Here is a 46,903-nt window from a genome sequence, read left to right as displayed (position 1 = left end):
AACCCCCCGGGTTGTTGGTGTTTTGCGTCTCACGATGGGTGTTTCGGCGGCTCTCACCTCGTCCAGAGCCCCGCGGTGATGGCGCCTCGTAGAATAGGCGGATCATGTCGACCCTCTCCAGCGCGCCCACCCTCATCGCGCCGTCCGTCGCCGCACGCACAGCAGACGGACACGTTCGTACGTACGAGGTGCGGACCTTCGGCTGCCAGATGAACGTCCACGACTCCGAGCGCCTCTCCGGATCGCTCGAGAGCGCCGGATACGTGCGCGCGGATGCCGGTGCCGAGGCGGATGTCGTCATCATCAACACGTGCGCGGTACGCGAGAACGCATCGGGCAAGCTCTACGGCACGCTCGGGCACCTGGCATCCGTCAAGCGACGCAAAGACGGCATGCAGATCGCGGTCGGCGGGTGCCTCGCCCAGATGGACAAGCAAGCCGTGATCGAGAAGGCCCCCTGGGTCGACGTCGTCTTCGGCACCCACAACATGGGCTCGCTGCCGCGCTTGCTCGAACGTGCGCGGCACAACGGTGATGCCGAGCTCGAGATCCTCGAATCGCTCGAGGTCTTCCCCTCGACCCTTCCGACCAAGCGCGACTCGGTCTACAGCGGCTGGGTGTCGATCTCGGTCGGCTGCAACAACACCTGCACCTTCTGCATCGTCCCGACCCTGCGCGGCAAAGAGCGCGATCGCCGCCCCGGCGACATCCTCGAAGAGGTCAGCCTGCTCGTCGACGACGGTGCGATCGAGGTCACGCTGCTCGGTCAGAACGTCAACTCGTACGGCGTTGAATTCGGCGATCGCCACGCGTTCGGCAAGCTGCTGCGCGCAGCCGGCGAGATTCGCGGACTCGAGCGCATCCGATTCACGAGCCCCCACCCGGCGGCCTTCACCGACGACGTGATCGACGCGATGGCCGACACCCCGTCCGTCATGCCGCAGCTGCATATGCCGTTGCAGTCGGGCAGCGACCGCATTCTGAAGGCGATGCGCCGCTCGTATCGCAGCGAGAAGTTCTTGGGCATTCTCGACCGCGTTCGTGAGCGCATCCCGAACGCCGCAATCACGACGGACATCATCGTCGGGTTCCCCGGTGAGACCGAGGAAGACTTCGCCGAGACACTGCGGGTCGTCGAGCAAGCCCGGTTCGCCAGCGCCTTCACGTTCCAGTACTCGATTCGTGAGGGCACGCCGGCCGCGACGATGCCCGACCAGGTCCCGAAGGCTGTGGTGCAGGAGCGGTACGAGCGCCTGATGGCTCTGCAGGATCGCATCTCGCTCGAAGAGAACCAGGCGCAGGTCGGCCGAGAGGTCAACGTCCTGATCTCGAGCGGCGAGGGCAAGAAGGATGCCGCGACCCATCGCTTGACGGGACGCGCCGAAGACAACCGGCTGGTCCACGTCGAGCTGCCTGCCGGCTCCGAGACGCCCCGCCCGGGCGACATCGTGACCGCCGTCGTGACGCACGCCGCGCCGTTCTACCTGCTCGCCGACTCGCCGGAGGGCGCGCCACTGCGCATCCGGCGCACGCGGGCGGGGGATGCCTGGGACCGCACGCAGTCCGAGTCCTGTGCCGTTCCGGCGCCGGCCGCTGGAGCAGCGGGTGCGCCGCGCGCCGTGTCGCTCGGCCTGCCCGTGATGCCGCCGCGGGCGTGAGCGAAGCGTCCGGGTTCGATCCGGGTGCACTCGCCGGGTCCGACCCCGCCGCGCCGCGCTTGTTCGCTGTCGTTGGCGCCACGGGCACGGGCAAGAGCGCGTTGTCCCTCGACCTCGCTGAAGCGCTCGGGGCACGCGGTGAGCGGGCCGAGATCGTCAACGCCGACGCGATGCAGCTGTATCGCGGAATGGACATCGGGACCGCAAAACTCCCGCTCGCCGAGCGTCGAGGCGTCCCGCACCATCTGCTCGACGTGTTGAACGTCGATGAGGACGCGGCCGTCGCTGCCTATCAGACCGAGGCCAGGCGGGCCATCGAGCAGATTCACGCCCGGGGGGCGCACGCCATCCTTGTAGGCGGCTCGGGCCTGTACGTCTCGAGCGTCCTCTTCGACTTCTCGTTCCCACCCCGCGACGAAGCGCTCCGCGAGGAGTTGGAGGCCGAACTCGAGGCGCACGGTCCCGGCATTCTCTTCGCCCGGCTCCGTGTGCAGGACCCGGTCACTGCCGCTCGCATCGACGCGCGGAACGGCCGGCGGGTGGTGCGAGCCCTCGAGGTGCTGGCGCAGGGGAGTGCGACGCACGGCGCGGCGCTTCCGGACGAGCCGGTGCCCTGGCATCCGTCCACCGTGATCGGACTGCACGAGGAACGCTCCGTGCTGGTCGAGCGTTTGGACATCCGGGTCGAGGCGATGTGGGCTCAGGGTCTGCTCGACGAGGTCGAGCTGTTGCGGGCCGAAGGCCTTGAGCGAGGCACGACCGCGCAACGCGCGATCGGTTACGCGCAAGCCCTCGCACAGCTGACGGGAGAGATCGACCGGGCCGAGGCGATCGCGCAGACCCAGGCGCTGACCCGACGCTACGCACGCCGGCAGGTGTCGTGGTTCCGCCGCTACACAGGTGTGCACTGGATGCCGGCGGGCGAGGCGACCGCGGCACGAGCGCTCACCCCGTGAGGGCACCTTCGGCGCCCTAGACTTGTCGGCATGCCCGGCACCGTCACGTTCACCAAAGGTCACGGCACGGGCAATGACTTCGTCATCGTCGCGGATCCAGACGGAGCGCTCTCGCTGACCGACGATCAGGTTGCGGCCCTCTGCGACCGACGTTTCGGGATCGGAGCCGACGGCATCCTGCGTGTCGTCCGTGCGGCGGCCATCGATGAGGGTGCATCGGCCGTGGCGGCGGGCGCCGAATGGTTCATGGACTATCGGAACGCCGACGGCTCGAAGGCCGAGATGTGCGGCAACGGCATCCGTGTTTTTGCGCACTACCTGGCCGAGTCGGGGCTCGCCGAGGTCGACACGGCGGGCATCCCGATCGGTACGCGGGCCGGCGTCAAGCACGTGGCGCGGGTGCCGAACGGGTTCGAGGCGGATCTCGGCGCGTGGACAGTGGACGAGGATGCTCCGACGGTACGCGCGCGCGGACTGAGTGTCGCCCGGCCCGGCCTCGGCATCGATGTCGGCAATCCTCATGTGGTCGTCGCGCTGCCGGGCGAGGACGAGCTCGAGGCGCTCGAGTTGACGTACAAGCCGGTGCTTGACCCCGAACCGGAAGCGGGCGCGAACGTGGAGTTCGTCGTGCCGGCCGAACCCCTCGTGCAGGACGGCGTCGGCGTCATCCGGATGCGGGTCTTCGAGCGCGGCGTGGGAGAGACTCTCAGCTGCGGCACGGGTGTCGCCGCGGCGGCGTTGGCCGTGCGGCACTGGGCGGGAGCCGGGGCCCCCGACATCTGGCGGGTCGACGTTCCCGGCGGGACGCTCGGTGTCCGGATGGTTCCTCGTGGCGACGAGATACACGTGCTGCTCTCGGGTCCGGCTGTGCTGGTCTTCTCGGGCGACGTCGCCCTCGCCTGAGCGGCAAAGCGGCGCTCCGCTCCAACGCCAGGTGACGCGCGTTGAGCTCAGCTAACGATGTCGAGAGGCGTCGTCGGCGGCGAACCGTGGCGACGGACACGGATCACGCGGTAGCCGCGCCCCGTGGCCGCGCGATGCACGCTGTATCCGTGCTCGAACGTCGAGGCGAGCCAGCGTTGCAGGGAATCGGAGCCGAGGTTCCGCTGCACAACGAGCCACGCGTCGCTGCGCTCGTCGAGGCGGGGGATCCAGCGCTCGAGCAGGCCGTGCAGCTCGTTCTTCCCGACACGAATCGGCGGATTGGAGCGGATGCTGCGAAACACCACGTCGTCGGGAACACCATCCGGCAGTACAGCGTTGACATTGGGGAGTCCGAGGTTCGCGGCGTTCCGGCGCACCAGATCCAAGGCTCGCTCGTTGACGTCCACGGCCCACACGGTTGCGTGCGGAGATTGCATCGCCAAGGTCAGGGCAACCGGGCCCCATCCGGAGCCCAGATCCAGCAGGTGTCCTCCCGCGGGAGCTGCGGGGGTGTTCGCGAGAAGTACGGCAGTCCCCGCGTCCAGACGATCGGGGCTGAAGACCCCGCCAGCGGTCGTCAGCTCGACAGATCGACCATTCAAGTCGACACGGATCTGACGTAAATTCTCGGCGCTGGCGGGACTCGCAGAGAAATAGTGGTCGCTCGCCATGGGTGCGAGCGTAGCGGAGTACCCGTGTCGCGCGGGAGGCTAGAGTTTTACGACGTCGCGCGGACACGACGACCACGGATGCCAGGGGGCCTCTTCGCGAGGGGGCACGAGGCATCCGGAGAGGAAATACATGACCGACACCATCCCCACATCTCATGAGAACGGCGAGGCTGACGACGTCGTCGCTCGCGTTCTGGCGCGCGCCGAAACACGTTCGGGCGTCCGGACGTTCGGGGCTGCGCAGGCGCTGCAGGATGCCTCGACCACCGCTGGCGCGGATTCAGACGGCGACCAGTGGGATCGCGAAGATCGCCAGGCGCTCCGTCGCGTTCCGGGGCTCTCGACCGAGCTCGAGGACGTCACCGAGGTCGAGTACCGGCAGCTGCGGTTGGAGAACGTCGTGCTCGTGGGCGTCTATCCGCAGGGCGAGCAGGAGGACGCCGAGAATTCGCTGCGCGAGCTCGCGGCTCTTGCCGAGACCGCCGGCGCGATCGTGCTCGATGCCGTGTTGCAGCGGCGTCCGCATCCGGATCCCGCAACCTACCTCGGCAGCGGCAAGGCGCAAGAGCTCCGCGACCTCGTCGCGGCGGTCGGTGCGGACACCGTGATCGCCGACACGGAGCTTGCGCCCAGCCAGCGGCGCGCGCTCGAGGACGTCGTCAAGGTCAAGGTCATCGACCGCACCACGGTCATCCTCGACATCTTCAGCCAGCACGCGAAGAGCCGTGAGGGCAAGGCGCAGGTCGAGCTCGCGCAGCTGGAGTATCTGCTCCCGCGTCTGCGTGGTTGGGGTGACTCGATGTCGCGTCAGGCCGGTGGCCAGGTCGGCGCCGGCGGCGCGGGTATGGGCTCGCGCGGACCCGGTGAGACGAAGATCGAGCTGGACCGCCGACGCATCCGCACGAAGATGGCGCTGCTGCGCCGCCAGATCCGCGACTTCGCGCCGGCTCGCGAGGCCAAGCGCGCCGAGCGTACCCGCAACACGATCCCCTCGGTCGCGATCGCCGGGTACACGAACGCGGGCAAGTCGAGCCTGCTCAACCGGCTGACGAGCGCGGGTGTGCTCGTCGAGAACGCGCTGTTCGCGACGCTGGATGCCACGGTCCGGCGCTCCGAGACGGTCGATGGGCGTGTCTTTACGCTCACCGACACGGTCGGGTTCGTCCGCAACCTTCCGCACCAGCTGGTCGAGGCCTTCCGCTCGACGCTCGAAGAGGTCGCGGGCGCGGATGTCGTGCTGCACGTCGTCGACGCGGCACACCCCGACCCGGCGAGTCAGCTCGCGACGGTCCGCGATGTCATGGCCGAGGCGGGCGCTCGCGACGCCCACGAGATCGTCGTGTTCAACAAGGCCGACCTGATCGATGCGGATGACCGGATGGTGCTGCGCGGCCTTGTGCCGAACGCGATGTTCGTCTCGTCCCGCACGGGCGAGGGCATCAACGAGCTGCGCATCGCGGTCGAGGCGGCGCTGCCGCTCCCGGCCGTCGAGGTGCACGCGCTCGTGCCCTACGACCGCGGAGACCTGGTGTCTGCGGCCCACGATTCGGGCCTCATCATCTCCGAGGGGCACGAAGAGGGCGGCACGGCGTTGCACGCACACGTCTCGGCCCGGCTCGCGGCCGAGCTGGCGCCCTTCCTCCGCTGACCGCGTCCGCTGCCCCTCAGGACTCGAGGGGCAGCACGGGCACGCCCGGCGCCGCGAAGCCGAACACCTGCCCGACAAAGCTCAGCTCGCTCTCGAGCGCGTGCTGGATCGTCTCGGCACGACGGAAGCCGTGCGACTCGCCCTCGTAGACCACGAGTGCGTGGCTGATTCCTTTCGCCGCGAGGGCATCGCGCATGGCGTAGGCCTGTGCGGGCGGCACGACCGGGTCATCCGCTCCCTGCAGAAGCAGCACGGGCACGCTGAGGTTGTCGATACGTCTGAGCGGGGATCGCTCTTCGTAGACAAACTCTGCTTCCGGGAGCGGCCCCACGAGCCCGTCCAGGTAGTGCGCCTCGAAGTCGTGCGTGTCTTCGGCGAGGGCGCGGAGGTCCGCGACGCCGTAGCGGCTGATGCCCGCCGAGAATGTCTTCGACGTCGTCAGCGCGGACAGGACGGTCCATCCGCCGGCGGATCCGCCCTTGATCGCCAGGCGCGCGGCGTCCGCCATTCCCACCGCGACGAGGCCCTCGGCCGCGGCGACGACATCCTGGACGTCGACGATTCCCCACTTCCCGGCCAGTCGCTCGCGGTAGGCGCGCCCATAACCACTCGAACCGCCGTAGTTGACATCGAGCACACCGATGCCGCGACTGGTGAAGTAGGCGACAGCGGGGGATGCCTCGCCCGCGACGTGGGCGGTAGGCCCGCCGTGAACGGTCACGATGTAGGGCGGGCGCTCGTCGGCGGGGCCGTCCACGCCCGGATTGGTCGGTGGGTAGGCGAAGGCGTGCACGGCGCCGCCGGGTCCATCGAACGTCATCGCGACAGCTTCGGGCAGCCATCCGACGCTTCTCGACGAGACCCCACCGCGAAGCGGCCGTGCGGATGCCGGGTCGTCGACGTCGACCAGCCAGAGTCCTGACGGTGTCGTCGCGCCCGCGCCCGTGATGAGGGCTTGAGTGCCCCTCACATCTCGAATCAGCACCTGGGCAGACAGGGGCGTCGGAATCGCTCGAACCGAGCCATCCGTGTTCTCCACGACAAGTTCGTCGCGGCCATGCGTGCGCACAGCCAGAAGCCGACCGTCTTCGAGCGGGGCGAACCACCGAGCGCCCAGGTTCCACAGCGGCCCGCCGGTGTCGGTGTCCGATTCCTCGGCCGCGGTCGGTTCGGCAAGGCCGCCGAGCCGACGACGCTCGAGCGTCCACCGGCCGGATCGGTCGGTCGTATAGGTCAGCTCATCGGGACCCGTCCACTCGGGTTGCAGAACGGATTCGTGGGATCCGCCGGCGACGATGCTGGTCTCGCCGCTGCGGGTGTCGAGTACGACCAGCTGGGTGGCATCCCACGGCATGTGCGGATGGTTCCACCCGATGTACGCCAGCCGGTCGCCATCCGGCGAGAGACGCGGGTAGGCGAGAAAGTCGTAGCCGGCCGCGAGCGGAACCGGCGCGGAGGGGGCCGCGCCCACCGCGGGGACGATCTCGACGATGTCGCGCGCGGGATAGTGCCCCTCGCGCGCGACCTCGCGTACGGCGAGCAGGCGCCCGTTCGACCACGTCAGGTCGCCGTACTGCGTGCCCGGGGCTTCCGCGGTCAGGGGGCGGGGCTCGCCGTCCGCCTCGAGGCGCCACACACGTTGATCCGACTGCTCGACGAAGGAGAGGATGCCGCGGTCATCCACCGTCCACGCGCCACCGCCGTACTCGTGGACTCGCGAGCGGGCGCTCCACGGTGCCGGCAGCACCACGTCCGCGTCGGCGCCGTGGTCGGCGTTCCGGGGCAGACGCAAGATGGCCGTGCGACCACGCTCTGCGGGAAGCGACTCGCTCCACCACGCGTCGTCAGCGACGAAGCGCGCGCCGTCGATGCGTGGTGCGGACGTGGTGACCTCGGCGGCCGAGATGGGGGAGGGCCAGGTTCCGAAAGGCAGGATCGTGGTCATCACGACAGGCTACGCGGAGGGGCCGACGCCGCGTACGTGACGCCGGGTGCCCTACGTCGTGACGCGCTCGGACCCACTCAGCTCGGGCTCGGCGCGCTCGGGCTCATCCTGTACCGCATCGCTCTGCGCGAGTTCGGTCGCCCACCAGGCCAGGAGCGTGACGACCAGAACGAGCGAGACATCGCCGATCGAGAGCGGACGCAACGCCAAGAGCCAGAGGATTGCCAGCGCGGCGAGGGCGACCCGCACCAGGACGCGGTACGCGTACATCCAGCGGCCGACGCGGCCCGTGTCCACGCCGCTTGAGCGAAGCGTCGAGCGCAGCCGGTGGTTGATGCCTGCGGCACCGGTCCGAATCGCGATCGCCGCTGTGCTCCGCCCCTGGACCCACGCGAGAAGCGCGAGCAGAACACCGATCAGCGCGACCACCGCGGCGGTGTCGCGCATCGCCGCGACGATCTGTTCGTAGATGGCATCGACGGCCGTGATCGGGAGAGCGAGTTGCGACGCCGCGATCGACGCAACCGTTGCGCCGATTGCGAGGGCAATGGCGAGTGTTCCGCCGCCGATGGCGATGGCTACACCCGTGCCGACAAGGGCAACGCTCTTCCGGCGTGCGAGGAGCACACCACCGACGAACAGGACGAGTGTGATGAACGGTAGCCACCATCCGACCGTCGCGGCGATTCCGTAGACGATGCGAACGGTGACGAGCGCGTCGCTCTGAACGAGCACGATCGTGCGGTCGACGGAGGGGATAGCGGAGGCGAAACCGACGCCCTGCGCCACAAGCCGCTCCTTCACCTCATCGATGATCGGGGCCAGCGAGATGCCGACCTCGCCGGCGTCGCTGACGGTGACGGCCCCCGTCGGGGTCGTGCCCGTCGCGGCTGCGGCAAGCCCTCGATGGCTCGAGCGGAGGGCCGTCTCCCAGACCGATGCGAAGAGGTCTGATTCCACGAGCTGAGTCACGGATGTGCCGATCAGGCCGCGGAGCCCTTCGACCGCCGGACCGCGGAGCAGATCTATGGCGGCCGTGGCCCGAGGCGGCAGCCCGAGGCCCCCGAGTCCGTCGAACAGATCGTCGGTCAGGCTCTGCAGATCGAGCGACTCGTCGATCGCCACCGTCGCCTCGTCGACGATCAGCGCCTGCACGGCGGGGTCCTGCGCCAGGGGGGCGAACGTCGCAACGAAGGCGGTCTCGTCGACGAGTTCGGTCCGTGCCCACGCCGACACGATCGACACGGGTACCAAGAGTGCCGCGACGACGATCACTGCGGCGGACAGGACTCCGCGCCACGTGCCCTTCCGCGGCCGCGAGACGCGGTCCGGGCGAGCGGGCGCCCCCTCGAGGCGTGAGCGAAGCCGTTCGTTCTCGGCTTCGAGTTCGGCAAGCCGACGCGCGACCTCCGCGTCGTTCGCGGAGGCAGAGGTGGGGTTGGTCACATCCCCTTATACCGCTCCCATGCCTGCACGCGCAGGTTTTCCCGCAACAGCGCCCGGGGCCACCGCGGGTGGTCAGACTGCGCGCAGGACCGCGACGACTTTGCCGAGAACGCTCGCGTGATCGCCGAGGATCGGCTCGAATGCGCTGTTGCGGGGCAGGAGCCACGTGTGGCCGTCGCGCCGCCGGAAGGTCTTGACGGTCGCTTCGCCATCGAGCATGGCGGCCACGATGTCGCCGTTCTCCGCGTTCGCCTGCGTGCGCACGACGACCCAGTCGCCGTCGCAGATAGCGGCGTCGATCATCGACTCGCCCGAGACGCGCAGCATGAACAGTTCGCCCTTGCCGACGAGCTGGCGGGGGAGCGGGAACACTTCTTCCACCTGCTGGTCGGCAGTGATGGGGACGCCGGCCGCTATATGACCGACGAGAGGGACCATCGCCGCATCGCCCACGGGCGGGGCCGTGTCGGCGGGATTCTCGGTCGCCGTCCCGGGGAGATCGATCAAGATCTCGATCGCGCGGGTCTTGCCCGAATCGCGTCGGAGGTATCCCGACAGCTCGAGCTGGTTGAGCTGGTGGGTGACGCTCGAGAGCGAGCGGAGGCCCACGGCGTCGCCGATCTCGCGCATGCTCGGCGGGTAGCCGTGCGCATGAACCGCGCGCTGGATCACTTCGAGGATCGCGAGCTGTTTGTCGCTGAGGCTCTTGCGGCGGCGCGTGCGCGCCCGCGGCCCGGCGACTTCTTCCGTGACGGACGCGTCGTCCGCGCTCGCCTCCGAGTCCACGTCCCTCTCGGCATCCGACTCCGCCAGCGCGGAGTCCCCGGGCTCAAGCGTCATGTCGTGCTCCTTCCGCCGTACGAGGCGTCGCTCTGAATGCGATGTCGGTGGTCCCTGGTGTACTGCTCTTGCACCAGCGCGACCATCGAAACACTATCCGGTCCGTGGGACATTTCGGCACATCTGTTCGAGCGTGTCGAACGATTTCGGGCCATTCGAAGCGCAATAAGGACTTGACAACATGAAATACTCGAAGATAACTTCGGAACACAACTTCGCATCCGGCTCTCCCGGCCGAGAGTCGGATGCGGAGCTGGACTCACGACCGGCCCGCCCGGACTCGCGACCACCGCGCTCATCCCGCGCTACACAGCACCGCACGATCCAGGAGGACAAGATGACCACCGCACTCATGTCGATGCCATCGCACACTCGCCTGCGGCTGACGGCACGCGGACGTCGCGTCGTCGTGAGCTTGGTGTCGCTGCCCCTGGCAGCAGCGGTGTTCGTCGGTGTCCTCGCGAGTGGCGAGGCCCTCGCCTCGCGCAGTGTTTCGGCGTCGGCCGATGAGTTCACCACCGTGCTGGTCGAGCCGGGTGACACCCTGTGGTCGATCGCCCTCGAGGTGGCGCCGACCTCCGATCCGAGGGATGTCGTGGACGAGATCGTCCGCCTGAACGCACTCGGTTCTTCGTCCGTCGTCGCCGGACAGAGCATCGCGATCCCGGCCGACCTCGCCTCCTAGGGAAGAACACCCGGTCGTCGCCCCTTCTCGCGCGTCGTAGCATGGGAGGGGTGAGCGCATCCCTCGAAGACCTTCCTCTCCGTGACGATCTCCGAGGGAAGATTCCCTACGGAGCCCCGCAGGCCAGCGTGCCGATCGCACTGAACGTCAACGAGAACACGCACCCGGTTCCCCAAGAGGTGGCGGACGACATCCTGGATGGCATCGCCGTCGCCCTTCGTGAGATCAACCGCTATCCCGATCGCGAATTCGACACGTTGCGTGAGGCTTTCGCCGACTATCTCGGGCATGGCCTGACCGCGCAGAACATGTGGGCGGCGAACGGATCGAACGAGGTGCTGCAGCACATCATGCAGGCCTTCGGTGGGCCGGGTCGCACCGTTTTCGGATTCGGTCCGACCTACTCGATGTACCCGCTCCTGGCGGCAGGGACCGGTGCGGGCTGGGTTGCGGGTGAACGCGGACACGACTTCACGCTGACCCCGGAGTTCGCGGCGGAGCAGGTCGCGGAGGCGGATCCCGACATCATCCTGTTGTGTTCGCCGAACAATCCCACGGGAACACCGCTGCCCATCGACGTCATCGAGGCCGTGTATGAGGCATCCCGCGGCGTCGTCGTCGTCGACGAGGCGTATTGGGAGTTCGCACCGCACGACCAGCGGTCGGCGCTGACGCTTCTGCACGATCGTCCCCGTCTCGCGGTCTCGCGCACGATGAGCAAGGCGTTCGCCTTCGCCGGTGCGCGCGTCGGGTATCTTGCGGCGAATCCCGCGTTCATCGACGCCCTCCGCCTCGTCCGGTTGCCCTATCACCTGAGCTCGCTCACGCAAGCGGCCGCGCTCGGCGCGCTGCGCCACGCCGACACCATGCTCGCGATGGTCGACGACATCGTCGCGCAGCGTGACCGCATGGGTGCGACCCTGTCCGCGCTCGGATACGAACCGTACGAGTCGTGGACCAACTTCATCCTGTTCGGTGGCGTGAACGATCCCGCCGCGACCTGGCGCGCGCTGTTCGAGCGGGGAGTGCTCGTGCGCGACGTCGGCCTGCCCGGAACGCTGCGTGTCTCGGCTGGTACAGAGGATGAGACCACAGCGTTCCTCGACCAACTCGCGTCGATAGACTCGCAGGCATGAGCGAGCGCACGGCGAGCAAGACTCGTCGCACGAGTGAGTCATCCGTCGACCTCGAAATCAACCTCGATGGAACGGGTCGCTCGAGTATCGACACCACGGTTCCGTTCTTCGACCACATGCTCACGGCGTTCGCGAAGCACTCGCTCACCGACCTGACCGTGAAGGCGACGGGCGACACGCAGATCGACGCACACCACACGGTCGAGGATGTCTCCATCGTGCTGGGCATCGCGATCCGCGAGGCGCTCGGCGACAAGGCCGGTATCTCTCGCTACGGCGACGCCCTCGTACCGCTTGATGAAGCCCTTGCGCAGGCGGTCGTCGACATTTCGGGTCGTCCGTACCTGGTGCACACCGGTGAGCCCGCCGGGTTCGAACACCACCTGATCGGTGGCCACTTCACCGGGTCGCTCGTGCGCCACACGTTCGAGGCGATCGCGTTCAACGGTGGTCTCACTGTGCACATTCGCGTGCTCGAGGGGCGCGACCCTCACCACATCGCCGAGGCCGAGTACAAGGCCTTCGCCCGTGCCTTCCGCCAAGCCAAGTCGCTCGATCCCCTCGTCGAGGGGATCCCGAGCACCAAGGGTGCACTGTGACGGACGCGGATTCCGGAGAGCGTCGACCTCTCGTCGCCGTCCTCGACTATGGATCCGGCAACGTCCACTCGGCCGTCAAGGCGCTGCAGGCGGCGGGCGCTGACGCGCGTCTGACGTCGGACCCTCAGCTCGTGCTCGAGGCCGACGGTCTTCTCGTGCCCGGCGTCGGTGCTTTTCGCGCTGTCATGGAGGCGCTGCGGGCGAGCGGCGGGGACCGACTGATCGACCGGCGTCTCGCGGGTGGACGCCCCGTGCTCGGCATCTGTGTCGGCATGCAGGTGCTGTTCGAGCTGGGTGTTGAGCGCGGCGTGGACACAGAGGGCATGGGGGAGTGGCCGGGTGTCGTCCGCGAACTCGACGCCCCCGTTCTGCCGCACATGGGCTGGAACACGGTCCGCCCCGATCCGGGATCGAAGTTGTTCGCCGGTCTCGAGGATGAGCGCTTCTACTTCGTCCACTCGTTCGGCGTGCAGGAATGGCAGCTGGAGGCGAACGGACCCTTCGCCAACCCGCACCTCACCTGGACGGACTACGGTGCACCGTTCCTCGCCGCGGTGGAGAACGGGCCGCTCTCGGCGACGCAGTTCCACCCCGAGAAGTCCGGTGCCGCGGGCATCCGACTGCTCGCGAATTGGATCGACGGCCTGACCCCGACTAACATCTAGGCTTCGTGCCTATCCGGCCTTCGGACCGCCCCGCGCGGCAGCCGAATCCGGTGTAAAACCGGCGCATCCGCCCACGCACGAGGATCCATGAACGACTTCTCCGCAACACCCGAGCTCGTCCTCCTTCCCGCCGTCGATGTCGCCGGGGGCAAGGCCGTCCGCCTCACCCAGGGCGAAGCCGGCACCGAAACCTTCCACGGCGATCCCGTCGACGCGGCCCTTGATTTCGCCCGGCAGGGCGCGACGTGGATCCACCTCGTGGATCTTGATGCGGCATTCGGTCGCGGAAACAACACCGCCGTTCTCCGCAAGGTGATCAAGCAGGTCAAGGGTGTGCGGGTCGAGCTCTCCGGGGGCATCCGCGACGACCGCTCACTCGAGGCCGCCCTCGAGAGCGGTGCCAGTCGCATCAACCTCGGCACCGCAGCGCTCGAGAACCCCGAATGGGCGGCGGATGTCATCGCCCGCTACGGCGAGGCGATCGCCGTAGGTCTGGATGTGCGGGGCACGACGCTGGCCGCGCGAGGCTGGACCGAGGACGGGGGCGACCTCTGGACGGTCCTGCAGCGTCTCGAAGCGGCCGGCTGCAGCCGCTACGTCGTCACCGACGTCACGAAGGACGGCACCCTCAAGGGTCCGAACCTCGACTTGCTCCGTCAGGTGACGTCGCGCACATCCAAGCCCGTCGTGGCCTCGGGAGGCGTTTCGAGCCTCGATGACATTGCGGCACTGCGCGAACTCGTCCCGCTCGGGGTCGAGGGCGCGATCGTCGGTCGGGCCCTCTACGCTGGCGCCTTCACGCTGGCCGAGGCGTTGGATGTCGCAGCCGGCTGACCCGGAAGACCCGAACGGCGCCGCGCACCAGCACGGCACCGACTCGGCGGGCGTTCCCTGGGAGGGGCGCGCATTTCAGCCGAACCCCCACGCGGGCGATGACGGTTCGGCGCCGGAAGCCTTCCTCGTCGCCCTCGCCGCGTTCCGCGCGGGCGAGGTCGGTCAGGCCGCCGTGGTCGATTCCTTGCGCGCCGCCCGCCTTCTCGTGCCCCTCGTCGCGGAACGTGGCGAGACGGGGGTCTCGGCATCCGGTCTGACCGTGGACAAGACGCAGGAGCTCTCGATCGTGACCGTGGCGGCCCCCGACGGGCGAACCGTGCTGCCAGCGTTCTCGAGCGTGGCGGCTCTGCAGGCGTGGGATGCGTCGGCGCGACCGATCCCAACGCCCGTGTTCCGCGTGGCTCAGGCCGCCGTGGGGGAGGGCACAGACCTGATCGTGGTCGACCCGGGTTCCGAGACCGAGTTCGTCATCCGTCGGCCCGCCGTCTGGGCGCTCGCGCAGGGCGAGTCTTGGATGCCGTCGTCAGAATCCGTCGAGGTGCGCCAGGCGTTCCTCGAATCGATCGCGTCCGAGCTGGCGGCCGTCGACATCGCACTCGAAGCGGGCGACCCGACTGCGCGCCTGCGCGGGCCCGAGACGATCGTCCGGTTGAGTCTGCTGCAGGGGCTCGATCGTCAGGAACTCGACCCCGTGCTCGCTCGCCTGGCTCAGCGGTGGGCGGCCGATGACCGCATCGCGACGCTCGTCGACTCGCTCACGGTTCGCCTGGAGCGCTCGGCGCCTTGAGCGCGGTTGATCCGCTCAGGTGACGGGTCCGGTCCACTTCTCGCCGGGTCCCTTGCCGATCGGATCGGGGATGACGGATGCCTCGCGGAACGCCAACTGCACCGAGCGCAGACCGTCGCGGAGCGACCGGGCGTGCATGTCGCTGACTTCGGGCGCGGCCGCGCTGATCAAGCCGGCGAGGGCGTTGATGAGCTTGCGAGCCTCGTCCAGGTCGGTCTGGTTGGCGGGATCATCGGCGAGCCCGGTCTTGACGGCGGCGGCACTTAGTAGGTGGACCGCGGTTGTCGTGATGATCTCGACGGCCGGAACATCCGCGATATCGCGGGTTGCGGCCGAGGCGGCACGCTCCTGTTCCTCCCAGCGAGCCTGGGTCGCGGCATCCGGTTCCATGCTGTGCGGGACATTGTCTTCGGGGGGAATCGTGCTCACGTGTCGCTCTCTGCTAGACTTCTGCGGGCTCCGGGACTTTTGTCTCGGTTCGAAGAGGATTCGCATCCCACCCGCGCCGGCCATAGGCCAGGCTACCGGGTCCACGTGCTCCGCTGGCTCGTCTCGATCCGAGGCATCCAGTGGTCTGGGCACAAAGCCGGCGGGCTGTATCAACTCCGCGCCGGGTGGAATGCGACGTTCGCTTCACCCGGAAACTCTCGTCTCCGGGTGCTTCCACCCCGTGCGGCTTCGTCGTGCGGTTACCCAGATCTAGAGGAGTTCCGCATCAGCGATCCCCGCACCAACGACCGCATCCGCGTGCCCGAGGTCCGACTCGTCGGCCCCGCAGGAGAGCAGATCGGTGTCGTCCGCATCGAGGCAGCGCTGCGCCTCGCTCAGGAGGCAGAGCTCGACCTCGTCGAGGTGGCCCCCAACTCGAAGCCGCCCGTGGTCAAGATCATGGATTACGGGAAGTTCAAGTACGAGGCTGCGCAGAAGGCCAAGGAAGCCCGCCGTAACCAGGCGAACACGGTCCTGAAAGAGGTCCGGTTCCGTCTGAAGATCGACGAGCACGACTACGAAACCAAGCGCAAGCGCGCCGAGGGCTTCCTCAAGACCGGAGACAAGGTCAAGGCGATGATCCTCTTCCGCGGTCGCGAGCAGTCGCGTCCCGAGCAGGGTGTTCGACTTCTGCGTAAGTTCGCCGAGGACGTCGCCGAGTTCGGCACGGTCGAGTCGAACCCGACGATCGACGGTCGCAACATGGTCATGGTGGTCGCACCGCACAAGAACAAGTCCGAAGTCAAGACCGAGCAGAACGCCAAGCGCGACGCGAGCAAGCAGGCCGCACGCGAGGCTCGCGGGCCCAAGCCCGAGTCCGACACGGCCGACACGGCCGCGGAGTAGGACCCCTCACACGACTCCCGCCTCGGCGGGTGCACACCCACGACGCCCTCCGGGGCCTCAGCAAAGGAAAACGAGATGCCGAAGCAGAAGACCCACTCGGGTGCCAAGAAGCGCTTCAAGATCACCGGTAGCGGAAAGCTCAAGAAGCAGCAGGCCGGTATGCGCCACAACCTCGAGGGCAAGTCGAGCCGTCGCACGCGTCGCCTGAACCAGGACCAGGTCCTGTCCAAGGCCGACACCAAGGTCGCCAAGAAGCTTCTCGGTCGCTGAGCGCGCCGAATCAGGATAGGAAACAAGACAAATGGCTAGAGTCAAGCGGGCAGTAAACGCCCACAAGAAGCGTCGCGTCATCCTCGAGCGCGCCTCCGGTTACCGCGGACAGCGTTCGCGCCTGTACCGCAAGGCCAAGGAGCAGGTCACCCACTCCCTGGTCTACGCATACCGTGACCGTCGCAAGCGTAAGGGCGACTTCCGTCGCCTGTGGATCCAGCGCATCAACGCCGCGTCCCGCCAGAACGGCCTGACGTACAACCGTTTCATCCAGGGCCTCGGCCTCGCGGGTGTTCAGGTCGACCGTCGTATGCTCGCCGAGCTCGCGGTGAACGAGCCGGCCACGTTCGCGTCGCTCGTCGCCACGGCGAAGGCTGCCCTGCCTGCCGACACGTCGGCGCCGAAGGCGTCCGCGTAAGCAGCTGTTCGTTCGAAGGCCCCGCTCTCTTCGTAGAGCGGGGCCTTCGGCATTCACGGGCGCTGAGCGTTCACAATTCAGGAGATCCGGCCGCGTCCCGCTGCCTGGAGCCGAGATTCACGCGGGTGAGTGCCGGTGGCGTATGCGTCGGGACTGAATCGTGAACGCCTGACGGCTGCCACTGGGCGAAACTTCTCTCGCTCGGGCCGACCCTCCTCCCCTCGCTGCCCGGGTTCACGGGCACTACACCTGCTCGCCCTAGACTGTGGACGTGCTCGAGAACCCGCGCTCGCCGCGCGTGCGCGCCGTCGCAAAGCTGACCAAACGAAGCGCCCGTCACGAGACCGGGCTGTTTCTGCTCGAGGGACCCCAAGCCGTCCGCGAGGCTCTGGTGTACCGGCCCGGAGCGATCGTCGAGTTCTTCGCCACCCCCACGGCGATCGAGCGGCATGGAGAACTGCGTGAGCTCGCCTCCGGTGCAGCCGTCGAGATCGAGTACACGACCGAGGCCGTCCTCGACGCGATGGCCGACACCGTCACCCCGCAGGGGGTCGTCGCGGTGGCCCGTCAGTTCCCGGTTTCGGTCCGCGAGATTTTCGCGTCATCCCCGCGCCTGATCGCCGTGTGCGAAGAGGTCCGAGACCCGGGCAACCTCGGCACGATCATTCGAGCTGCGGACGCCGCGGGTGCTGATGCCGTCGTTCTGACAGGACGCACCGTCGATCCCTACAACCCCAAGGTCGTGCGCGCGACGACCGGGTCTCTCTTCCACCTTCCGATCGCACTGACAACCGACCTGTCGGAGGCACTCGACCTGGCACGCGGTGCGGACCTGCGGATCATCGCCGCCGATGTGAAGGGCGACGATCTGCTCGCCGCGCGCGACCGGGGCCTCCTCGCCGAACCGACCGCATGGCTCTTCGGGAATGAAGCGCGCGGCCTTGAGGATTCGGCACTCAGGCTCGCGGATATGGCTCTGCGGTTGCCTATTTACGGCCGCGCGGAATCGCTGAATCTCGCAACGGCGGCGAGCGTATGCCTCTATGAGAGTGCGTTCGCCCAGCGTTCCTCCGATCCGCGCTCAGGCACGTTGCCGCCTGTTACGGTCCGGTAAAGGTCGTGTCACCGGCACGTCGGTTCTTCTGACCCGTGCGTAGGGTGAGCTTCATGGTCAGCCAGAGCGACGCAAAGCCGAAGACGTCGAATATCTCCGCACGGCGGGGTGAGCCGCTCGTCGTCATTGAGCACGTCGACAAGCACTACGGCGAACTGCATGTCCTCCGCGATATCACGACCGTCGTCAACAGAGGCGAGGTCGTCGTCGTGATCGGCCCCTCGGGCAGCGGAAAGTCGACGCTCTGCCGCGCGATCAATCGCCTTGAGACGATCGACTCAGGTGTCATCACGATCGACGGCGCGAAGCTGCCGGAGGAAGGCGCAGGCCTGGCGAAGCTCCGAGCGGACGTCGGCATGGTGTTCCAGTCGTTCAATCTCTTCGCTCACAAGACTGTCCTCGAGAACGTCACGCTCGGGCCCATCAGGGTTCGCGGGATGAAGAAGAAGGCGGCCGACGAGATGGCGATGAAGCTGCTCGATCGTGTCGGTGTGGCGAACCAGGCATCGAAGATGCCGAATCAACTTTCCGGCGGGCAGCAGCAGCGCGTCGCTATCGCGCGCTCGCTGGCCATGAACCCGAAGGTCATCCTGATGGACGAGCCAACCAGCGCGCTCGACCCCGAGATGATCAACGAAGTGCTCGACGTGATGATCGGCTTGGCGGCTGACGGCATGACCATGATCGTTGTGACGCACGAGATGGGATTCGCCCGAAAAGCTGCCGACCGCGTGCTCTTCATGGCCGATGGCGCCATCGTCGAAGAGGCCACGCCCGAGAAGTTCTTCACGAACCCCCAGAGCGAGCGTGCGCAGGACTTCCTCTCCAAGATCCTGGAGCACTGAGAGCGCACGCATGAAACTTGGCCGCCACCGCGGCCGGGGCCCTACACAACAGGTCGCCACCCCGCGACCCCCACAGCAAAGGACAGGTAGGACATGAAACGTTCACGACTTTCCCTCATCGGCCTCGCGGCCGTCGGAGCGCTCGCGCTCTCGGCGTGCGCGGGCGGCAGCGGCGGCGAGACCTCGGTCGAGCCCGAGGAATCGCCCACGTTCGAAGCGGGCACGACGATGGCCGCACTCGCCGAGGCGGGCACCATCACGATCGGTACGAAATTCGACCAGCCCCTCTTCGGCCTCATGGGGCCGACGAACGAGCCGGAAGGATTCGACGTCGAGATCGGCAAGATCATCGCCGCCGAGCTCGGCATCGCCGCAGAGGACATCGAGTGGAAGGAAGCGGTTTCTGCAAACCGCGAGCCCTTCATCGAAAACGGTGAAGTCGACCTCGTGATCGCCACGTACACGATCAACGACACCCGCAAGGAGGTCGTCTCGTTCGCGGGCCCCTACTACATGGCCGGCCAATCGATCCTGACCCTGGCCGACAACGAGGACATCGAGAGCGAAGACGACCTCGTCGGGCAGCCCGTCTGCTCCGTGACAGGCTCGACCCCCGCCGCGAACCTGGAGGCGCTCGGCGCCGAGGTGCTGCTCACCGACACCTACTCGAACTGCCTCGAGCCGCTCCGTAGCGGTGCCGTCGTGGCCGTGTCCACGGACAACGTGATCCTCGCGGGGCTCGCCGCGCAGAACGAGGGCGAGTTCAAGGTCGTCGGCGAGCCGTTCACGGACGAGCCGTACGGCATCGGCCTGGCGCTGGATGACACCGACTTCCGCATGTGGATCAACGACGTCCTCGAAGAGGCCTACGAGGATGGCCGCTACCAGGACGCCTGGGACGCCACGGCTGGAACGATTCTGCCGTTCGTCGACCCGCCCGCGGTCGACCGCTACTGATCGATCGGATGTCCCGGGCGGCGAGCATTTTGCGCCCGGGGCATCCGTCCCCCTGAAAGGAATGGAGATCGCGTGGAGCAACTCGCCTCGCTCATGCCGGTGTTCTGGGAAGGCTTCCGGGTCACCCTGCTGCTCCTCGCCGTCTCCGGCGTTCTGGCCCTCGTCATCGGCACCGTCATAGCGGCGATGCGCATCTCGCCGGTCGGTTCCTTGCGGGTCTTCGGGGCGGTCTGGACGGAGATCGCGCGCAACACCCCGCTGACCCTCGTCTTCTTCTTCTTCGCTTTCATCGTGCCGTTCCTCGGGGTCCGGCTTCCCTACGTGGTGCTGGCGATCTTCGCCCTCACGTACTACACATCGCCCTTCGTCGCCGAGGCGTTGCGCTCGGGAATTAACGGAGTGCCGGTCGGCCAGGCCGAAGCGGCACGCAGTATCGGTCTGGGCTTCGGTCAGACCGTCACGCTGGTCGTTCTTCCGCAGGCGTTCCGGATGACGATCCCGCCGCTCATCAATGTTTTCATCGCCCTCACCAAGAACACCTCGGTGGCGGGCGGATTCTTCGTGGCCGAACTCTTCGCATCCACGCGCGAGCTGGCCAACGCGAACGGAAACATCGTCATTGCGATCCTCCTCATCACCGCGGCGCTCTACCTGGTCGTGACGGTCCCGTTGGGCCTCTTCGCCGGCCAACTCGAGAAGAGAGTGGTGGTGGGCCGATGAGTGCTCCGAGCGTTCTCTTCGACGCCCCCGGTCCCCGTGCGCGTCGGACATCCCGCATCGCGTCCGTCATCGGCCTGATCGTCGTCGCCGGGCTCCTGGCCTGGGGCGGAATCATCCTGGCGCTGCCGCGCGAATCCGGCGGCGTGACTGTACCCGGGATGTTCGCACCGACGCGCTGGGACATCTTCACCGACCCGGTCGTCTGGGGCTTCATCGGTCAGGGCGTCCTCGCTACTCTGCGAGCCGCGGGCGTCGCAGCCGTGGGCGCGATGGTCCTCGGCATCGTGCTCTCGCTCATGCGCAGTTCGACCATTGCGTGGGTACGCGTCCCCACCGCCGTGTTCATCGAGTTCTTCCGCGGCATGCCCGTGCTGCTGATGATGCTGTTCATCCTGCTGGTGGCCTCGACGGGTGCCTTCTGGGCGGTCGTCATCGCGCTGGTCCTCTACAACGGGACGCTCATCGGCGAGGCGTTGCGGGCGGGTCTCGTCGCGCTGCCGCGGGGCCAACGTGAGGCTGCGCTCTCGGTCGGTATGCGCGAATTCCAGTCGAAGATGCTCGTGGAGTTTCCGCAGGCGTTCCGGCAGATGCTGCCGATCATCGTCGCGCAGCTCGTGGTGCTGCTGAAGGACACCTCGCTCGGCTACATCGTGGGCTACAACGAGCTGATCCGAACCACGATGAACCAGCTGGCGAGCTTCTACGGCAATCGCTACTTGTTCTCGCTCTTCGCCGTCACGCTCGCGATTTACCTCGCGATCAACCTCACCCTCTCCTGGTTCGCACGATGGCTGTCGCGCCGCACCGCGAGCGGGGGCACGCGCGGCAAGAAGAGCGGCGGCGGTAAGCCGACCGATCCGGATCAGGCGATCCTGATGGCGCAGGCTTCGGGAACCGCGCGGACCGCCACGGGCGTATAGCGGCAGGCCCGGGCATCCGGCCCCGGTAGACTCGCCTCTCGTGTCTGACACTCCTGAGATCACGCCCGAGGCGGTCGAATCCGCGGCATCGGCGGCGCTCGCAGCCGTCGCCGCCGCGACGAACACCGCAGAGCTGAAGGCCGCCCGTGCGGCGCATGCGGGGGAGGGTTCGCCCCTCGCCCAGCTGAACGCTCGCATGCGCGATGTGCCGAAGGACCAGAAGGCCGAGTTCGGCAAGCTCATGGGTCAGGCCCGTGGACGTGTCGCGCAGACGCTCGCCGCGCGCGAGGCGGAGCTGGTCGAGGCCGAGACGGCCGCCCGGCTCGAGGCGGAGCGGATCGACATCACCGCGGTGGCGTCCCGCACGCGCGTGGGCGCGAGGCATCCGCTCACCCTGCTGCAGGACCAGGTCAGCGACATCTTCGTCGGCATGGGGTGGGAGATCGCCGAGGGTCCCGAGCTCGAGCACGAGTGGTTCAACTTCGATGCGCTCAACTTCGACGTCGATCACCCGGCGCGCCAGATGCAGGACACGTTCTTCGTCGACCCGGTCGACCGCCACCTCGTGATGCGCACGCACACGAGCCCCGTGCAGGTGCGCTCGATGCTCGAGCGCGACATCCCGATCTACGTGCTGTGCCCGGGGCGGGTGTACCGCACCGACGAGTTCGACTCCACGCACCTGCCGGTCTTCACGCAGTTCGAGGGGCTCGTGATCGACAAGGGCATCACGATGGCGCACCTCAAGGGCACGCTCGACCACGCCGCGCGCGTGCTGTTCGGGCCCGAAGCGAAGACGCGCTTCCGCGCCAACTACTTCCCGTTCACCGAGCCCTCGGCCGAGCTCGACCTCTGGCACCCGACCTTCAAGGGCGGCGCGCGCTGGATCGAGTGGGGCGGCTGCGGCATGGTCAACCCCAACGTGCTGCGCGCCGCGGGCATCGACCCCGAGGTGTACTCGGGCTTCGCGTTCGGGATGGGCATCGAGCGGACGCTGATGTTCAGAAGCGACGTGCAGGACATGCGCGACATGGCCGAGGGTGATGTCCGCTTCAGCGAGCAGTTCGGGATGGTGGTCTGATGCGCGTTCCGCTGTCGTGGTTGCGTGAGTACGTCGACGTGCCGACGGATGCTTCGCCGGAAGACGTGCTCGAAGCCCTCGTGCGTGTCGGGTTCGAGGAAGAGGACGTGCACCGCTTCGACGTGACGGGTCCCGTCGTCGTCGGCGAGGTGCTCTCGTTCGAGGCCGAACCTCAGTCGAACGGCAAGACGATCCGCTGGTGCCAGGTTCGGGTTGCGCCGGAGGGTTCGACGGCCGCGGACGGCCCTTCGACAGGCTCAGGGACCGACGCCGCCGCAAGCGGCGGCGCAGTTCGAGGAATCGTCTGCGGCGCCGGCAACTTCTTCGCCGGCGACAAGGTCGTCGTGACGCTGCCCGGTGCCGTGCTGCCCGGACCGTTCCCGATCGCGGCGCGCAAGACGTACGGCCACGTGTCGGACGGCATGATCGCCTCCGCTCGCGAACTGGGCTTGGGAGACGAGCACGCGGGCATCCTGCGGCTCGCCGAACTCGGCATCGACGCACCCGTCGGCACCGACGCGATCGCTCTGCTCGGGCTCGACGATGTCGCGGTCGAGATCAACGTCACCCCCGACCGCGGCTACGCTCTGTCGATCCGGGGTGTGGCGCGCGAGTACTCGCACTCGACGGGCGGCGCGTTCCGCGACCCCGGCCTGCGCCCCGCGGACGAGGTGGAGCCGGGCGAGGGCTTCCCCGTCGCGGTGGCCGACGAGGCCCCGATCCGCGGCCGCGTCGGCGCCTCGGAGTTCGTCGTGCGCGTCGTGCGCGGGGTGGATGCCTCGGCCCCGACACCGCCGTGGATGATCGCGCGGCTGACCCTTGCGGGCATCCGGTCCCTCGGCATCCTGATCGACATCACCAACTATGTGATGCTCGAGCTCGGCAACCCGATCCACGGCTACGACCTCGATGCGCTCTCGGGCGGCATCACCGTGCGCCGTGCGCACGCGGGCGAGCACCTCACGACGCTCGATGGCAAGGACCGCACGCTCGATGCGGAAGACCTGCTGATCACGGATGACTCGGGACCCATCGGTCTGGCGGGCGTCATGGGTGGCGGGCCGACCGAGATGAGCGACGAGACCCGCAATGTCCTGGTCGAGGCCGCGATCTTCGACACCGTCTCGATCGCGCGTACGGCACGTCGGCACAAGCTGCCGTCCGAGGCATCCCGTCGCTTCGAGCGCGGCGTCGACCCGCTGATCCCGTTCGTGGCGGCCCAGCGCGTCGTCGACCTGATGGTCGAGCTCGCGGGTGGGACGGCCGATCCCGTCGGGGGAGCGCTGTTCACCGAGTTCGCGCGCACCGCGATTGCGCTGCCCGCGGGCTTCGTATCCGGCGTCATCGGGGTCGACTACGAGCCCGCGCGGGTGCGCGGCGCGCTCGAAATGATCGGATGCTCCGTCGCCGACAGCGCGAACGGTTATGACGTGACCCCGCCGTCGTGGCGGCCCGACCTGACCGACAAGTGGACGCTCGCCGAAGAGGTTGCCCGCATCGAGGGCTACGACCAGATCCCGTCCGTGCTGCCGACCCCGCCGTCGGGCCGCGGGCTGACCGAGGCTCAGCAGGGCCGTCGTCGTGTCGCGAACGCGCTCGCCGCGGCGGGCTTCGTCGAAACCCCGTCGTTCCCGTTCACCACGGAAGCCCTGAACGACCTGCACGGGTCGGCTTCGGGTGAGCACCTGCCGAGCATCAAGCTCGCGAACCCGCTCGACGGGCAGTCGCCGTTCCTGCGGCGCTCGCTCGTGCCCGCGCTGCTGCAGGCGGCGCACCGCAACCTCTCGCGCGGCCTCACGGACCTGGCGATCTTCGAGACGGGCAGCGTGTTCGTGCCCGAGCCCGGGGTCGAGTACGGCACGTCGTTCGTGCCGCCGCTCGCCGAGCGTCCGAGCGACGACGTGCTGGCCGAGCTGAACGCGTCGATCCCGCCCCAGCCCCGGCACGTCGCGGTTCTGCTGACCGGCAACTTGGCGCCCAAGCAACCGGGACGTGCGGCCGAGCCGGCCGACCTCGGTGCGGCGCTCGATGCCGTGCGCGTCGTCGCGGCAGCCGCGGGAGTCTCGATCGACGTGGCGCAGGGTGCTCGCGCGGCGCTGCACCCGGGCCGGACCGGTGTGCTGTCGGTAGGCGGACCCGATGACACGCGTGTCGAGGTCGGCTACGTGGGCGAGCTGCTGCCGGCGGTGGCCGAGGCATCCGATCTTCCCGGTCGTGTGATCGTCGCCGAGCTGAACCTCGACCTGCTGCTCTCGCTCGTGTCGTCGCGTGTCGTCGCGGCGTCGCTGTCGGGCTTCCCCGCCGCGACGCAGGATGTCTCGCTCGTCGTCCCGGCGGACGTGCCCGCCGGGGAGGTGCGTGCCGCGCTGGCACAGGGCGCCGGGGAGCTGCTCGAGTCGGTGCGGCTGGTCGACGACTACCGCGGCACGGGTGTGCCCGAGGGATCGAAGAGCCTCACGTTCGCGCTGCGCTTCCGCGCCCCGGACCGCACGCTGACCGCGGCGGAGGCGTCCGACGCGAAGCTCGCGGGTGTCGTCGTGGCCGCCGAGCGCTTCGGCGCCAGCATCCGCGACTGACTCGACGCGGTCGGCTTCGCGCCCGCCCGGTCGCACCCTCGGCGGGTGGCTGACGCCGAAACACCCCTCCCGCGACGAAACACCCCGTGTCGAGGGGTGTTTCGTCGCGTAAAGGGTGTTTCGTCGGTGAAAGCGGGCGGACGGATGCCTCGGGCACGTGTGCATGGGCGCGGCCCGGCGCGACAGGGCGGGAGTCGGCGAGGGCTCAGCGCGCGGGCCAGTGCCACGCCGGCACGTCGAGCACGCCCTGGCCCTTGATGCGTGTGCCGTAGCCCGTCGACTCGAGCCGCACGACCTCGGCGCCCGCGTCCGCGAGGGTGGTGGCGAGCCGCTCGGCGTGGGTGACCACGATGATCTGGCTCTCGCCCGCCGCGGCGTTGATGAGTGCCCCGAGGGGGCCGAGTAGCTCGGGATGAAGGCTCGACTCGGGCTCGTTCAGCACGAGCAGGGGAGCGGGCCGCGCGGGCAACAGCGCGGCACACAGCAGCAGGTAGCGCAGAGTGCCGTCCGACAGCTCGGTCGTCTCGAGCGGCCGCAACAGGCCGGGTTGATGCATCAGCAGGCGAAAGAGGCCACCGGATGCCGCGACCTCCACACGCCCGCCGGGAAACGCACGAGCCACCTCGCGCGTGAGGGCGTCGCCGTGTCCGGCATCTTGGATCGTCGCCCACACCGCGGCAAGGTTCTCGCCACCGTGCGCAAGCGTCTGCGTTCGTGTGCCGACCCGCGGATGCCGCGCCGGGGCGTCCCGGTCCGTCCGGAAGTGGTCGTAGAACCGCCAGGCGCGCAGCATACGCCGCACCGAAAGCGTCTCGGGCGCGGCGTCGCCATCGCCGAGATCGGTGAGGATGCTTTCGAAGGGCGCGAGGCGCTGATCGGCATCGATCCATCCGTCGCGGCGCACGCGCACGGCGGCGCGGGTGCGGTCGACGAGGGTCGTGGCCGGTCGCGCCACGGTGCCCGCGAAGATCTGCTCCCTCTTGATCTCGGCGTCGCGGGCAAAAATGTTCAGCTTCTCGGTCTGGGGCAGTCCGTAGTCGACGAGGTAGCCCAGGTCGTCCGTCGCCACGCCCAGCCGGAGCGAGATGGGTCCGCGCCGCACCGTTCCCTGTGCGCCCGCGCCCGCGGGGGTTTCGGGGCCCGCCCACAGGGCGGAGTCCAGCCCGCCTTCCTCGGCGATCGCGCCGATGGCGTCGCCGGATGCGCCCGCGGCGAGCAGCCGTAGGGCCCGGTACAGGCTCGATTTGCCGGTGCCGTTGGCCCCCGTCACCACGGTCAGGCGCCCGAGGGGCAACACCAAGTCGACGAGCGAGCGGTATCCGGCGACGGCCACGGTCTGGATCATGCCAACCAGCCTGGCCGGAGCATCCGACACTCGATCATCTCGTCGGCAGCTCGCCGAGAACAGGAGATCCGGCCGAGACAGGACGATGTGCTCCGGAGCACCCTGTTCCCGCACGATCTCCTGTTTTCGGAGAGGGCGCCCGACCCGCCGCGCGCGGGGGTGTCTCATCGGCACCCTGCTGTTCTGCCAGAGTAGTTCCGATGGGGTCGTGGGGGGTCGGGCGTAGCCCGGGATGAGGAGTCGTCGGAGATGTCCTCCGTTCTCTATCGAATCGGTCGGTTCTGCGCCCGCAGGCGGTGGTGGGTGCTGGCCGCATGGCTCGTTCTGGCCGTCGGCGGTGGCGCCACGGCTACCGCGCTCGGCAACCACCTGCAGTCCTCGTTCGACATCCCCGGCACCCAGGCTCAGGCCGCGCTCGACACCCTGGAGCAGCGGTTTCCGCAGCTGAGCGGCGCGAGCGGGCGGGTCGTGCTCGTCGCCCCCGAGGGATCTTCGATCGCCGACGACGCGGACGCCATCGGCTCGGTCTGCGAGAGCCTCGCGGTTGTCACGGGCGTGACGAATGTCGGATGCCCGTACTCGATGTCCGCGAGCGGGTCCTCGCCCGCGGGCACCGGCGTGGCCGATCAGGTGTCGTCCGACGGCCGGATGGCGTTCATCGCCGTGCAGCTCTCGGACGCCGCCGACGCCATTCCGGCCAGCCTGGTCACGGCGGTCGAGGACGCAACGGCGCCCCTGACCGAGGCGGGACTCCGGGTGGCGGTTTCGGGGATCGTGCCGACTGCCGCATCCGGCGTGGACTGGACCGAATTGGTCGGGATGGCTGTGGCGTTCGTCGTGCTGGCCGTGACCTTCGGTTCGCTGCTGGCCGCCGGGATGCCGCTCATCACCGCCGCGATCGGCGTCGGCGTGGCGACGAGCTCGATCACGATCGTCGCCGCCTTCGCGCCCGTGCAGGCCACCGCTCCCGTGCTCGCCACGATGCTCGGGTTGGCGGTGGGCATCGACTACGCGCTTCTCATCACGTCCCGACATCGCGACAACCTCCGCCAGGGCATGCCGGTCGCCGAGTCCGTCGCGGTGGCGATCGCGACGGCGGGAACGGCGGTCGTGTTCGCGGGCCTGACCGTCATGATCGCTCTGCTGGGGCTCGGTGTCGCCGGAATCCCGTTCCTCACGGTCATGGGCCTCGGCGCGGCGGCGGCCGTGCTGTGCGCGCTGGCGGTCGCCATCACACTCCTTCCCGCCCTCCTGACCGTGTGCGGTCGGCGACTCATCCCCAAGCCCCGGCGCGAGCGCGCTGAGCGCGCGGCCAAGACGCGGCGGGCACCGAAGGCGGCTCGCGCATCGAGCGCGCCCACGCAGGGCCCCGCGTGGGCGCGGATCGCGACGCGTGCGCCGCTCGCCACCGCGGCGATCGTCGTCGTCGTGCTTCTGGCTCTGGCCGTGCCGGCCGCGGGGATGCGTCTGACGCTTCCGGATGCCGGATACGACCCGGCGGGCTCGCCGCCGCGCATCGCCTACGACCTGCTGGACGAGGGGTTCGGTCCGGGATTCAACGGTCCGCTCCTCATCACGGCCGACATCTCCCGCACGCTCGACGTCGAGCAGGCCCTCGACGCCCTGGACGGGGAGTTCGCGTCGGTCGAAGGCGTCGCCACGACCTCGCAGGCATTCCCCAACGAGGCGCTCGACCTCGCGGTGCTCACGATCACCCCCACGAGTGCGCCCAGTTCGGCCGAGACGGGTGACCTCGTGCAGCGGCTGCGCGACCTGGCCCCGGCCTTCGAGTCCGCGCACGGGTTCGGGTTCCAGGTCACGGGCCAGACGGCGCTCGCCATCGACATCTCCGACCGGCTGGGGGCGGCGCTCCTGCCGTTCGCCCTCGTCGTCGTCGGGCTGTGCCTGCTGCTGCTCATGATCATGTTCCGCTCGATCGCGGTTCCCGTGACCGCGACGTTCGGCTACCTGCTGACGGTGGGTGCCGCGCTCGGCGTGTCGACGGCCGTTTTCGAGTGGGGGTGGGCGGCCGACCTCCTGGGCGTCGGGAAGGTGGGCCCCGTGATCAGCTTCATGCCGATCCTCGTGATGGCCGTGCTGTTCGGCCTGGCGATGGACTACCACGTCTTCCTCGTCTCGCGGATGCGCGAGCGCTACGTCGCGACGGGGGATGCCCAGGCATCCGTGATTCAGGGGTTCTCCGCCTCCGCGCGTGTGGTGACGGCCGCGGCCCTCATCATGTTCTCGGTCTTCTTCTCGTTCGTTCCCGGGGGCAACGCGATCATTCAGCCGATCGCCCTCGCGCTGGCAGTGGGTGTGCTGATCGACGCGTTCGTCGTCCGGATGACCCTGGTGCCGGCCCTCATGGCGCTGCTCGGCGACCGCGCGTGGTGGCTGCCGCGCGGGCTCGCACGCGTGCTGCCCGATGCCGACATCGAGGGCGAAGCGGTGCAGCGGATGCTCGCGCAGCGCAGTTGGCGCGATGGTGACGACGAGCGCCGTGAGGGTCTGCACGCGCAGGATGCCTCGTTCGGCGGCCTCGACCCCGTGTCCTTCGCCGTGCCCGAGCGTGCGGTGCTGCTGGTGCGGGGCGAGAACGCGGATCGGGTGTGCGCGGTGCTTGCTGGGCGGTCCGGCGACGTCGAAGGATCGGTGGCCGTGCAGGGCCGTCTGCTGCCGTTCGAGAGACATGCGCTGGCAGCGCGGAGTGCCCACGTCGAGACGTCGTCCCCGGCCGTGGACGCCGAGTCCGTCGGCGACTACCTCAGCGGGATGCTGCGGCTGAACGGCGTCGCGCGTCGGGAGCTGCGCGAGCGGACACATGACGCGGCGCGCACCTTCGATGCCCTCATCGATGTCGTCGGTGCGCCCGTGGGCGTCGAGACGGGACCGGAGACCCTCGTCGCGCGGCTCGACGACGCCGGCCGGTGGGCACTCGCCGTAGCCGTGGCGCTGTCGTCCGGTCTGCCGCTTGTCGTGATCGACCTGCGTGGACGGTCCCCGCGGGTCGCCGCGACCGTGCTCGGCCGCCTCGACGCGCAGGCGACGGCCGTGCTCGCCGTCGATGACGAGTTCGTCCCGGTCACCGACCGTAGCGTCGTTTCCGTGCGGGCCGCCGCCGGCGCACTCGAGAGGAGCAGCTCGTGAACAGGTTCTGGAGTCTCGTGCCCGCTCCGGCGGGATCACGCCGACGCGCGACGGCGGTCATCCTGCTCGCGGTGGTCGCCCCGCTGATCATCCTGCTGACGATGCTGCCGCAGCGCAGCGAAGAGACGCTGTCTGCCGCGATCGTCAATCTCGATACTCCGATCGAGCAGGCAGGTGAACCCGTGGCGGCGGGCAAGCTGCTCACCGAGAACCTGCTCACGAGTCAGGACGGGCTGACGTGGACGCTGACCGACCCGACCACGGCCCAGGCGGGGCTCACCGACGGCAGCTTCCAGGCGATCGTGACGATCCCCGCGGACTTCTCCCAGAACGTCGCCACGATCGGTTCGGATGCCCCGACCGCGGCGCAGCTGCAGGTGGAGACCAGCACGCGCCACGGCTATGTGGAGGGCGCTGTCGCCGCAGCGGTCGCGGCCGGGCTGCCCCGCGGGGTCGCGGCGGAGCTGACCTCGGGTTATGTCGCGGGCACGCTGAGCGCATTCGCGGAACTGTCGGAATCCCTCGGGGAGGCGGCATCCGGTGCGAAAGAACTGACGTCGGGCATCGAGGGTGCGGGCGAGGGTGCCGGCGGAATCGAGGCGGGGAGCGCCGACCTGGCGGTGGGCATCGGTGAGATCGCGCAGATTCTCGGCGCGCTGCCGCAGGGGGCACGCGACCTGGGTGCGCTCAGCGGGGCGGCATCGGCGAACACCGCCGCGCTCGCGGGTTCCCTGGCGGCGGAGGCGCTCGTCGCGGAAGAGCTCGCTCTCGCGCAGGATGTCGGCGTGCTCGAGCTCGACGCGATCGCGGCGCTCATCGCGCTCGACCCCACGCGGCCGGCGGGGGATCTCCTCGCCGATGTCACGGCCCTGCGAGCGCAAGCCGCGGGGGTCGCCGCGCGACTGCAGACGCACGCCGGCGCCCTGGCGGGGGACTCCGCCGACGCGGCAGCGGTTGCGATCGGCGCCGGGCTCGTCGCCGACGTCGCGGGCCCGGTCGCGGACGGGCTCGGGCAACTGGCCCAGGCGGAAGCCGACGCAGCCGAGGGAGCGCGTGCGTTGGCCGTCGGGGCCGGTGAGCTGCGCGCGGGTCTCGGCGAGCTGGCGTCCGGCTCGGGGTCTCTCGCCTCGGGGCTCGACACGGCCGCGGCGGACATCCCCGCGTACTCCGCGGATCAACAGAAGACGATCGCGGGCGTCGTCGCCGACCCCATCGGCGTCGACACGGCTTCGGTCGGCGGACCTGCGAGCGCCCGCGCGGCGGCTGTGGCGGCGCTCGTGCCCGTCGCGCTGTGGTTGGGTGCGCTGGCGACCGCGCTCGTGGTCGCTCCGTTCTCGCGCGCCGCGCTCAGCAGCCCCGCCTCCGCCCGCCGCATCGCGGGGCACGCGGGGTTCGTCGGTGTCGTGGTCGGCGTCGTCCAAGCACTCCTGGTGTGGATCGGCGTGGCGGTGCTGGGCGTCGCGCCCGATCGCATGGCCGTCGCCTTCGCGCTCACGGTCGTGATGGCGGTGTGCTTCGCCCTCGTCCACCAGGCGCTCTGCGGCCTGCTCGGCCGGGCGGGTCTCGTCGTCTCGGTCGTCGCGCTCGGAGTGCAGGTCGTCGCGGCGGGGATCGCCGGGCCGGTGCCCGCCGATTCGATCGCCGCGGGGCCGCTGGGGCTGCTGCCGCTCAGCCTCGGGCTGCAGGGGACGCAGGCTCTCCTCGGGGGCTCGTTGCATGCCGTGCTGCAGGCGGCGATCGGCCTGCTGCTCTGGGCGGGTGTTGCGGCCCTCGGCGCTGTCGTGGCGGTCGCGCGGGCACGCGCATCCGTCGTTCCGTCGAAGGCTTAGGGGCGCGGGCTGTCGGGAGGCTTTCACGGCGGGCCGCCGGACAGTACTCCGGATGAAGGAGGCGCGGTACGTAAGGCACCCGCGGAATGATGCGCCCGGACGTCGGACGGAGCCGGATTCATCCGGGATACTGTCCGCCGCCACGGCTTGCCGTCCGCGACAACGTCGCACGCGGACCTGTCGCGTCGGCGGCGCACGTCTGGTGGGATGAACGGATGACCGACGTTCTGATTCTCGGCGGCACCGGATGGCTCAGCGGCGCGATCGCGCGACGGTGGGTGGATGCCGGGGCATCCGTCACCTGCCTCGCCCGCGGTGCGCGGCCTGCGCCGCCGGGTGCAGAACTGGTGGTCGCGGACCGCGCGGATCCCGGTGCCTATGCCGAGGTGGCGGACCGCGACTGGGACGAGGTCGTCGAGATCTCGTCCATCCCCGACCACGTCGCTGCGGCCGTCGAGGCCCTGGGCGATCGTGCGGCGCATGCCACGTACGTCTCGTCGGTGTCGGTCTACGCGAGCAACGTCGAGGTCGGTACGGACGAGAGTGCGCCGCTCAGCGAACCCGCGGCGCCCGGTACGCCCGAGGACGAGTACGACTACTCACGCGCGAAGGCCGCGGCCGAGGCATCCGTGCGCTCCGCCCTCGGGGAGCGAGCGGCGATCGTGCGCCCCGGGCTGATCGTCGGGCCGGGCGACCCCACCGACCGCTTCGGGTACTGGGTGGGGCGCTTCGCTCTCGCCGGTGGTGAGCCGGTGCTGGTGCCCACCGCGCGGGGAGCGATGGCGCAGGTGATCGATGTCGACGACCTCGCCGGTTTCATCGTCGCGTGCGGCGAGGACGGATGGCACGGCACGGCGAATGCGGTGGGGGATTCGGTCCGTCTCGGCGAGATGCTCGCGCTCGCGCGCGAGACCGCCGGGCACACCGGGGCCCTCGTCGAGGCCGACGAGGATTGGCTCACCGCGCAGGGCGTCGAGCCCTGGACAGGCCCGCGTTCCCTTCCGCTGTGGTTGCCACCGGGCATGCCCGGATTCATGACGCGCTCGAATGAGGCCTACCTCGCGGCGGGGGGCCGGCTCCGGAGCATCCGGAACACCCTCAAGCGGGCGCTCTGGGCCGAACGCGCGCGGGGTCTGGACCGTGAACGGCTTGCGGGCATGACCCGCGCGGACGAACTCGCGCTGCTCGCCGCGCTGTCTGTCTGACCCGCGCGCCCGGCATCCTTCGCCACACGTCGCCGAAACACCTGTTTTGTCGCGAGACACCCTGTGGCAAGAGGAGTCTCGCCGCACATTGGGTGTTTCGGCGTGGTGGGGGTGCGGGCGGGAGCTGTGAAAGCGCCGCCGATTTGCGGATGCCGCGGACCGACCGTTACTGTCGGCCCATGCCTTCGGCCGCCACCTTCGCCTCGACGCTCTTCGTGAGCGCCGCTGGTGCGCGCCGACGTCTGGACGGACGCCGACTCTAGGCGACCCCGCGCTCCCCGCTTCGGCGGGTCGAGCGGAGGGTGTCGCCGTCGGTAACCAGCGCGTCACACCGCGCCCCGCTCCGAGCGGGGGTCGCATCGTCCCAGACCCTAAGGTTGAAACCATGCCCTATCAGGTCGCCGTCTCCGGCGCCTCCGGCTATGCCGGCGGCGAATTGCTGCGCCTCTTGGCCGCGCATCCGGATGTCGAGATCCGCACCGTGACCGCGCACTCCAACGCGGGCCAGCCGCTGGTCGCGCATCAGCCGCACCTGCGCTCGCTCGCGCACCTCACGCTGCAAGAGACGACGCCCGAGACCCTCGCCGGGCACGACATCGTGTTCCTCGCGCTGCCGCACGGCCAGTCGGGACAGTACACCGAGGCCCTCACCGAGACTCCGCTCGTCATCGATTGCGGCGCCGATCACCGGCTCGAGTCCGTTTCGGCATGGGACCACTTCTACGGCGGCGACTTCAACGAGGCCTGGACCTACGGTGTGCCCGAGCTGCTCGTCGACGGGGGTAAGCAGCGGGAACGGCTCGTCGGGGCGTCGCGGATCGCCGCGCCCGGATGCAACGCCTCGACCGTGAGCCTCAGCCTCGCACCGGGCGTCGCCGCCGGGGTGATCGATCCGTCCGACATCGTCGCGGTGCTGGCCGTGGGCCCGAGTGGCGCCGGCAAAAGCCTGAAGACGAACCTGCTCGCGAGCGAGATCCTCGGCTCGGCGAATCCGTATGCGGTGGGCGGCACGCACCGGCACATTCCCGAGATCCGGCAGGCGCTCGCCGCCGCGCGGGCGGCCGGGGCGGTCACTTCGACAGGCTCAGTGACCGACGCAGATGAGGGGATCCGGATCTCGTTCACCCCCGTCATCGTGCCGATGGCGCGGGGCATCCTCGCGACCTCCTCCGCGCCCATCACCCCCGGCGTGACCGACGAACAAATCCGCGGCGCGTGGGAAGCGGCGTACGGGGACGAGACCTTCGTGCAGCTCCTGCCCGATGGCGACTTCCCGCGCACGGCCGATGTGCTCGGCGCCAACACGGCGCTGATGGGCCTCGCGATCGACCGGGCGGCGAACCGGGTCGTCGTCGTGACGGCGCTCGACAATCTCGTGAAGGGCACCGCCGGAGCGGCGATCCAATCGATGAACATCGCCCTCGGCCTTCTCGAGGCCACGGGCCTGACCGTGAACGGAGTGGCGCCGTGAGCGTGACCGCACCCCAGGGTTTCGAGGCGGCCGGAGTCGTCGCGGGGCTGAAATCGACGGGCAAGCCGGATGTCGCGGTCGTCGTCAATCGCGGACCCCTCAAGGTCGGCGCGGCCGTGTTCACGAGCAACCGCGCCAAGGCCAACCCGATCCTCTGGTCCGAGCAGGCCGTGAAGGACGGCGTCGTCGAGGCGATCGTCCTCAACTCGGGCGGCGCCAACTGCTTCACGGGTAGCTTCGGATTCCAGACCACGCACCAGACGGCCGAGAAGGCCGGCGAACTGCTCGACGTCAGCTCGGGCGACATCCTGATCTGCTCGACCGGCCTGATCGGCACGGGCGACGAGGTCTTCCGTGCCAAGGTCGTCGACGGCACCGGGAAGGCGATCGCAGCGCTCACGGCAGACGGGGGAGAGGACGCATCCCTCGCCATCATGACGACGGACTCGCGTCCCAAGCGCACGGTAGTGCAGGGCGACGGCTGGTCGATCGGCGGCATGGCCAAGGGCGCCGGGATGCTCGCGCCGGGACTTGCGACCATGCTCGTCGTCATCACGACCGACGCCGTGCTGACCTCGGCACAGGCCGACGCGCACCTGCGTGCCGCAACCCGGGTCAGCTTCGACCGGCTCGACTCGGACGGCTGCATGTCGACCAACGACCAGGTCACGCTCATGGTGAGCGGGGCTTCGGGAATCACCCCTGACCCCGCCGAGTTCACCGCGGCCCTGCGGGAAGCCTGCACGCACCTCGCCACCCAGCTGCAGGGCGACGCCGAGGGCGCGAGCCACGACATCACGATCGAGGTCACGGGTGCCGCATCCGAAGAGGATGCGGTGGAGGTCGGCCGGTCGGTCGCCCGCAACAACCTGTTCAAGGCCGCGATCTTCGGCAACGACCCCAACTGGGGTCGCGTGCTCGCCGCGATCGGAACGACGGATGCCGCGTTCGATCCCTACGACGTCGACGTCACCATGAACGGCGTGCGCGTGTGCACGCAGGGCGGCCCCGACCGCCCGCGCGAAGAGGTCGACCTCACGCCCCGGGCGACCCACGTCGGCATCGACCTCAAGGTCGGAGACGCGCACGCGACGATCTGGACCAATGACCTGACGCACGATTACGTCCACGAGAACAGCGCGTACAGCTCATGACCGCAACGACAGACCCCACGGACATCCAGGACACGAGCCCCGAAGAGGCCGCGGCCAAGGCGGGCGTGCTGATCGAGTCGCTGCCGTGGCTGAAGCGCTTCCGCGATCAGATCATCGTGATCAAGTACGGCGGCAACGCCATGATCTCGGAGGAGTTGCAGGAGAGCTTCGCGGAAGACATCGCGTACCTCCGCTTCGTCGGCGTGAAGCCGGTCGTCGTGCACGGCGGGGGCCCGCAGATCTCGGCGATGCTCGACCGCCTCGCGATCCCGAGCGAGTTCAAGGGCGGCTACCGCGTCACGAATACCGACGCGATCTCGGTCGTGCGGATGGTGCTGACGGGCCAGATCAATCCGCAGCTCGTCGGACGCATCAACGCGCATGGACCGTTCGCGAGTGGGCTGAGCGGCGAGGACGCCGGGCTCTTCGGCGGGCGTCGCCGCGGTGTGACCATCGAGGGCGTCGAGCACGACCTCGGCAACGTCGGCGATGTCGTCGAGGTGGATCCGACCGCCATCCACGATCACCTCGAGGCGGGCAGGATCCCCGTCGTCTCGAGCATCGCCCCGGATCTCGATCGCCCCGGCCAATCGCTCAACGTGAACGCGGATGCCGCGGCATCCGCCCTCGCGGTGGCGCTCGGCGCGACCAAGCTGATCGTTCTGACGGACGTCCCGGGTCTTTATGCGAACTGGCCGAACCGCGATTCGCTCGTCTCGCACCTCACCTCGTCGCGTCTGCGAGAGCTGATGCCGAGGCTCGAATCGGGCATGATCCCGAAGATGCAAGCCTGCCTCGATGCGGTCGAGGGCGGCGTCGACACCGCGGCGATCATCGACGGTCGTGTGCCGCACTCGGTGCTGGTCGAGGTCTTCACACACAAGGGAATCGGAACAGAGGTGGTGGCGGGATGAGTTGGCAGGATGACGCGGGCAAGGACCTGGTTCGCAGCTTCGGCGATCGGCTCGCGCTGTTCGTCCGCGGCGAGGGCTGTGCTCTGTGGGATGACTCCGGTCGCCGCTACCTCGACTTCCTCGCGGGCATCGCCGTGAATTCGCTCGGCCACGCGCATCCGGTGTTCGTCGACGCGATCACACAGCAGGCGTCGACCCTCACGCACGTCTCCAACTACTTCGCGACGCCGCCGCAGCTCGCGCTCGCGGCTCGGCTCAAGCGGCTCGCCGGCACGGGCGATACGGGGCGCGTGTACTTCGGAAACTCCGGAGCGGAGGCCAACGAGGCGGCGTTCAAGCTCGCGCGTCTGCACGGCAAGAAAACGGGTCTGACGCGCATCCTCACGCTCGAGAACGCCTTCCACGGTCGCACGATGGGCACGCTCGCCATGACCGGCAAGCCCGCGATGCAGGCCGACTTCCTGCCCATGGTGCCGGGTGTCGACCACCTCCCCGCGACGATTGAAGCGCTGACGGATGCCTTCGCCGCGGGTGATGTCGCTGCCCTGGTCGTGGAACCCATCCAGGGTGAGGCCGGCGTCGTCGAACTGCCCGAGGGCTACCTGCGCGCCGCTCGCGAACTGACCGAGAAGCATGGGGCGCTGCTGATCATCGACGAGATCCAGACGGGTGCGGGACGCACCGGGCGCTGGTTCGGCTTCCAGCACGAGGACATCACGCCTGACGCCATCACGGTCGCCAAGGGCATCGGCGGCGGCTTCCCCATCGGGGCGCTCATCACGTACGGTGCGGCGAGCGACCTGTTCTACCCGGGCACGCACGGCTCGACCTTCGGCGGCAACGCCCTCGGCACGGCAGTCGCCGGCGCCGTGCTCGGTGAGATCGAACGAGCCGGACTGGTCGAGAACGCGCAGGCGCGCGGTGCCCAGCTGCGCGAGGGGATCGCGGCGCTCGGCTCGCCGCTCGTGGCGGGGACGCGCGGCCAGGGCCTGCTGATCGGCATCGCGTTGACGCATCCGATCGCGAAGGCGGTCGTCGCGGCCGCGCAAGAGCACGGCCTGATCATCAACGCCGCGAACGACGAGACCATCCGCCTTGCGCCGCCCCTGCTGATCGGCGATGCCGAGGTGGCGGAGTTCTTCGAACTCTTCGCCGCATCCCTCTCGACCGTCGCGGACGCGCTTCTGATCGAGACATCCGAATCCACACCCACGCCCGAACCCACGGAGGTTCCCGCATGACCCGCCACTTCCTGCGCGACGACGACATCACCGCTGCCGAACAGGCCGAGATCCTCGACCTCGCGATCGAGTTGAAGAAGGATCGCTGGGCTCAGAAGCCACTCGCCGGTCCCCAGACCGTCGCGGTGATCTTCGACAAGTCCTCGACCCGCACGCGCGTCTCGTTCGCCGTCGGCATCGCCGATCTCGGGGGCACGCCGCTCATCATCTCCACCGCGAACAGCCAGCTCGGCGGCAAAGAGACACCGGCCGACACGGCGCGCGTGCTCGAGCGTCAGGTGGCCGCGATCGTCTGGCGCACCTACGCGCAGGCCGGGCTGGAGCAGATGGCCCTGGATACCCGGGTGCCGGTTGTCAACGCCCTGTCGGACGATTTCCACCCGTGCCAGCTGCTCGCCGACCTGCTGACGATCCGGGAGCACAAGGGTGACCTGAAGGGGCTGACGCTGACATTCTTCGGCGATGGCATGAGCAACATGGCTCACTCCTACGTCCTGGCATGTGCGACGGCCGGGATGCACGTACGGGTGGCATCGCCCGAGGACTACTCGCCGCGCGAGGACGTCGTCGTCGCCGCTGAGCGCATCGCCGCGACAACCGGAGGATCCGTCGAGATCCACACGGATCCGCTCGAGGCGGCGGCGGGTGCCGACATCATCGTCACCGACACCTGGGTGTCGATGGGTAAGGAAGAGGAGAAGATCGCACGCCTCCGCGACCTCGGCGCCTACAAGGTGACCGCGGACACGATGGCGCTCGCGAAGCCGGACGCGATCTTCATCCACTGCCTGCCCGCCGACCGCGGTTACGAGGTCGACGCCGAGGTCATCGACGGGCCGCAGTCCGTCGTGTGGGACGAGGCCGAAAACAGGCTGCACGCCCAGAAGGCGCTGCTGGTGTGGCTGCTGCAGCAGGCCTGAACGGCCCCGTCCGTTGAGTGCCCTTCGACGAGCTCAGGAGCCGCGCAGCGAGTCGAAACGCCCGCGGCTCGCCGACAACTGGCGTCGCCTGAACGGTCCGCGTCGCGTCGCCGGGCTCGATCTCGCACGCGGTCTCGCCGTGATCGGCATGTTCGCAGCACACCTGTTGTGGATCGACCCGTTCGATAGCACGGATGTGTCTACATGGACGGATGTCGCGAACGGCCGTTCTTCGATCCTGTTCGCGACGATCGCGGGCGTCTCGATCGCGCTCATCACCGGCGGCCGGATCCCGGTGAGCGGCGCGGCGCGCGAGCGGGCATCCGCTCGTCTCGCCCTCCGGGCGCTGTGCATCTGGGTGATCGGCGTCCTGCTGATCCTCACGCAGGTTCCGGTCTACGTCATCCTTCCGGCCTACGCGATCCTGTTCCTGTTGGCGCTGCCACTGTTGCGTGCTCGCCCGGCGTTCCTGTTCGCGCTCGCCGCCGTGCTCGGGCTCGTGATGCCCTGGATGCAGGCGCTCATCGTGCAGCTGCCGTTCTGGGACTCGCAGATCGGGGCGGAGATCGGGCTGCTGCTCGGGCTGAACTATCCGTTCACCGTATGGATCGCGTTCATCGTGGCGGGACTGGGCGTCGGACGCCTGGATCTGCGCTCGCTCGGTACCCAGGCCGCTCTCGTGTTCGTGGGAGCGGGCTTGGCGATACTCGCCTACACGCTCGCCGTCGCGTTCCCCGCCGTGCCCGACACGTATCTCGCGCTCGTATGGACCGCCGACGCCCACTCCGACGGGTTGCTCGAGGTGTTCGGATCGGGAGGCTTCGCCCTCGCGGTGCTCGGTCTCTGCCTGCTGCTGACCCGCCCCTGGCGGGAGGGTGCGTGGCTCAGCCCGATCGGATGGCTCGCCCTGCCCCTGCGCGCGGTCGGATCGATGCCGCTCACCGCATACGTGGGTCAGATCATCGCATGGTGGGTTCTGCAGCCGGCACCGGAACCCGGAGAGTCGACGCTCGAGGCGTTCCGCGAAACCGATCCCTTCGTCCCGTTCGTCGTCTGGACGATCGTCCTCTGCACGCTCTGGGCACTTCTGGTCGGCCGCGGACCGCTCGAGTGGGCGCTCGATCGTGTCTCTCGGCTGGCGGGGCGCCGCGGGCGGGGCGCCGGGCAGGCCGTCGATAGGGTGGAGCCGTGAGTAACGACAAGGCGCAGGGCACGAACGAAGGAGCCCTCTGGGGCGCACGATTCGCGGGCGGTCCGTCGCCGGAGCTTGCCGCGCTGAGCCGCTCGACCCATTTCGACTGGGTGCTCGCGCCCTACGACATCGCCGGCTCGAAGGCCCACGCCACGGCACTCGCCGCTGCCGGGTATCTCGAAGCCGATGAGCTCACGGCCATGCACGCGGCGCTCGACGCGCTGGCCGCGGACGTTGCCTCGGGCGACTTCGCCGCGGCAGAATCCGATGAGGATGTGCACGGCGCCCTCGAGCGCGGGCTGATCGAGCGGGCCGGCGCCGAGCTCGGCGGCCGGTTGCGTGCCGGGCGGAGCCGCAACGACCAGATCGCGACGCTCGTGCGGATGTATCTGCTCGACCATGCGACGGTCATCGCCCGAGATATCCTGCGCGTCATCGATGCCCTCGTGTCGCAGGCGGATGCCGCGGGCTCCGCGATCATGCCGGGTCGGACTCATCTGCAGCACGCCCAGCCGATCCTGCTCGCCCACCACCTGCAGGCACACGCCTGGCCGCTCGTGCGCGACCTCGAGCGTCTGCGCGACTGGCGCGCGCGGGCCGCGGTCTCGCCGTATGGCGGGGGAGCGCTCGCGGGGTCGAGCCTGGGTCTTGACCCCGCGCTCGTCGCCCGGGAGCTCGGCCTCGACCGTCCGTCCGAGAACTCGCTCGATGGCACCGCGGCACGGGATGTGGTGGCGGAGTTCTCGTTCATCGCCGCGATGATCGGCATCGACCTGTCCCGTTTCGCGGAAGAGATCATCCTCTGGAACACGCGCGAGTTCGGATTCGTGACGCTCGACGATGCGTATTCAACGGGTTCGAGCATCATGCCGCAGAAGAAGAATCCCGATATCGCCGAGCTGACGCGCGGCAAGGCGGGGCGCCTGATCGGTGATCTCACCGGGCTGCTCGCGACCTTCAAAGGGCTGCCGCTGGCGTACAATCGCGACCTGCAGGAAGACAAAGAGCCCGTCTTCGACGCCGTCGTCACGCTCGAGGTGCTGCTGCCCGCCGTCGCGGGCATGATCGCGACCCTGCGGTTCGATACCGAGCGGATGTCTCAGCTCGCCCCCGAGGGTTTCTCCCTCGCGACCGACGTGGCCGACTGGCTCGTGCGCCGGCGCGTGCCGTTCCGAGACGCGCACGAGATCTCGGGTGCGCTCGTGCGTGCGTGTGAGCAGCAGGGCATCGGCCTGGAGGAGGCCTCCGACGAGCTCTTTGCGCGCGTGTCACCCCTGTTGACGCCCGAAGTGCGTGAGGTACTCACGATCGAGGGTTCCGTCGCGAGTCGCTCGGGCGTCGGCGGTACGGCGCCTGTTCGGGTTGCCGAGCAACGTGCCGAGCTCGTCGCGCGCGCCCAGTCGGCGGCACGAAGCATTCCGATGGAACAGTGATGTACTGATATTTTGTCCGATATCAGCTGAGAGTCGATATATTCGAGATATCAGTGGCATACTGATCACATGGTCGCAGCACTGATTGCCGACATCGTTGCCTCGCGCGGGCTCCCGGATCGAGCTTCGGCGCAGCGGACTCTCGAAGAGACACTCGTGACGGTGGCAGAAGCGGCGCCGGCATCGGAGCGTCCCCTTCTTCCGACGGTCGGCGACGAACTGCAGGGTGTGTATCCCGACCTCCCCGCGGCGCTCGTGACGACGATGCTCCTCCAGCTCGCGCTCCCCGAGGGGATCGAGCTCCGCTTCGGAATCGGGCTCGGCACGATCGAAGACATCCCGTCCGTGCGGGGCGCACTGTCAGAAGGAGAGGCGTGGTGGGCTGCGCGGACGGCAATCGACCGGGTCGAGCAGCTCGCCCGGCGCGCCGCGCCGTCCGCGCGGACCCTCGTGGCCACGGCGGAGACCGCGCCGCTCGAGATGCATGAGCTCGTCCGGGTCGCGAACAGCGGGCTCCTCGCACGCGATCGCGCCGTTGCACAGCTGAGCCCGCGAACACGTCGGATTCTTTATCGACGATGGCTCGGGGACACCCAGAAAGAGATCGCGCGGGCCGAGGGCGTCGTTCAGTCAGCCGTCTCACAAGCCCTCGCGACCGCGGACGGTGGAGCGCTCATTGAAGGGCTGCGCGCCCTCACCGGTTCACGGGACTGAACGTCACCAGATGGCGAGCCACAGCATGCCAGCCACCGTGCTCGCCCACAGCAGGCTCGCGAGGGTGCCGACGATGAACCTCTCCCGCGCGGCGGGGGTCGCGAGCTCGGTGAACCGCCCGATGCCCTTGAGTGCGACGATGATCGCGATGACGGCGGGGAATCCCGCGAGGATGCCCAGAGCGACCGCAGCCCGCTCGAGGTAGCCGATCGCGGTTCCCCCGCGAAGGATCTCTTCTTCGCGCGGCTGCGCACGCTCCGCCATGAGCTCGACGAGGATGCCGCCCCGGGTGCCCTCCTTCGTGCGTCCTCCGTCGGCGGCGGCCAGTGCCCACCGAGAGAATGGATTGCCGCCCAGGACCGACAGCGCGACGCCGAGGAAGGCGAGCGCGGCCCCGAGGAGCAACGGAACGTTGTACGGCAGTACCGAGACGACGAGGAAGCACAGCACGACGAGCCCGCCCGCGACCGTGAGCGGCACAGTTGTCGGTCGGTGCAGGGCTACTGCCACCAGAGCCAGCGCCGCAGAGAGTGCGGCGAAGAGGAAGATCACGACGATCGTCGCGATGAGGACGTCGGCGCGGGATTCCACGTCGCAAGTCTGGCATGGGGCGCCGACGCTGAAGGGGCGCTCGGCTCCGTGGCGATGTGACTGCCGCTGATACTCTCGAACCCGTGCCATCCGCAGCTCTGAACGCCACTGCTCCCGTGCGGGATCCCGCCTTCGACAACGTCTGGGATGATCTCGTCTGGCGCGGACTCGTGCACGTCTCGACCGATGCCGAGACGCTCCGCGAGATGCTCGGAGGCGATCCGATCGTCTACTACTGCGGGTTCGACCCGACAGCGCCGAGCCTCCATCTCGGCAACCTTGTTCAGCTGCTCACGATGCGTCGGCTACAGCTCGCGGGCCACCGTCCGCTCGGCCTTGTCGGTGGGTCGACCGGTCTGATCGGCGATCCGCGGCCGACGGCCGAACGGACGTTGAACACCCGTGAGACCGTCGCCGACTGGGTGGATCGACTGCGCGCTCAGGTCGAGCGATTCCTGAGCTTCGACGGCAAGAACGCCGCCCGGATGGTCAACAACCTCGACTGGACGGCGCCGCTCACCGCGATCGACTTCTTGCGCGAGATCGGTAAGCATTACCGCGTCGGAACGATGATCAAGAAGGATGCGGTGAGTGCCCGGCTCAATTCCGACGCGGGTATCAGCTACACCGAGTTCAGCTACCAGATCCTGCAGGGGCTGGACTACCTCGAGCTCTACCGCGCGTACGGATGCGTTCTGCAGACCGGCGGCAGCGACCAGTGGGGCAACCTCACGAGCGGTGTGGACCTGATCCATCGCGTCGAGGGAACATCGGTGCACGCGCTCGGCACGCCGCTCATCACGAACAGCGACGGCACGAAGTTCGGCAAAAGCGAGGGCAACGCGATCTGGCTCGATGCCGAGATGTGCAGCCCGTACGCGTTCTACCAGTTCTGGCTCAACACGCTCGATGCCGATGTGATCGCGCGCCTGAAGATCTTCACGTTCCTCGGTCGCGACGAGATCGAGCGGTACGAGAAGCTCGTCGAATCCGAGCCGTTCCGCCGCGAGGCGCAGAAGCGTTTGGCTCTCGAGGTCACCGCGCTCGTACATGGGACGGATGCGGCGGCCGCTGTGATCGCGGCATCCGAGGCCCTCTTCCAGGGCGGCGACCTGACCGCACTCGACGCGTCGACGCTCGAGTCGGCGTTGCGAGAACTCCCGCACGCCGAGCTGCCGGCGGGCACCGACATCGTCCGCGCGCTGGTGGACACGGGGCTCGTGTCGAGCCTGTCGGAGGCGCGGCGCGCGATCGCACAGGGTGGCGTGAGCCTCGACGGTGAGCGGGTGGCCGACGAATCCGTCGTCGTTTCGGGCGCGCTACCCGGCGGGGTCTCGGTCCTGCGGCGCGGAAAGAAGACCCTGGCGGGCGTTTTCGTCCGATGACCCGATTCGAGAGCTGAGCGCCGCCGTATGCCGTTCACCCCGAGTCACGCGGTCGTCGCGCTGCCGTTCGTGCGCACCCCGCTGGTGCCCGCGGCGATCGCGGTCGGTGCCATGACGCCCGACCTGCCGATCTTCTTGCGCGGATTTGGGCTGCGTTACTCGGCCACGCACACGTGGTCGTGGCTCCCGGTCACTGTCCTCGTTGCGCTCGGTCTGTTGCTCGTGTGGCGCTGCGTCCTGCGACCGGCGGCCCGCGACCTGGTTCCGCGTGTCCTTGCCGAGCGGCTTCCGGACGGATGGGATGCCGGGGCTCGCGAGTCAGCGCGCGAGACGTTCGCGCTGCATCGGCCCGACGCCGCTCCGGGCAGGATCTCGCTCGCAAGCATCCTGCTGCTGGTTCTGTCGCTCGCGCTCGGGGTCGCGAGTCACATCGCGTGGGACGTTTTCACACACCTCGACCGGTGGGGGCTGCGCGCCTTCCCGCTCCTCGCCGAGGACTGGGGCCCGCTCCCCGGCTACAAGTGGCTGCAGTACGGCTCCTCCGCGATCGGATTGCTGATCATCGGGGTGTGGGCGCTGGGGTGGCTGGCTCGCCGTCGCGCCGAACCGGTATCGGACCGCGCCCCGGGTCTCGTGCGTGTGGTGTGGTGGTTGTCGTTGCCCGCGTTCCTGGTGATCGCGTGGGTCGGTGGTCTGGCGATGTTCGGGCCGCTCGAGCCGGGTTTCGGCGTCGAGCATCTCGCCTACCTGGTGCTGCCACCGACCGTCGGGATCTGGGGCGGGCTCACCCTGGTGTTGGCGATCGTGTTGCAGCTGATGCGCCGGGCCCGCATCCCCCGGCGCCCCTGAAACCACCTTCGAGCGAATTTTCCCCCTCCTTCGACTTCGATCTGCACCGATCTGCACCGATCTGCACCGAGCGGACGCAACATGCCGTTCCACAACGACATGGAACGGCATGTTGCGTCCGTTCGCGGGCGCGTCGTCTAGAGCCAGGCGGGGGCGTCCGCGCCCCACGGGCGCGGCGGAGCGAAGGCAACCGGGCCGCCCTCGTACGCGATCGCGGGGCGCGCGGTGGTGAGGATCCCGCCGTCGAAGTCGAACGTCTGCAGATGCGGGGCCGGGTCGAATGGCTCGGCGGTGCTCGGCTGGGCCGTTCGGGGCATTCGGAGGAGCTCGGCGGCCAGTCGACGGAGGGATGTCTCGGCGAGCCACGAGCCGCCCTCGACCGATTGCCGCTCGAGAAGGGTCATGATCTCGGCGGCAAGCAGGTAACCGGCGCTGTGGTCCAGCGCCTGTGCGGGGAGCGCGCCGGGGATGCCGTCCTCGCGTGATTCGATCCAGGCGATGCCGCTCGCGGCCTGCACGATGCTGTCGAATCCGCGACGTCCGCCGGCGGACGGGTCAAACCCCCATGCCGACAGACGCGCGACGATGATTCCGGGATGGCGGGCGGCCAGTGCGGCGGGTTCGAGCCCCAGGTGCGCCAGACCGGCGGGGCGATAACCGAGCACGATCACGTCCGCGTCGGCGAGAAGGCGGTCGAAGACGTCGAGCTGACTCGGCTGGCGGAGATCCAGGAGCGCAGACCGCTTTCCGTGACCCGTGTCCGCGTGCTGCATCGGCAGCTCCGGGATGTGGGGAGGGTCAATGCGCAGAACGTCGGCGCCGAGGAGCGCCAGAGTGCGGGTCGCGACGGGCCCCGCGATCACGCGCGTCAGATCCAGGACTCGGATGCCGTGCAAAGGCGCCCACGTCGGCCCCCATGTGCGCGGGCGAACGGGGGAGGGGCCGAGACGGTCGACCCGCACAAGGGGATCCTCGGCGAGAGCCGCGTCAACGCCCGGGTTCTCGTGCATCACGCCGACACAGATGCCGCCCCGGGCGGTGATTGCCTGCGTTGCCACGCCCGCCGGCATCGCAGCCAGTGTTCGAACCACGGCATCCCGGTCCGCGTCCTCGCCCAGTCCCAGGGCCGCCCGGAGCGCGTGGGAATGGTGCGGGTAGTTGCCGTGGGTGCGCACCCATCCGTCGGATGCGCGGAAGAAGCCGGAGAGCGGCGCCCAGGGGGAGGACGCTTCGCCGTCGAAGCGGATGTGCCGCTCGCTCGAGTACGCCACGGCAACGCGCACGGGGTCGAGGGGCTGCGCCCGTGCGGAGGCCAGCCGGGCTGCCGCGGAGGATGCCGCGGCAACGCTGTCCCATGCGAGCGTGCCCACGGCCAGGGATGAGGGGAGAGGAACGGGCGCTGGCAAGCTATCTGTGGCGACATCGGATTCGACCGGATCGATCATGGTCGCGATCGTAGCCCCGCGGGCGGCCACGGTCACAGTGCTGGGGACGGCGCCGGAAAAACGCCGGAAACATGCGCGACACGCCCGGGGCGCACCGCAATTTGCTGCTCCGACGAAACCGAACGTAAAGTAATACCTGTTCGCCCCAAAGGAGCGCGGTGAGGCCCCGAAAGCTTCCCCTCCTCAAGCGAAGAACACCCCATCAAAACAAGCACTCTTGAGTGCTTGAACCTTCGGGTTTACGATGGGGAACTCCTCTGATCGGAGTGCCCACGAACGTGAAGTTCGGGTCACGAAGAACTGAGCATGTCGATTTGACATCTCGGACTTACTGGGTAAGATAGAGAAGTTGCCCCGAAAGCATTCTTGAATGCGGCGGGCACCTCCTCTAGTCGGAGTGACGTCGGACATCATGTCCGGGTCGCGAAGAGCCGAGAACGTCGATTTGACAGCTCGGACAGAGGATGTAAGATAGAGAAGTTGCCCTGCGGGACGGTCGAGAGACACGGCGCAGGAGCATCCGATCCTTGAGAACTCAACAGCGTGCACTTGTCAAATGCCAAAAAACCTCGCGGTCAGCTTAGCTGATCGATGAGATTCTTTTGAGATTAAACGGATATGTCAGTAATGACATCCGATCGTCAGATCAAACTCGCTCGGCTCGACCCATTCCGGTCTTGTCGCAGCAAAATTCTTTCACGGAGAGTTTGATCCTGGCTCAGGATGAACGCTGGCGGCGTGCTTAACACATGCAAGTCGAACGGTGAAGGAGAGCTTGCTCTCCGGATCAGTGGCGAACGGGTGAGTAACACGTGAGCAATCTGCCCCTGACTCTGGGATAACAGTTGGAAACAGCTGCTAATACCGGATACGAGCTTCGAAGGCATCTTCAGAAGCTGGAAAGAACTTCGGTCAGGGATGAGCTCGCGGCCTATCAGCTAGTTGGTGAGGTAATGGCTCACCAAGGCGTCGACGGGTAGCCGGCCTGAGAGGGTGACCGGCCACACTGGGACTGAGACACGGCCCAGACTCCTACGG

At 68.7% G+C, this 46,903-nt stretch carries 41 protein-coding genes and 1 rRNA gene; 34 read left to right on the top strand and 8 right to left on the bottom strand.

Annotated elements, in window-relative coordinates; all coding sequences use genetic code 11:
- Positions 1–104: 104 nt before the first annotated feature.
- Genes miaB through dapF form a run of 3 tightly spaced genes read left to right on the top strand, consistent with a single transcriptional unit; the run spans position 105 to position 3,517 of the window.
- Positions 105–1,658: a tRNA (N6-isopentenyl adenosine(37)-C2)-methylthiotransferase MiaB gene (gene miaB, locus ACIQ0W_RS14870; RefSeq protein WP_036294637.1), complete on the top strand. Its 1,554-nt coding sequence runs from the start codon at positions 105–107 to the stop codon at positions 1,656–1,658.
- On the top strand, positions 1,655–2,614 hold the full coding sequence (gene miaA, locus ACIQ0W_RS14865) for a tRNA (adenosine(37)-N6)-dimethylallyltransferase MiaA (RefSeq protein ID WP_396643456.1): 960 nt from the start codon (positions 1,655–1,657) through the stop codon (positions 2,612–2,614). The genes miaB and miaA overlap by 4 nt, the downstream gene beginning before the upstream one ends.
- 30 nt (positions 2,615–2,644) lie before the next feature.
- Positions 2,645–3,517, top strand: coding sequence for a diaminopimelate epimerase (dapF, locus tag ACIQ0W_RS14860; protein WP_396643455.1), 873 nt, complete (start codon positions 2,645–2,647; stop codon positions 3,515–3,517).
- 47 nt (positions 3,518–3,564) lie between these two features.
- Here dapF and ACIQ0W_RS14855 read toward each other — a convergent pair whose 3' ends face one another.
- Positions 3,565–4,209 carry a class I SAM-dependent methyltransferase gene (locus tag ACIQ0W_RS14855; RefSeq protein ID WP_396643454.1) on the bottom strand — a complete coding sequence of 215 codons (645 nt, stop codon included), beginning with the start codon at positions 4,207–4,209 and terminating at the stop codon, positions 3,565–3,567.
- A gap of 130 nt (positions 4,210–4,339) precedes the next feature.
- Here ACIQ0W_RS14855 and hflX point away from each other — a divergent pair, with 130 nt between their 5' ends.
- Positions 4,340–5,857, top strand: a complete 1,518-nt coding sequence (hflX, locus tag ACIQ0W_RS14850) for a GTPase HflX (protein WP_396643453.1) — start codon at positions 4,340–4,342, stop codon at positions 5,855–5,857.
- A gap of 16 nt (positions 5,858–5,873) precedes the next feature.
- Here the strand turns inward: hflX and ACIQ0W_RS14845 are convergent, their stop codons facing one another.
- From ACIQ0W_RS14845 to lexA, 3 genes are all read right to left on the bottom strand, one after another.
- Positions 5,874–7,802 (bottom strand): prolyl oligopeptidase family serine peptidase, encoded by a 1,929-nt coding sequence (locus tag ACIQ0W_RS14845; protein ID WP_396643452.1) that lies wholly within the window; start codon positions 7,800–7,802, stop codon positions 5,874–5,876.
- Positions 7,803–7,853: 51 nt separating this feature from the next.
- Positions 7,854–9,248, bottom strand: coding sequence for a hypothetical protein (locus ACIQ0W_RS14840; RefSeq protein WP_396643451.1), 1,395 nt, complete (start codon positions 9,246–9,248; stop codon positions 7,854–7,856).
- A gap of 72 nt (positions 9,249–9,320) precedes the next feature.
- The gene (lexA, locus tag ACIQ0W_RS14835) at positions 9,321–10,088 is read right to left on the bottom strand and encodes a transcriptional repressor LexA (protein WP_396643450.1); all 768 of its coding nucleotides are present in this window, start codon (positions 10,086–10,088) and stop codon (positions 9,321–9,323) included.
- Between the two features lie 337 nt (positions 10,089–10,425).
- Here lexA and ACIQ0W_RS14830 point away from each other — a divergent pair, with 337 nt between their 5' ends.
- The 6 genes from ACIQ0W_RS14830 to ACIQ0W_RS14805 all read left to right on the top strand — a co-directional run bounded on the left by ACIQ0W_RS14830 (position 10,426) and on the right by ACIQ0W_RS14805 (position 14,794).
- Complete coding sequence (locus tag ACIQ0W_RS14830; protein ID WP_036294651.1) at positions 10,426–10,773, top strand: LysM peptidoglycan-binding domain-containing protein; 348 nt, start codon at positions 10,426–10,428, stop codon at positions 10,771–10,773.
- 50 nt (positions 10,774–10,823) lie between these two features.
- On the top strand, positions 10,824–11,909 hold the full coding sequence (locus ACIQ0W_RS14825) for a histidinol-phosphate transaminase (protein WP_370651745.1): 1,086 nt from the start codon (positions 10,824–10,826) through the stop codon (positions 11,907–11,909).
- Positions 11,906–12,508 (top strand): imidazoleglycerol-phosphate dehydratase HisB, encoded by a 603-nt coding sequence (gene hisB, locus ACIQ0W_RS14820; protein ID WP_036294657.1) that lies wholly within the window; start codon positions 11,906–11,908, stop codon positions 12,506–12,508. The genes ACIQ0W_RS14825 and hisB overlap by 4 nt, the downstream gene beginning before the upstream one ends.
- Positions 12,505–13,173, top strand: a complete 669-nt coding sequence (hisH, locus tag ACIQ0W_RS14815; protein ID WP_036294660.1) for an imidazole glycerol phosphate synthase subunit HisH — start codon at positions 12,505–12,507, stop codon at positions 13,171–13,173. Before hisB ends, hisH begins: the two co-directional genes overlap by 4 nt.
- An 87-nt stretch (positions 13,174–13,260) precedes the next feature.
- Complete coding sequence (gene priA / locus ACIQ0W_RS14810; protein ID WP_304686978.1) at positions 13,261–14,007, top strand: bifunctional 1-(5-phosphoribosyl)-5-((5-phosphoribosylamino)methylideneamino)imidazole-4-carboxamide isomerase/phosphoribosylanthranilate isomerase PriA; 747 nt, start codon at positions 13,261–13,263, stop codon at positions 14,005–14,007.
- The gene (locus ACIQ0W_RS14805; RefSeq protein ID WP_100813757.1) at positions 13,991–14,794 is read left to right on the top strand and encodes an SseB family protein; all 804 of its coding nucleotides are present in this window, start codon (positions 13,991–13,993) and stop codon (positions 14,792–14,794) included. The genes priA and ACIQ0W_RS14805 overlap by 17 nt, the downstream gene beginning before the upstream one ends.
- A 15-nt stretch (positions 14,795–14,809) precedes the next feature.
- Here ACIQ0W_RS14805 and ACIQ0W_RS14800 read toward each other — a convergent pair whose 3' ends face one another.
- Positions 14,810–15,184 carry a DUF1844 domain-containing protein gene (locus ACIQ0W_RS14800; RefSeq protein ID WP_051514236.1) on the bottom strand — a complete coding sequence of 125 codons (375 nt, stop codon included), beginning with the start codon at positions 15,182–15,184 and terminating at the stop codon, positions 14,810–14,812.
- A 357-nt stretch (positions 15,185–15,541) separates the two neighbouring features.
- On the opposite strand from ACIQ0W_RS14800, the gene infC reads away from it, so the two are divergent.
- The 10 genes from infC (at position 15,542) to pheT (ending at position 25,030) form a co-directional block, all read left to right on the top strand.
- Positions 15,542–16,129, top strand: a complete 588-nt coding sequence (gene infC / locus ACIQ0W_RS14795) for a translation initiation factor IF-3 (protein WP_396643449.1) — start codon at positions 15,542–15,544, stop codon at positions 16,127–16,129.
- Positions 16,130–16,204: 75 nt separating this feature from the next.
- A complete protein-coding gene (gene rpmI / locus ACIQ0W_RS14790) occupies positions 16,205–16,399 on the top strand; it encodes a 50S ribosomal protein L35 (protein ID WP_036301881.1) in 195 nt (64 codons plus the stop codon).
- A 31-nt stretch (positions 16,400–16,430) separates the two neighbouring features.
- Positions 16,431–16,817: a 50S ribosomal protein L20 gene (gene rplT, locus ACIQ0W_RS14785; protein ID WP_036301883.1), complete on the top strand. Its 387-nt coding sequence runs from the start codon at positions 16,431–16,433 to the stop codon at positions 16,815–16,817.
- 271 nt (positions 16,818–17,088) lie between these two features.
- On the top strand, positions 17,089–17,931 hold the full coding sequence (locus ACIQ0W_RS14780) for a TrmH family RNA methyltransferase (protein ID WP_396643448.1): 843 nt from the start codon (positions 17,089–17,091) through the stop codon (positions 17,929–17,931).
- 53 nt (positions 17,932–17,984) lie between these two features.
- Positions 17,985–18,776, top strand: a complete 792-nt coding sequence (locus ACIQ0W_RS14775; protein ID WP_396643447.1) for an amino acid ABC transporter ATP-binding protein — start codon at positions 17,985–17,987, stop codon at positions 18,774–18,776.
- A gap of 93 nt (positions 18,777–18,869) precedes the next feature.
- On the top strand, positions 18,870–19,733 hold the full coding sequence (locus tag ACIQ0W_RS14770; RefSeq protein WP_396643446.1) for a transporter substrate-binding domain-containing protein: 864 nt from the start codon (positions 18,870–18,872) through the stop codon (positions 19,731–19,733).
- Between the two features lie 72 nt (positions 19,734–19,805).
- Positions 19,806–20,453, top strand: a complete 648-nt coding sequence (locus ACIQ0W_RS14765) for an amino acid ABC transporter permease (protein WP_396643445.1) — start codon at positions 19,806–19,808, stop codon at positions 20,451–20,453.
- A complete protein-coding gene (locus ACIQ0W_RS14760; RefSeq protein WP_396643444.1) occupies positions 20,450–21,373 on the top strand; it encodes an amino acid ABC transporter permease in 924 nt (307 codons plus the stop codon). Before ACIQ0W_RS14765 ends, ACIQ0W_RS14760 begins: the two co-directional genes overlap by 4 nt.
- A gap of 40 nt (positions 21,374–21,413) precedes the next feature.
- Entirely contained in the window at positions 21,414–22,454 is a 1,041-nt protein-coding gene (gene pheS, locus ACIQ0W_RS14755) for a phenylalanine--tRNA ligase subunit alpha (protein WP_396643443.1), read from the top strand.
- Positions 22,454–25,030: a phenylalanine--tRNA ligase subunit beta gene (gene pheT / locus ACIQ0W_RS14750; RefSeq protein WP_396643442.1), complete on the top strand. Its 2,577-nt coding sequence runs from the start codon at positions 22,454–22,456 to the stop codon at positions 25,028–25,030. Before pheS ends, pheT begins: the two co-directional genes overlap by 1 nt.
- Before the next feature lie 205 nt (positions 25,031–25,235).
- On the opposite strand, the gene ACIQ0W_RS14745 is transcribed toward pheT, so the two are convergent.
- Entirely contained in the window at positions 25,236–26,375 is a 1,140-nt protein-coding gene (locus ACIQ0W_RS14745; protein WP_396643441.1) for an AAA family ATPase, read from the bottom strand.
- Between the two features lie 249 nt (positions 26,376–26,624).
- Here ACIQ0W_RS14745 and ACIQ0W_RS14740 point away from each other — a divergent pair, with 249 nt between their 5' ends.
- The 11 genes from ACIQ0W_RS14740 (at position 26,625) to ACIQ0W_RS14690 (ending at position 41,595) form a co-directional block, all read left to right on the top strand.
- Positions 26,625–29,522, top strand: coding sequence for an MMPL family transporter (locus tag ACIQ0W_RS14740; RefSeq protein WP_396643440.1), 2,898 nt, complete (start codon positions 26,625–26,627; stop codon positions 29,520–29,522).
- Positions 29,519–31,351 (top strand): YhgE/Pip domain-containing protein, encoded by a 1,833-nt coding sequence (locus ACIQ0W_RS14735; RefSeq protein ID WP_396643439.1) that lies wholly within the window; start codon positions 29,519–29,521, stop codon positions 31,349–31,351. Before ACIQ0W_RS14740 ends, ACIQ0W_RS14735 begins: the two co-directional genes overlap by 4 nt.
- Positions 31,352–31,566: 215 nt before the next feature.
- A complete protein-coding gene (locus ACIQ0W_RS14730; RefSeq protein WP_396643438.1) occupies positions 31,567–32,556 on the top strand; it encodes an NAD-dependent epimerase/dehydratase family protein in 990 nt (329 codons plus the stop codon).
- A gap of 385 nt (positions 32,557–32,941) precedes the next feature.
- A complete protein-coding gene (gene argC / locus ACIQ0W_RS14725; protein ID WP_396643437.1) occupies positions 32,942–34,027 on the top strand; it encodes an N-acetyl-gamma-glutamyl-phosphate reductase in 1,086 nt (361 codons plus the stop codon).
- Entirely contained in the window at positions 34,024–35,181 is a 1,158-nt protein-coding gene (gene argJ, locus ACIQ0W_RS14720) for a bifunctional glutamate N-acetyltransferase/amino-acid acetyltransferase ArgJ (RefSeq protein WP_396643435.1), read from the top strand. The genes argC and argJ overlap by 4 nt, the downstream gene beginning before the upstream one ends.
- Positions 35,178–36,095 carry an acetylglutamate kinase gene (gene argB, locus ACIQ0W_RS14715; RefSeq protein ID WP_396643433.1) on the top strand — a complete coding sequence of 306 codons (918 nt, stop codon included), beginning with the start codon at positions 35,178–35,180 and terminating at the stop codon, positions 36,093–36,095. Before argJ ends, argB begins: the two co-directional genes overlap by 4 nt.
- The gene (locus tag ACIQ0W_RS14710; protein WP_396643432.1) at positions 36,092–37,336 is read left to right on the top strand and encodes an acetylornithine transaminase; all 1,245 of its coding nucleotides are present in this window, start codon (positions 36,092–36,094) and stop codon (positions 37,334–37,336) included. The genes argB and ACIQ0W_RS14710 overlap by 4 nt, the downstream gene beginning before the upstream one ends.
- Complete coding sequence (gene argF, locus ACIQ0W_RS14705; RefSeq protein WP_396643431.1) at positions 37,333–38,256, top strand: ornithine carbamoyltransferase; 924 nt, start codon at positions 37,333–37,335, stop codon at positions 38,254–38,256. The genes ACIQ0W_RS14710 and argF overlap by 4 nt, the downstream gene beginning before the upstream one ends.
- A 13-nt stretch (positions 38,257–38,269) precedes the next feature.
- Complete coding sequence (locus ACIQ0W_RS14700) at positions 38,270–39,448, top strand: heparan-alpha-glucosaminide N-acetyltransferase domain-containing protein (protein ID WP_396643430.1); 1,179 nt, start codon at positions 38,270–38,272, stop codon at positions 39,446–39,448.
- Positions 39,445–40,881: an argininosuccinate lyase gene (gene argH, locus ACIQ0W_RS14695; protein ID WP_396643429.1), complete on the top strand. Its 1,437-nt coding sequence runs from the start codon at positions 39,445–39,447 to the stop codon at positions 40,879–40,881. Before ACIQ0W_RS14700 ends, argH begins: the two co-directional genes overlap by 4 nt.
- A 69-nt stretch (positions 40,882–40,950) precedes the next feature.
- Positions 40,951–41,595: a SatD family protein gene (locus ACIQ0W_RS14690; protein WP_396643428.1), complete on the top strand. Its 645-nt coding sequence runs from the start codon at positions 40,951–40,953 to the stop codon at positions 41,593–41,595.
- A 3-nt stretch (positions 41,596–41,598) separates the two neighbouring features.
- Here ACIQ0W_RS14690 and ACIQ0W_RS14685 read toward each other — a convergent pair whose 3' ends face one another.
- Positions 41,599–42,186 carry a hypothetical protein gene (locus ACIQ0W_RS14685; RefSeq protein WP_396643426.1) on the bottom strand — a complete coding sequence of 196 codons (588 nt, stop codon included), beginning with the start codon at positions 42,184–42,186 and terminating at the stop codon, positions 41,599–41,601.
- An 83-nt stretch (positions 42,187–42,269) separates the two neighbouring features.
- On the opposite strand from ACIQ0W_RS14685, the gene tyrS reads away from it, so the two are divergent.
- Positions 42,270–43,571 carry a tyrosine--tRNA ligase gene (gene tyrS / locus ACIQ0W_RS14680; RefSeq protein ID WP_396643424.1) on the top strand — a complete coding sequence of 434 codons (1,302 nt, stop codon included), beginning with the start codon at positions 42,270–42,272 and terminating at the stop codon, positions 43,569–43,571.
- 27 nt (positions 43,572–43,598) lie between these two features.
- Positions 43,599–44,420 carry a DUF4184 family protein gene (locus ACIQ0W_RS14675; RefSeq protein ID WP_396643421.1) on the top strand — a complete coding sequence of 274 codons (822 nt, stop codon included), beginning with the start codon at positions 43,599–43,601 and terminating at the stop codon, positions 44,418–44,420.
- A gap of 137 nt (positions 44,421–44,557) precedes the next feature.
- Here ACIQ0W_RS14675 and ACIQ0W_RS14670 read toward each other — a convergent pair whose 3' ends face one another.
- Complete coding sequence (locus ACIQ0W_RS14670) at positions 44,558–45,865, bottom strand: CoA transferase (RefSeq protein ID WP_396643420.1); 1,308 nt, start codon at positions 45,863–45,865, stop codon at positions 44,558–44,560.
- A gap of 695 nt (positions 45,866–46,560) precedes the next feature.
- Here ACIQ0W_RS14670 and ACIQ0W_RS14665 point away from each other — a divergent pair.
- Positions 46,561–46,903, top strand: a 16S ribosomal RNA gene (locus ACIQ0W_RS14665); the annotation flags it as partial.

It is taken from the genome of Microbacterium sp., from assembly GCF_044340635.1.
GTDB lineage: Bacteria > Actinomycetota > Actinomycetes > Actinomycetales > Microbacteriaceae > Microbacterium.
The sequence above is the reverse complement of the archived record's forward strand: the minus strand, read 5'-3'. Positions and strand labels throughout refer to the sequence as shown.

What these genes read in the sequence shown, in the direction of transcription:
- argF (WP_396643431.1), top strand. Translation starts at nt 37,333, where the DNA reads ATGACCCGCCACTTCCTGCGCGACGACGACATCACCGCTGCCGAACAG.
- hisB (WP_036294657.1), top strand. Translation starts at nt 11,906, where the DNA reads ATGAGCGAGCGCACGGCGAGCAAGACTCGTCGCACGAGTGAGTCATCC.
- pheT (WP_396643442.1), top strand. Translation starts at nt 22,454, where the DNA reads ATGCGCGTTCCGCTGTCGTGGTTGCGTGAGTACGTCGACGTGCCGACG.
- miaB (WP_036294637.1), top strand. Translation starts at nt 105, where the DNA reads ATGTCGACCCTCTCCAGCGCGCCCACCCTCATCGCGCCGTCCGTCGCC.
- argB (WP_396643433.1), top strand. Translation starts at nt 35,178, where the DNA reads ATGACCGCAACGACAGACCCCACGGACATCCAGGACACGAGCCCCGAA.
- ACIQ0W_RS14710 (WP_396643432.1), top strand. Translation starts at nt 36,092, where the DNA reads ATGAGTTGGCAGGATGACGCGGGCAAGGACCTGGTTCGCAGCTTCGGC.
- ACIQ0W_RS14675 (WP_396643421.1), top strand. Translation starts at nt 43,599, where the DNA reads ATGCCGTTCACCCCGAGTCACGCGGTCGTCGCGCTGCCGTTCGTGCGC.
- ACIQ0W_RS14670 (WP_396643420.1), bottom strand. Translation starts at nt 45,865, where the DNA reads ATGATCGATCCGGTCGAATCCGATGTCGCCACAGATAGCTTGCCAGCG.
- ACIQ0W_RS14855 (WP_396643454.1), bottom strand. Translation starts at nt 4,209, where the DNA reads ATGGCGAGCGACCACTATTTCTCTGCGAGTCCCGCCAGCGCCGAGAAT.
- priA (WP_304686978.1), top strand. Translation starts at nt 13,261, where the DNA reads ATGAACGACTTCTCCGCAACACCCGAGCTCGTCCTCCTTCCCGCCGTC.
- ACIQ0W_RS14800 (WP_051514236.1), bottom strand. Translation starts at nt 15,184, where the DNA reads ATGGAACCGGATGCCGCGACCCAGGCTCGCTGGGAGGAACAGGAGCGT.
- argC (WP_396643437.1), top strand. Translation starts at nt 32,942, where the DNA reads ATGCCCTATCAGGTCGCCGTCTCCGGCGCCTCCGGCTATGCCGGCGGC.
- ACIQ0W_RS14830 (WP_036294651.1), top strand. Translation starts at nt 10,426, where the DNA reads ATGACCACCGCACTCATGTCGATGCCATCGCACACTCGCCTGCGGCTG.
- ACIQ0W_RS14770 (WP_396643446.1), top strand. Translation starts at nt 18,870, where the DNA reads ATGAAACGTTCACGACTTTCCCTCATCGGCCTCGCGGCCGTCGGAGCG.
- ACIQ0W_RS14745 (WP_396643441.1), bottom strand. Translation starts at nt 26,375, where the DNA reads ATGATCCAGACCGTGGCCGTCGCCGGATACCGCTCGCTCGTCGACTTG.
- ACIQ0W_RS14775 (WP_396643447.1), top strand. Translation starts at nt 17,985, where the DNA reads ATGGTCAGCCAGAGCGACGCAAAGCCGAAGACGTCGAATATCTCCGCA.
- ACIQ0W_RS14760 (WP_396643444.1), top strand. Translation starts at nt 20,450, where the DNA reads ATGAGTGCTCCGAGCGTTCTCTTCGACGCCCCCGGTCCCCGTGCGCGT.
- ACIQ0W_RS14730 (WP_396643438.1), top strand. Translation starts at nt 31,567, where the DNA reads ATGACCGACGTTCTGATTCTCGGCGGCACCGGATGGCTCAGCGGCGCG.
- hflX (WP_396643453.1), top strand. Translation starts at nt 4,340, where the DNA reads ATGACCGACACCATCCCCACATCTCATGAGAACGGCGAGGCTGACGAC.
- ACIQ0W_RS14740 (WP_396643440.1), top strand. Translation starts at nt 26,625, where the DNA reads ATGTCCTCCGTTCTCTATCGAATCGGTCGGTTCTGCGCCCGCAGGCGG.
- ACIQ0W_RS14805 (WP_100813757.1), top strand. Translation starts at nt 13,991, where the DNA reads ATGTCGCAGCCGGCTGACCCGGAAGACCCGAACGGCGCCGCGCACCAG.
- ACIQ0W_RS14690 (WP_396643428.1), top strand. Translation starts at nt 40,951, where the DNA reads ATGGTCGCAGCACTGATTGCCGACATCGTTGCCTCGCGCGGGCTCCCG.
- rplT (WP_036301883.1), top strand. Translation starts at nt 16,431, where the DNA reads ATGGCTAGAGTCAAGCGGGCAGTAAACGCCCACAAGAAGCGTCGCGTC.
- lexA (WP_396643450.1), bottom strand. Translation starts at nt 10,088, where the DNA reads ATGACGCTTGAGCCCGGGGACTCCGCGCTGGCGGAGTCGGATGCCGAG.
- rpmI (WP_036301881.1), top strand. Translation starts at nt 16,205, where the DNA reads ATGCCGAAGCAGAAGACCCACTCGGGTGCCAAGAAGCGCTTCAAGATC.
- dapF (WP_396643455.1), top strand. Translation starts at nt 2,645, where the DNA reads ATGCCCGGCACCGTCACGTTCACCAAAGGTCACGGCACGGGCAATGAC.
- ACIQ0W_RS14845 (WP_396643452.1), bottom strand. Translation starts at nt 7,802, where the DNA reads ATGACCACGATCCTGCCTTTCGGAACCTGGCCCTCCCCCATCTCGGCC.